A 51,345-nucleotide genomic window follows, 5' to 3' on the forward strand; every position below is an offset into this window, starting at 1 on the left:
TCACTCCGGCACCCATGGGTCAGTCCAACTGCCGCGACAGAAGTGTGGAAAACTCGTCGGCAAAACCCTCGTACCCCGCGACCAGCCGGTCGGCATCGGCGGAAAGCTTGTTGTAGAGGATCACCGCCGGAATAGCGGCCAAAAGGCCAAGCCCGGTGGCCAGCAGCGCCTCGGCAATACCGGGGGCGACGACAGCAAGCGAGGTATTGCCCGAAGTGGCAATCTCCTGGAAGGACCGCATGATCCCCCAGACCGTGCCGAACAGCCCGATGAAGGGCGCCGTCGCACCGGTGGTGGCGAGGAAGTTGAGACCGGATGTCAGCCGCTCGGCCTCTCGTCCAATCGCCACGTCCATCGACCGGTCCACCCGCTGCTGCACGCCGGGAATGAGCGCCCCGTCATCGCGCAAGGATCGCTGCCATTCGGTCATGCCCGCGACGAAGACCCGTTCCGACGCGGACCGGGGCCGTTCGGCCACCTTGTCAAACAGCTCATCCAGCGGCTCGCCCGACCAGAAGGCCGCATCGAACTGCGCGGCGCGACGGCGCGACAGCCGGTAGGTGGAGAATTTCTGGAAGGCAATTGCCCAAACCCAGATCGACGCCGCGAACAGCATCACCATGACGATCTGGACGACAAAGCTTGCGCGGAAGAACAGGGCCAGCAGCGAGAAATCCATCTCCTGCGCCATGCTCAGCGTTTCGGTTTCCATGAAGTGCGTATCCTATCTGCCCGGCCTCTGGTCGGATGCCATCTTGCTCGCGGCATCTCATTTGGAGGGGAATTTAGCAAAGAGGAAGAGCAAACACCATTGGCTTGCGTCACGGTCGGTTTCACTGCTGAAACGTAACCAGCTTTTGGCGGATATCCGCCGGAATTCGCACCGCGCGGCCGGAATCCGTCAAGCAAACCACCTGAACCTTGGCCGCGTAGAGCCGGTCTGCGCCCCGCCAGACGGACTGATCAAGGTCGAAACTGGCCCCTTTGACGCCGGTCAGCCGGGTTTCGACCCTCAGATCATCCTCGAATCGGGCGGGGGCGATGAAATCCATCTCCATCCGCCGCACCGCAAAGACGATCCCCTTCTCGGCTTTCAGCGCGGTCTGCGAAATCCCCGCCTCGCGCACCATCTCTGACCGCGCCCGTTCGATGAACTTGAGGTAATTGGCGTGATAAACGATCCCCGCCAGATCGGTGTCTTCATAATAGACGCGGGTTTGGAACTGGTGGGTCATGCGGTCTCCTGTAAAGCGAACGCGTGTGGCCTTCCAAGCTGACACAAGTCACGGCGCACAGGAAGGTGGGCGTGGCGGGATGCTTTGGCAGCGCACGGGTCTGACTCTGGTCTATTGGGCGTCGCGCTTGGGAATGCTTGCGATGTCAGGCACCCAGGGCAATGTCGATTGGCACCAGACCTGCACTTTCGGAGTCAGCGACGCCCGCTGTCTGATCGTGCCGACACGAAGTCCGAAAAACGCGTTCGGGTCGTCTTCGGTACTGGCATGAATACGGGTTCCGCAGTTCGGGCAGAAACTCAGCTTTCGAATGCGGCCACTCTCTGCAGTCTTGTTGAACGACTTCAATTCCCCGGACAACAGCGTAAAGGCCCCGTCAACCACCCCGGCAACCAAACCGAAGGCGGCACCGGAATTTACCTGACAATCGTTACAGTGACATATCGCGACCCGGTCGGCGTCAATTTCAGCTTCGTAGCGGACAAATCCGCAAAGGCATCCTCCATCAACCTGCATGGCAGCTTTCTCCGGCTTTGACAGTTGGGTCAGCGTTGCACGCAAATCGCATCAATGCGACGGCTACTTGGCCAGACGCTACAATCAGCGCCGGTTCAGGGGTGCGCGCCGCGACAAAGCATAAGATCAGGCCTGATGGCCAAGCGCCCCCACCCGTGCCGCCAGCCTCAGCCCGTGGCTCGGGTCGTTGGCGCTGGCGGGCATCACCGGGTCGTAGCCTGCGCGGATCACGTTGGCGATCTCGGGTTTCAGGACGGCTGGTTGCCCCGGCGCGGCGGCGAGGGGGGAGCTGTCGGTGAAGGCCGTGTCGGACCACAGCAGGATCACCTGCACCATCTGGGAAAGCGCGATCGTTTCCGCCGGGACCTTGGCCATCTCCTCATCCATGCGGATGAAGACGAACCCCGCCTGAATGGCCCCCGTGTCGTCAAAACGGAAGCTGCGATACTGGTTGGCATCCGCCGCTTTCAGCCGGTCCACCGTGGCGGGCAGGTCTGGGATCAGCCGGTCGAGATTGGGCGTTTCAGTCAGTTCGTCCCACTCGCGGAAGAAAAAGACCATCAGGTTCGCGCCCAGTTCCGGGTCGGTCTCTGCCATCTTGTGACCGGCCAGAGCCACCACCGCCTCTATCGCGCCTTTCAGGATGCTGACGGTCGCGTCCTCTACCCCGAAGACCACGGGCACGATGGGACGGCCCCACCGGGCAAAGAGATAGTTCCCGTCAGACCGGGTAAAAAGGCGCGTGACAGCGTCGGCATCCATTCCGGGGGCTCCTTACAGGTTATTCTCAGCCATCCAGCCCGCGAATACCGGATCATAGGCGGCAGGGCCATAGACCTGCGGGGCGGAGCCGTTTTCATAGATTGCAGCAGCCGCCGCGCCGTCCGAAATGCGAATGCCCCAAGCGCCCGCCGAAATGTTGCAGGCATGGGCCATACAGCCCGCCCCAAGCACCCAATCGCCCCGCTGGATCACGCTGTTGGCCGGGCCGATCCGGTCGGACAGATCGCGGATCTGGTCTTCGGTCATGATGGTCAGGAAGCGGGCACGTTCGCCGGGGTCGCGGAAGATCGCAAAGGGATGTTCCCCGATCCAGCGGGTCGCATCCGCGCCGGGACCAGCGGGAGTACCCGCAAAGGGTTGTTCGCCGGGCGTGGTCTCCATGCCCGCATCGCTGAACCGGTAGGTGGTGAATTGCTGGCGCATGCCGTCGACGAAGATGTCGAGTTCCAGCGCATCGGGTTCGATCCGCATATCGCTGACCGCACCCTCACAGGCCTCGGTTTCGCCCATCACCTGCACCGTGCCCTGGCCAACGCGGATCACCGTCACGCCCGGCCCGCACATATTGCCGCCATGGTGGTGGGTGGCCAGCAGCCAGTCATGGTCCGATCCTTCAAGCGCCCAGGCCCCCAGGATTTCCCACATATAGTCCAGTTCCACCGGCAGGGTCGCACCGGACACCACCAGCCCCTGACTGGGGCTCGCCCCGACAACGGAGGCCGCGCCGAAACGGGTCTGGAACTGGTCATAGCTGCCGAAGTCTACATCGGCACTTGCAGCGCTGGCCGAGAGGACAAGAAGGGCGGCACTTAGAAAACGGATCATGGCAATGCTCCCGATCGGGTTAAATCAGGCTGCCCTGTTCGGGGGGCATCGGTGCGGCAAGACCCAGATGCGACCAGCCTTTGGATGCCAGCATCCTTCCGCGCGGGGTGCGCGCGATCAAGCCCTGTTGCAGCAGATAAGGCTCGATCACCTCTTCGATCGCATCACGGCTTTCCGACAGGGCCGCGGCCATGGTCTCCACCCCCACGGGGCCACCGCCGTAGTTCTCAGCCATCAGCAGCATGTAGCGCCGGTCGGCCCCGTCGAGGCCGAGGTGATCGACCCCGAGCCGTGTCAGAGCGCTATCGGCAATCGCCTGCGTCAACCGCCCGTCGCCTTCGACCAGTGCGAAATCCACCACCCGGCGCAGCAGCCGCCCTGCGATCCGGGGGGTACCCCGGGCGCGGCGGGCAATCTCCAGCGCGCCTTCGGGATCGGACGGGATGCCCAACATCCGCGATCCGCGGGTCACGATCTCGTGCAGTTCCGGCACCGTGTAGAATTGCAGCCGCGTGGGAATGCCAAACCGGTCCCGCAACGGCGTTGTCAGCAGGCCGAGCCGGGTCGTGGCGCCAACCAGCGTAAAGGGCTGCAGCTCGATCCGCACCGTCCGCGCGGCGGGGCCTTCACCGATCACGAGGTCCAGTTCGAAATCTTCCATTGCGGGGTAGAGCACCTCCTCAACCGCCGGGTTAAGTCGGTGGATCTCGTCGATGAACAGCACATCCCGCGCCTCCAGATTGGTCAGGATCGCGGCAAGGTCGCCCGCCTTGGCCAGAACCGGGCCAGAGGTCATGCGGAAGTTCACCCCCAGTTCCCGCGCCATGATCTGTGCCAGCGTCGTCTTGCCCAAACCGGGGGGGCCATGGAACAATACGTGGTCCATCGCCTCTTCCCGCCGCCGTGCGCTTTCAATGAAGACACGCAGGTTGGCGCGGGCCTCCTCCTGGCCGATGAACTCGGTCAGCTCCTGCGGGCGCAATGCCCGGTCAGGGCTTTGATCCTCTGGCAAGGGCGTCGCGCGCAGGGTGGGGTCGGGCTCTGTCATCTCAATCCTTCGGGGCCAGCAGCTTCAGCGCCGCGCGGATCAGGGCCGGGGTTTCCGCATCCGGCGCGTCCCCTGCGGCCTGCGCCACGGCCATGGCGGCCTCTGCCGGGGCATAGCCCAGGTTCTTCAGCGCCGAAAGGGCTTCGGCCTGCGAAGAGGATGACGGCCGCGCCCGGATCGGGGCCGCGATGTCGGGCTGTCCGACAGGTGCCGCCGCCGGGGCATCCCCCAAAGCCTCGATCACCTCGCCGCCCATGGCCATGACGCCCGGCGCCTTGTCCTTCAGCTCCATCACCACCCGCTGCGCCAGTTTGGGGCCGACACCGGGCGCGGCCTTGACCGCCGCCGCATCGCCAAGCGAGATCGCCCGCGCCACGCCCTCGGCCCCCAAAGTGCCCAGAATGGCAATCGCCGCCTTGGCCCCCACGCCCTGAACGGAAATCAGCAGCCGGTGCCATTCGCGGTCGTAAAGCGTCGGGAAGCCGAAAAGCTGCAACAGGTCCTCACGCACCAGCAATTCGGTGAAAAGCGCCGCCGCCTCGCCCGGTCCCGGCAGGGCGGCCAGCGTCCGGTCGGAGCAGTAAACGACATAGCCCACGCCATTCACATCCAGCAGCACATGGTCGCTGCCCTTGTAATCCACCCGGCCTGTCAGTTTGCCGATCATCGCCCCGCCTCCACTGCCGCGGCCAGTCGGCCTGCGGTCTGCGCATGAAAGGCATGACAGATGGCAATGGCAAGCGCATCCGCCGCGTCGGGGCTGGATGGGTTCGCGCCCGGCAATTGCATCTTGACCATATGCGCCACCTGCCCCTTTTCCGCATGACCCACGCCGACCACCGTTTTCTTGACCGCATTAGGGGCGTATTCCGCAACGCTGAGCCCCGCCTGCGCCGGCACCAGCAGCGCGATCCCCCGCGCCTGCCCCAATTTCAGCGTGGCCACCGCATCGCGGTTGACGAAGGTCTGCTCTACGGCGGCCTGGTCCGGCTGCCAGCGGTCCAAGACATCAGTCAACTGCCGGTGCAGCGACAAAAGCCGCGCGGCGAGGTCCTTTCCTTCGCTGTGACAGGTTCCATTGGCGATATGGCTGAGTCGCGATCCCCGCGATTCGATCACGCCCCAACCCATGTTTCTGAGCCCCGGATCGATCCCGATGATCCTCATGCTGCCCGACCCCTCAAATTTCTTGCGACTTTTTTGCAGCACTAGCACGAAACAAGAACATTGACCAGACAAAGTCGGTTTTCGGCGTCCATTGAAACAAAAGCGACAAGCACCAGCGGGGATGTCGATTCAGGACAATTTCCTGATCCTGTTCCGACAGGAATTGTGGCGAATTTTTGCCCGAAATTCATGTCGTTACGTCCGATTCAGACCTATGCGCAGATTGCATATGACCCATGCGAAAATCGGTATTGCTCGGGCCAGCCCCGGCTCCTAGATGCCGGTTCAGCAAGCGAACACTTCGCAACCCACCCTCTTATCTGGAAGGAACATTCAGATGGCTACCGTGACCAACCGCACCGTTGACGCCGGCTTCAGCGTCGCCTCGATCCTCTCCATCTTCGTGGGTCGGATTGCAGCCTGGAACGACGCCCGCGTGACCCGCAAAGCGCTGGAGGCTCTGTCCGATCGTGAACTGGACGATCTGGGCCTGAACCGCGGGGATATCGACTCGATTGCCAATGGCATCTACCGCTGAGATATCTCTCTCTTCTCTCCCCGATTGAAGCCGCTCCGACCCCGGGGCGGTTTCTTTCGTTTCAAGGGGGTCAGACCGGTGGACGCCCGATCGCGTCTCTCAAGGTCGTGCCGATCCAGACAGATACCGGATCCATGGACAGAACCCATGCCGCGGCCCGATGGCCGGTGGACTGGTCCGACAATTCCGCCAACCGCGCGGCGTAATCCGCCTCGCCCTGGTGCCAGATCATGAATCCCTTGAACAGGAAACAGCAGATCACCGCGAGTACCAAGCTGCGCCAGGGAAACGACAGGCGAACACGTCGGCGGCGAGGCACGACGAGCCCGTCTGGCTGCACCACCACGCCATGTCCCTCGCCCGCGCCGGACGGATTCATCCTGCGCAGCCGTTCCTGAAACCGGTCATAATTCGCATCCATCGGGGCACCTCTTGCGCCTGCCCCACCCGTGCGCAAATTATCCGCAAATTATGGCAAAACTGTGCCGGTCAGCGGCGCAGGGTCAGCGTGGTCCATTCGCCAAGCTCGGCCCGATGCTCCAGGGTCATGCCCTGCGCCTCATAGGCCGCGACCACCTCGTCGCCCTGTTCATTGAGCAAACCGGACAGGATGACATGGCCACCTTCCGCGCAATGCGCCGCCACATCAGGGGCCAGCTCCACCAGCGGGCCTTTCAGGATATTGGCGAAGATCAGGTCATAGGGCGCGGCGGCATGCAGCTCCGCGTGATCGAACCCCGCCGCCTCAAGGCAGCGCACCCGCCCCGCCTCGCCATTGGCCGCGACATTGGCCAGGGCCACATCCACGGCAACCTCGTCGATATCGGAGGCCATAACCGGCTCAGGCCAGACCTTGGCCGCCGCCAGCGCCAGAACGGCGGTGCCGCAGCCGATATCGACCGTGTTCTTCTTGACCTCACCGGCTTGGATCAGCCGCTCCAGTGCCTCCAGACAACCCTTGGTCGTCCCGTGATGCCCGGTGCCAAAGGCCATCGCCGCCTCGATCAGGAGGGGAACACACCCATCCGGCACCTTGTCCGCATCATGGCTGCCATAGACGAAGAACCGCCCGGCCTCTACCGGATGCAGCTCGCGTTTCACATGGGCCACCCAATCGGTTTCCGGTAGTTCAGACACCACGAAGGGCCTGGCATCATGGGCCGCCGCCAGCAGCGCCAGGGCCACCTCGTCCGGGGCCTCCACGAAATAGGCGCCCACTTCCCACAGGCCGGACCCATCCTCCATCTCGAAGACACCGACGCCCGTCGCCTCGGGCTCGATCTCTTCCAGGGCAAGGCCAAGCGCCTCGGCCTGATCCTTGTCTTCAAGGGTGGTGAGGGCGGTGAAGGTCGGCATCGGTCAACTCCTGTCAGGTCCCACACGCCTTAGGCGCAGGCTGCAAAAAACACAATGCGCCTTGTTCTTTGCCCAAATACCCAATTCCTGACCTGCCAGCCTTCTCCGCCGACCCAATGTCGCACCGCCCGCGCAGATATCCCACGGCAGCACGGATCGGTGAGGGCCCCCGAACGGGGGCTTGAGCCGGGCCGTTCCCCGGTCGGCGCCGTCAGGCGTCGAGCCCGATGGGGCAGGTCACGCCGGTGCCGCCGATCCCGCAATAGCCCGAGGGGTTCTTGGCCAGGTATTGCTGGTGGTAGTCCTCGGCAAAGTAGAATTCCGGGGCGGGCAGGATCTCGGTGGTGATCGCGCCGAACCCGGCCGCTTTCAGCCGGGCCTGCATGCCCGGAAGACTGTCCTTGGCGGCCTGCTGCTGCGCCTCCGAGAACGTGTAGATCCCCGACCGGTACTGGGTGCCCATGTCATTGCCCTGGCGCATGCCCTGCGTCGGGTCGTGGTTTTCCCAGAACACCTTCAGCAGCGCCTCGTAGCTGACGACCTTGGGATCATAGACCACGCGCACCACCTCATTGTGGCCGGTCCGCGCGGTGCAGACCTCTTCATAGGTGGCATTGGGCGTGTGCCCGCCCGAATAGCCCACCATGGTCAGCCAGACGCCATCGAGTTTCCAGAAGATCCGCTCCACGCCCCAGAAACAGCCCATGCCGAACATGGCCACTTCCATGCCCTCGGGCACGTCCAGGGTCAGGGGGCGACCGGACAGGAAATGCGTCTGTGCCGTGGGAATCGGCTGCGCCCGTCCCGGCAGCGCCTCGGCAGCCGAGACCATCTCCATCTTCTTTGCCTTGAACCCGAACATTGCGCGTCTCCCTTTCGCTTCCGGCATCTTGCATCCGTCAATAGATGGGGCGCAAGCCGCATCACGACCAGATAATTCACACGCGCTTTCGCTCACGACTGCGCGATCCGGGAAGGACGGCGCGGCCTCCGGGACCAGAGAAACGGAGAGATGCCAGGTTCGCCTCTTCAGCTCTCCCAGATGACCAACGGTCCGTGACACTCCGGGGATTTCATTGCCAAGTTGTCGTGATCGTCTGTCCGTTCCACGTCCCGGCGATCCAGTCCGTGCCTGTCAGCCAGTCCTGATTGTAGTCGATCTGACCCATTTCCATCCCGTTCGAGGTCACGGTCAGCGTCAGGTTGATCCGCTCAATCTCGTAATCCTCGCCGGTCATCGTACCCGCTCCGCTGACGGAAACCCCGTCCCAGTAGCTGCAATCGCTGAACGTCAGTTGGGCCCCCTCGTCGGTTTCCACGGCCTCCAGTGTTCCGCCACGGGTGCAGCCGGAGGCGGCATCGTAGTCCATGGCATAGCCGAGGAACGCAAGATCCATATCCATTTCCAGCAGCACCGACCGCGCCAACCACAGTGGGTCCAACGGCTCGGTCGGCAGGCTCAGGGGGGTATAGTACGGAACGAAATCGGTCTGGCAGACCTGAATGGGCACTTCGGGCATTTCACCGTCCACCAACAGGCGCACAACGGCGGATTCAATGCAGGGATAGTCCATGCGCCAGACGACATGGGGGCCACCTTCTAGAACAATCAATGCCGCATTCTGGCTGCGTTCAAAGACAGCGACCGCCTGGTCGATCGGCGTAATCGGATCGGTCGATGAATTCAGCACCAGCGTTGGATAGTCACCACCGACAAATGGCGGGCGCGGCTCGCTTGCCGGTAGCGCCATACGGGCGCAAATGCTGAGCTCCTGAAAATAGGTATCCAGGAAGCGCGGCAGCTCGGGGGCCATCATTTCGGTTGCGTGCAGAACGCGGGCCATCTCGGCGTCGGGGTCTTGGCCCTCGGTCCAGTCCTCGCAGACAATCGCGTAATAGGCCGCGCCGTAGAACCCTTCGTCTTCGTCGAGCAATGGCACGTTGCTTTCGATATCAACCGAAGACTCGTAGTAGCCGTCGCGCAGCAACGGGATCAGATCGCCCCGGCTTGCAGCTGCCAGAACCCGAAGGAACCAGGATCGGCCACCAGGGGAATAAAGGTTGTTGAAGGTAGATGCCTGAAGGAATGCAAGATCCAGTTCCCTCGGTTCTGTTCCGCCCTCCGCAAGCGGATAATCAACCATGATCGCGCCGTCCGATAGTAGCGTCTGAAGCGCCTCATACGCCTGCGCGGTCGGCATACCCATGTCTGCAGAACACTCTGCGTCGGCATCGCAGAACGCGAACATCCTTTCCAGCAGCGCCTCTGATCCGGTCAGGGTACTTTCCTGAAATGCCGTCAGCGTCAGTTCGGGATCGACCACGGAATCCAAAATGACTCCGGCCACGGCGTCAGGGAACGTTGCCGCATATTCCTGAACGAATTCGGTGCCATAGCTGTGCCCGTACAGCCAAAGCTCGGGCGCACCGATAGCCTGGCGCAAAACCTCCAGATCGCGGACTGCCTGGTCGGTTCCCACATGCGGCAGAACCTCCGGGTACGCCATCTCGGCGGTGCAATCCGCGATATAGGTGTCGACAGCTGTCACGATACCATCGCGGACATCTTTGGACCCAGGGTCAAAATGCATCCCGTCCGCGCGGAACAGGGCGTCCAGCGCTGTTGGGCAACTGATCCCGTGTTCCGTGCCTACGCCACGCAGATCGAAGAACATGATGTCATAGGCATCGAGAACGTCTTGTGCGATATCCGACAGGTAGTAGTCGGCATCCACCACAGCGGTGCCGCCCGGTCCCCCCACCACATAGACCATGAGCCCGAGGCTTTCCTCAGCCGCCGGGCTCAGGGCGTAGGTGATCTGGATGGTTTCCCCAACGACCGGATCAAAATGGTTCAGGGGCACCTCAACGGACACGCACAGCAAGTCGCTGTCGTCGCAAACCTCCGCTCCGATAGCGGTGAAGGCTTCCGCCATGCTTTGAGAATGCGCGGGAAGGCCAAGCACAAGCGTCAGACCCAAAACGGTGGCTGCAGCACCACCCTGCACTGAGTATTTCATTCCAAATCTCCCATGAGAGTCCAACAGATCAACAAATGAACAAACTATAGGGGAAGAACCGGCAGAACTTGGGGCGCGGCGCCGGTCCAGTCAGTTGCGTCAGATGCCCATCTACGGGATATTCTATGGCGCGCTTCACAAGCATAGGTTGCGCCAAGACCGCAAGCAACAGATTTCATCAGCAATCCGAGCACATCTTCCCGAATGTCAACCGGATCGAATGCTTGAGGGCAGTGATGCTTCACGCGCTTGCGACATCTTCCAGGGCGACCTCTGCCATGCACCAGACGCCTCGTGCATCAATTCGGACCTGCATGCTGGCAACGGCGTGCATGCAGGCGCATTCTTCGCTACGTTCCCCTTCCCAATCGCCGAAACCGCCCCTAACGTCCGCGCCATGACACCCGCTTCCGCCCTCGACTCGCGCGCCTCATGGATGCGCCTTGCGATTTCCCTGACCATCGGTCTGGTGGGTAATGTCGGCATGTGGGCGATCATCGTCATCCTTCCCGCCGTGCAGGCCGAATTCAACGTGGACCGGGGCGATGCGTCCCTGCCCTACACGCTGACAATGGTGGGCTTTGCGCTTGGCAATTACTTCATCGGGCGGGCCGTGGACCGGTGGGGGATCACCGTCTCGATGATTGCCGCTGCCGTGCTGATCGCCCTTGGTTTCGCCGGGGCGGCCATGGCGCCCAACATCGCGACCTTGACGGCCCTGCAATTGCTGATCGGCTTCGGAACCGCCACCTGTTTCGGACCGCTTATCGCCGACGTGTCGCACTGGTTCCTGCGCCGACGGGGGATTGCGGTGGCCATCGCCGCCTCGTCCAACTATCTTTCCGGCGCGATCTGGCCGCTGATCCTGGCCGATATCCTCGCCACTCAGGGATGGCGCACAGCTTATCTGGTGCTGGCGGTGGTCACGCTTCTGGTGATGGTCCCCCTGTCTTTGCTGCTGCGCGCCCGCGTGCCCGAGGCCGCACGCGTGGAGGCCGAGGCCTCCGCCGCCTTGCGCGCCCGCGCTGTCAGCTTTTCACCCCGGACCCTGACCATGCTGCTGGCCATTGCGGGCATCGGCTGCTGCGTCGCCATGTCGATGCCGCAGGTCCATATCGTGGCTTTCTGCACCGACCTTGGCTACGGGCCGGCCATCGGGGCCGAGATGCTGTCTCTGATGCTGTTCGGCGGAGTGGCCTCACGGCTGGTTTCAGGTGCGCTGGCCGACTGGCTGGGAGGCGTGACGACGCTGCTTATCGGCTCTGCCCTGCAATGTATCGCGCTGTTCCTTTATCTGCCGACCACCGGACTCACATCGCTCTATATCGTCAGCCTCGTCTTCGGGCTTAGCCAGGGGGGCATCGTGCCGAGCTACGCCATCATCGTGCGCGAATACCTGCCCCCGAGAGAGGCCGGCGCTCGCGTGGGGCTGGTGATGATGTCGACCATCGCGGGCATGGCCATCGGCGGCTGGATGTCGGGCTGGATCTATGACGTGACCGGCAGCTACCAATGGGCCTTCATCAACGGCATCGCCTTCAATATTCTGAACATCGGAATCATGGCGCTGATCCTGCTGCAATCCCGGCCCCGCCGCGCGGCACCGGTGGCGGCCTGATGCCGACCGACGTGGCCGGAGTCGACCAGAGCGGATTTTTCCGTTAAATTCCTGTCACCAAAATTTGAAATGGCTACGCGACGACCACATCTTCCAGATGCGAGGGACCGGGCCAGACCGGCACCTCGTGCGAGACAGAACAAGAGACCGGTTCAATGTCGATACGAGAAGTCACCCGCGCCTATTGCGAGCGCAGCGACGCGCTTGCCTCGGCCAGTTATTTCGGCACTTTCGCCGTCTATTTCCTGACGCTCTACCTTGCCGTCCATTTCTACGACGCCTGGTATCTGGTGGCCCCGCTGGTGGTCATCAACGCGCTGTCGGGTGTCAGGCTTTACGTGCTGCAACATGATTGCGGGCACAGTTCGCTGTTTTCCAAGCGGTGGATGAACGATTGGGCCGGTTACGGTCTGTCGACCTTCACGCTGACCCCATACCGGGCAATGCAGTACAACCACAACGAACACCACAAATTCCTTGGTGATCTGGAAGAACGCCGGTCGGGCGAGATCCACACCATGACCCTGCGCGAATGGAACGAGGCCGACTGGAAAACGCGCCTGTTCTATCGCCTCTACCGCAACCCGCTGATCCTGATCCCTATCGGCGGCGTCTTCGTCTATGCCCTACGCTATCGCTGGCCCAAGAACACGCTGAAGGTCGGCGCCGCAGGGGTGCTGGCCCATGATGTGCTGCTACTGGGATGGATCGCGCTGCTCTACTGGCTTGGCGGCATGCCCGCGCTGATGGTCTATCTGGCCACCGTCTTCGTGGCAGCCTGTTCAGGCGTGTTCCTCGTCTATCTTCAGCACAATTTCGAGGACACTTACTGGGACCGCCGCCCCGACCTTCGCCACGATCAGGCGGCGCTGCAAGGGTCATCGGCGCTGGACCTCGGCTGGTGGTTCGATCTTGCGACCGGCAACATCGCCTATCACGACATCCACCATTTCAACGCCAATATCCCCAGCTACCGTCTGCGCAAATGCCACCGGGCCATCCGCGACCAGTTCGACCTGCCGACGATCAACTGGCCAGAGGCGATCCGCAGTTTCACCCTGAAGCTGTGGGACGAGGATCAGGAACGCCTGGTGCCCTTCCCGAGAGAACGGCGGGTGTTCAGCGGGTTGATGCAACGGATGACGGGCTAGCCGACATATAGCGCAATCGCGGCCTCTACCCCGTCTTGGGCAAGGATGCCCATCCAGTCCGCGAATGCGGTTGCAAATCGTGGGTCCTGCGCAAGATCGCCATAGATTGCCGACATCTCCAGCCATGCTTGCGGTCGGTCCACGGCCTCTCTGGCGCGTTTCGTCAGCCGGTCCCATTGCGGGTCGTTTGCGGCGATGGCCTCCCCGGCCTCGGTCGTTCCCAGACAATAGCGCGCCCATAGCGCTTCGGTCAGGGCCAGCCCGGAAAACCCGCCGTCCGACAACAGGGCATCGCGCAGCGAGGGCAGCACGAAACCGGGATGCCTGCTGGAGCCGTCGAACGCCACACGCCGCGTGGTGTCAACGATGGACGGGTTGGAAAAGCGTCGCTTGATCAGCGTGATGTACTGGTCCGGCGTGAATTCTGCCACTGAGGGGACATGCGGCGCGACCTCTTCGCTCAACACCTTGTGCAGGAACGCCCCGACGGCCGGGTGCGTCGTCGCCTCCGCTATCGTTTCCAGCCCCAGCAGAGCCCCCGCATTCGCCACCATCTGATGCCCTGCATTCAGAATACGCAGCTTCATCATCTCGTAGTCGTGAACCGAACCCGAATAGGTTACTCCGACCTTCTCCAGCGGCGGACGACCTGCGCAGAAATCATCCTCTATCACCCACTGCCGGAACGCCTCATGCGAGACGGGCGCGGCGTCGTTCACTCCGAAGGCCCGCGCGAAATCCAGCTCGCGTTCGCCGGTCGCGGGCACGATGCAATCCACCATCGAATTGGGGAAACTACAACTCTCTTCAATCCAGTCGGCCAGCGCAGGGTCGGAAAGGCGCGCCAACCCGAGGACAACGCCCCGCAGGATCGCGCCATTGCCCTGCAGGTTGTCACAGCTCAGCAGCGTGACGGGTCCGTCCCCCCTTTCCCGCCGCAGCCGCAGCGCCGCGATGATCGCGCCAAACACGGTGCCGGGCCGGTCGGGATTCGCCGCATCATGGACGATTTCGGGATGAGCGATATCCAGCTCCCCACCCAACTGAAAATACCCGCCCTCCGTCACGGTCATCGCAACGATGCGAATGGCGGGATCGGCCATCGCCGCAATCAACGGGCCGTGACCTTCGGCAACCGGCACATAGTCGATCATCGAGCCGATGACCTCTGCCGCCCGGTGATCGCCGTCCAGCTCGATCAGGGTGGTCAGGCAATCCTGCGCCAGCAGCTTGTCGCGCATCGCCGCATCATAGGGCCGGACCCCGGCCCCAAGGATGGCCCAGTCCTGCGCCAGCCCCATCTCCATCAGCCGGCTCAGATACCAGGCCTGATGCGCACGATGAAAATTGCCCACGCCGATATGGACGATGCCGGCGGTCAGGCCAGACCGGTCATAGCCAGGGCGCCGCACCTCTGCGGGCAAAGCCGCCAGAGTGGCATTCGACAGGGGAAGCAGGTCCGAGAATGTCTTTTGCACGGCGCTGGCCATGGCCGGTCTCCCTCAGCTCATCCAGTTGCCGCCGTCGACATTGTATGTCTGGGCGACGATATAGTCGGCCTCGTGCGAGGCCAGAAAAACGGCCATGCCGGTCAGATCCCGTGCAGTGCCCATGCGGCCGAAGGGAACGGCTTCACCGACCTCGCGCTTCTTCTGTCCGGGGGCCTTGTTTTCGTATTTGGCGAAGAAGGCGTCGACGCCGTCCCAGTGTTCCCCGTCCACAACGCCGGGGGCGATGGCGTTCACGTTGATCCCGTGTTTAATCAGGTCCAGCCCCGCCGACTGGGTCAGGCTGATGATGGCAGCCTTGGAGGCGCAATAGACCCCGACAAGCGCCTCACCCCGACGACCCGCCTGGCTGGCCATGTTGATGATCTTGCCACCCTGCCCGCGCTCTATCATGTGCTTGGCAACCGCCTGCATCGTGAAAAGCGCACCGGAGACATTGATCTTGAACACCCGGTCGAAGTCTTCGCGGGTGATCTCGACGATCGGGGCGGCGGAAAAGATTGCAGCATTGTTGATCAGGATGTCGATCTGGCCGAGCCTGTCCAAGGTTTCCGCTACGGCCGTGTCGATGCTGTCCTGCCGGGTCACGTCCATCTCCACGGCAATCGCCGCCGCGCCGAGATCGGCCGCCGCGGCGCGGGCGCGCGCGATGTCGATATCGGCAATCGCAACCCGCGCACCTTCCGCGACATAGGCTTCGGCGAAAGCCAGGCCGATCCCTCGAGCGGCCCCCGTGATCAGAGCCGTTTTTCCCGCCAGCCGTTTCATGCGATGCGCAGCCCGTCAGCGTCGAACTTGTGGATCTGCTCTTCCTGCGCGGTAAGCCACACGGTGTCGCCGTGCTTGGCGCTGAACTCGCCGTCCACGCGCACGGTCATGGGGTCGGTCGCGCCTTCGCGGTGGACATGCAGGAACGTGTCGGACCCCAGATGTTCAGCCACGCCGACAGTGCCTTTCCAGGCGCCATCGGTGGTCGAGATCGTGACATGCTCGGGGCGGATGCCAACCGTATGGGCCCCCCGTTTGGCGGCCTCTTCACCGGTCAGAAGATTCATCTTGGGGCTGCCGATAAAGCCCGCAACGAAGATGTTGCGCGGCGTGCGATAAAGCTCCATCGGCGACCCAACCTGTTCGATCACGCCCCCTTGCAACACCACGATCTTGTCGGCCATCGTCATCGCTTCGACCTGGTCGTGGGTCACGTAGATCATGGTCGTATCAAGCCGCTTGTGCAGTTCGCTGATTTCCAGCCGCATCCCGTGGCGCAGCGCTGCGTCAAGGTTGGACAGCGGTTCATCGAAGAGGAATGCCGCCGGTTCGCGCACGATTGCGCGGCCGATGGCGACCCGCTGACGCTGGCCACCAGAAAGCTGGCCGGGACGACGGTCGAGATAGTCGGTGAGGTTCAGCGCCTTGGCGGCAGCCTCGATCCGGCGGTTCTGCTCGTCCTGGGGGATGCCCGCCATCTTCATCGGGAAGGCGATGTTCTTGCGCACCGACATATGCGGGTAAAGCGCATAGGACTGGAACACCATCGCAAGGCCGCGCTTGGCGGGGGGCACCATGGTGGCATCCGCGCCGTCGATGCTGATGACACCGCTGGTCACGTCCTCCAGCCCCGCGATCAGGCGCAGAAGGGTGGACTTGCCGCAGCCCGAGGGGCCGACGAAGACCACAAATTCACCGTCTTCAATGGTCAGGTCCAGCGGCGGGATGACTTCAACCTCACCAAAGGCTTTACGGACTTTATCAAGCGTAATGCGTCCCATGTTCTTGGTTCCTTATTTGACGGCGCCGAAGGTCAGGCCACGGACAAGTTGTTTCTGGCTGAACCAGCCAAGGATGAGGATGGGTGCGATAGCCATGGTCGAAGCTGCGCTGAGCTTGGCGAAGAACAGACCTTCCGGGCTGGAATAGCTGGCAATGAAGGCGGTCAGAGGCGCGGCATCGACCGAGGTCAGATTCAACGTCCAGAAAGCTTCGTTCCAGGCCAGGATGAAGTTGAGCAGCAAGGTCGAGGCGATGCCCGGCACGGCCATCGGGGTGAGAACATAGAGGATCTCTTCCTTCAGGCTCGCCCCGTCCATCCGTGCAGCTTCCAGGATCTCACCGGGGATTTCCTTGAAATAGGTGTAGAGCATCCAGACGATGATCGGCAGATTGATCAGCATCAGGATCACGACCAGGGCAAACCGGTTGTCGAGCACGCCAAGCTGAATGCAGAGCAGGTAGATCGGGTAGAGCACCCCCACGGCGGGCAGCATCTTGGTCGACAGCATCCACAGCAGAATATCCTTGGTCCGCTTCGAAGGAACGAAGGCCATGGACCAGGCCGCCGGGACCGCGATGATGATACCCAGGATCGTTGACCCACCCGCGATGATGATCGAGTTGCTCAGGAATCGGCCGTAGTTGGACCGCTCCATGACCTCGGCGTAGTTCTCCAGCGTCCAGTCGAAGGCGAAGAGGACCGGCGGGTTTGCGATCGCGTCTGCCTCGGTCTTGAACGATGTCAGGATCGTCCAAAGGATCGGGAAGAAGATGAGAAGGCCGATAATCCACGCAACCGCGGTGTTCAGGGCCTTGCGTTGAGTAGTGACAGCTCTAGCCATTTCTAGTCCCTCACTTATCCAGGTTTTTGCCGACGATGCGCATCAGGAAGAGCGCAACGATATTGGCGAGGATGATGGCGTAGACACCGCCCGCCGAACCAAGGCCCACGTTCTGGCTTTCCAGCACACGCTGGAAGATCAGGTAGGTCAGGGTGCGGGTGCCGAAGGCTCCGCCCGTCGTCACGAAGATCTCTGCAAAGATCGCCAGCAGGAAGATTGTCTGGATCAGAACGACAATCGTGATGGCGCGGCTCAGGTGCGGCAGAGTGATGTAGAAGAAGCGCGACAGGGGCGAGGCGCCGTCCATTTCCGCGGCTTCCAACTGCTCGCTGTCGAGCGACTGGATCGCAGTCAGAAGGATCAGCGTCGCGAAGGGCAGCCACTGCCAGGACACGATCATGACGATCGAAAATGTTGGCACTTCCGATAACCAGACCACCGGATCCGCGCCGAAGAAGCGCCAAAGGTGGGCAAAGACACCGTTCACGGAGTCCATGAACATGTTCTTCCAGACCAGTGCAGACACGGTGGGCATCACGAAGAACGGCGCGATGACGAGGATACGGACGATCCCCTGTCCCCACATCGGCTTGTCCAGCAGGATTGCCAGAAGAACACCGAAGACGATCGAGATCAGCAGCACACCGCCGACAATCATGAGCGTCGTCAAAATCGCGGGCCAGAATGCGCTCGAAGAAACAAACCGAACGAAGTTCTCAAGACCGACGAAACCATTGTCGCCACCGCGCAGAGGGCGAAAGTCTCTGACCGAAAACCACAGGGTCATGCAAAGCGGGACAAGCATCCAGACTAGGAGAAAAAAGACCGCTGGTGCCATCATTATTCGGGCAGCGGATCGGGAATGCTGGGTAGCCATGATGGGATCCTCTCTTTCTGTCGGCGCGGGTCGGGCGTCCGGAACAGAATGCCAAGGGGAAAAAGGGCCGGCCAGTTGCGACCAGCAAAATAGAGAGAGAGAGTTGGGGGGCGGATGAGGGCCGCCCCCCGGGAGGAAGAAACCGGCCTTAGTAGCCCGCAGCTTCCATGGCTTCAGAGGTGATCGCCTGAGCGTTCGCCAGAGCCTCTTCGACGGTCTGCTGACCGGCATAGAAGGCCGAGAACTCCTGGCTTACCTCGGAGGCGATACCTGCGAACTCCGGAATGGCCGCGAACTGGATGCCGACATAGGGGCTCGGTTCAACGGTGGAGTTGTTCGGATCAGCCGACAGGATCGAGTCCAGCGTCATCTGCGCGAAGGGAACCGAGATGTAGTTCGGGTTCTCATAGAGCGAGGTCCGCGCACCCGGCGGGACGTTGGCCCAACCTTCGTTCTCGGCAACCAGCTCGATATAATCGCTGGAGGTTGCCCATTCGATGAACTGCAGCGCCGCATCCGACTGCTGCGTGCCTGCGGGAATGGCCAGCGCCCAGGCCCACAACCAGTTGGACCGCACGCCAAGACCATTGTCGGGTGCAAGCGCAAAACCGACCGAGTCCGCAACTTCCGAATCTTCCGGGTTGGTCACGAAAGACGCCGCCACGGTGGCGTCGATCCACATGCCGCAAAGGCCCTGATTGAACAGGTTCAGGTTCTCGGTGAAGCCGTTGGTCGCGTAACCGGCGGGACCGGATTCGGACATCATGCCTTCGAAGAAGGTCAGCGTGTCGAGCCAGGGTTGGGTGTCGAACTGAGCGTTCCAGTCCATGTCGAACCAGCGTGCGCCGAAGGAGTTGGACATCGCGGTGATGAAGGCGCCGCCTTCACCCCAACCGGCCTTACCGCGCAGGCAGATGCCGTTGATGTCGTTTTCACGGTCGGTCATTGCAGCCGCGGCTTCGCGGATGAACTGCCAGGTCGGGGCCTCGGGCATTTCGAGGCCAGCCGCTTCCATCAGGTCGGTGCGGTACATGACCATGGAACTTTCGCCGTAGAAGGGCGCTGCATAGAGCGTGCCCTCGTGGCTCAGACCGCCGCGCATGGCGGGCAGGATGTCGTCGACATTGTACTCTTCGGACAGGTTGTCCAGCGGAACCAGCCAGCCATTGGCGCCCCAGATCGGGGTTTCGTACATGCCGATGGTCATGATGTCGAACTGGCCGCCATTGGTAGTGATGTCGGTGGTCACGCGCTGACGCAGCACGTTTTCTTCCAGCGTTACCCACTCAACCGCGATACCGGTCGCCTCGGTGAACTGGTCCGTATAGCCCTGCATGCGGATCATGTCGCCGTTGTTCACGGTCGCGATGGTGATGGTCGTGTCCTGTGCCAGCGCTGCCGATGCAGTCAGGCAAAGTGCAAGTGCACTGGTGGTGCGAATAAGAGTCTTCGAAGACATCCTGTCCTCCCTTGATGGATGTAATGCGCTGCACCATGCGGAAGAATCATACGCGCGTCAACATAATTTTTACGCGCGTAAATTTTATGACCTTTCAGGCCGAAGCGCGAACCACCAGATGCGCGGGAAACAGGGTCTCCTGCCGGGATGAGAATCGCCCGCCGCTTTCGATCAGTTCCAAGAGGGTTTCCACACTGCGCCCCGCAACGGCGGTATAGTCATGGGCCGCCGTGGTCAGGGCCGGGCAGGTGAAACGCGAAAACGGATGATCGTCATGGGACGCCACGCGCAGATCACAATCCGACCCGCGTCCGACCTTCAGCCCCCGTTCATAACAGGCCGACAGTGCCCCGATGGCCAGACGGTCATTCGAACACAGGATGGTGTTGGTGGTGAAATCCCCGGCAGAGAGCGCCGCATGCGTGCCCTGCCGCCCGATCTCTTCAAAGGCCCACCCGTCACCTTCCATTCCCACAACCACGGGGTCCTGCCCGTGACGCTTCATCGCCTCAATATAGGCAATACGGCGCTTGTTGGCGTTCGGGTTCGCGGGGGTGCGCATTTCCAGAAAGCAGGGCGGTTCGCCGCTGCGCATCAGGTAATCGACCGTTTGATTGACGAAACTGGCGTTGTCGGACCCGACAAAGGCCTCGCCCATCCCCTCGATATTGCTGTCGAAAAGAACCGTCGGCACGTCCTCGCAAAACCGCTCAATGGCGGATCTATCCGAGGCCCGTCCCAGGGGGGCCAACAGAACACCCGCGGGTTTGAGCGACCGAAGGCTGTCGAGATTGTCGATTTCCTGCGATTGTTCGCCATGCGAGCTAAGCAGGATCGGGCGAAACCCCGCCTCGATACACAGATTCTCGATATTGCGGGCAATCTCGGCGAAGAAGGGGTCGGCCAGATAGGGCACGACGATCCCGAGATTCTTGGTCAGTCGCCGGTTCTGGTTGATGGCGAACACATTGGGGCGGTAGTCATATTGCTCCAGCGCGGCCTCGATCCGGGCGCGCGTGGTCTGGCGCACGCTGTCGGGGTCGTTGAAATACTTGGAAACGGTTGGCCGCGAGATGCCGCTGACGGCGGCGAACTCTTCCATGTTCCTGATCTTGCGGTCGCTCATTGGCAGGTCGTTCCCTTCAAACCCAGGCCGGGCATCACGCGGCTGACCCAAAAAACGTGCATCAAACATGCCGCGCGTTAAATATCTGCTCTTTCAAGGTAGGCAGCCTGCCCCGGACCCGTCAAGTTGAACGGGCTGAAAACCCTACCAGTGCGGTGGCTTCTGATCGGCCAGCGGCACCGAGCCGCCCTGATCAAGCTCGCGCTCTGCCTCGCGGTTCATAAGCATCTCGACCCGGCGGGTTAGAACCGCAATCTCCCGGTCTTGGCGCGCAATCACGTCAGACAGATCCTCGACCTGACGGGTCAGGTGGGCCAGTGTTTCCTCAAGATGGGTTGTGTCACTCATATGCTCTTCCTACAGGGTTTTGCCCGAAAGGCCAGCCCGCCGCCTTGCCCCCACGCGCCCCCCAAGTTAAACGCCCGGTGAACCCCGGATCCTAACGGATGGCAAGCATGGCCAAGCAAAAGAAACAGCCCCGCCCCAAGGCAGAAACGCCCAAGGGCTTCCGCGACTATTTCGGCGCGGAAGTGACCGAGCGCAAGGAGATGCTGGACCGGATCGCCGAGGTCTATCATCGCTATGGCTTCGATCCGCTGGAAACCTCCGCCGTGGAAACGGTCGAGGCGCTTGGCAAGTTCCTGCCCGACGTGGACCGGCCCAATGCGGGCGTGTTCGCGTGGCAGGAGGAAGACGACGGAAAATGGCTGGCGCTGCGCTATGACATGACCGCGCCCTTGGCCCGCGTCGCCGCCCAGTTCCGCAACGACCTGCCTGCGCCGTATCGGCGGTTCACCATGGGGCCGGTCTGGCGGAATGAGAAACCGGGGCCGGGGCGCTTCCGCCAGTTCTACCAATGCGACGCGGATACCGTTGGCGCGCCCTCCGTCGCCGCCGACGCCGAGATCTGCGCGATGCTCGCCGACACGCTGGAGGCCGTGGGCATCCCGCGCGGGGATTACATCGTTCGGGTGAACAACCGGAAGGTGCTGACCGGCGTTCTGGAGGTAGCCGGCGTGATTACTTACTCAGGGCCACCGCACGACCTCAAGACAATTACCCATGAGCTCGAAGAAAACACCGCGCAGCAAGAAGCTGTCCTGCGCACCATCGACAAGTTCGACAAGGTGGGCGAAGCCGGTGTACGCGAGCTGCTCGGCAAGGGCCGCCTCGATGCCTCCGGTGCCTATATCGACGGCGTGGGGCTGAGCGACGCACAAGCCGAACCAGTGATCGCGTTCCTGACATCTAAGGGAGCGAACGCAGAGGAGACGCTGGCAAATCTCCGTGCCGCCATCGGTGAGTCCACCACCGGCGCTGAAGGCGTCGAAGAGCTTGAAACCATCGCCTCCCTTCTCGACGCGCAGGGCTACGGCCCCGACCGCATTGTCATCGACCCCTCGGTCGTGCGTGGTCTGGGTTACTACACCGGTCCGGTCTACGAAGCCGAACTGACCTTCGAGGTGCTCGACGACAAGGGCCGCCCGCGCCAGTTTGGCTCGGTGGCAGGCGGCGGGCGCTATGACGATCTGGTCAAGCGCTTCACCGGGCAGGCGGTGCCCGCGACGGGCGTCTCCATCGGGGTGGACCGGCTGCTGGCCGCGCTGCGCGAAAAGGGCCGGATCGGCGGCACCATGCAAGGCCCCGTGGTGGTGACCGTCATGGACCGCGACCGGATGGCGGAGTACCAGAAAATGGCGACCGAGCTGCGCAATGCGGGCATCCGGGCCGAGGTCTATCTGGGCAACCCCAAGAATTTCGGCAACCAGCTGAAATACGCGGACAAGCGCGAAAGCCCGGTGGCGATCATCCAGGGATCCGACGAGGCTGAGCGCGGCGTGGTGCAAATCAAGGACCTGATTCTTGGCGCGCAGATCGCGCAGGAGGCCAGCCTTGAGGAATGGAAGTCCCAACCTGCACAACGCGAAGTGCCGGTTGCCGATCTGGTCGCCGAAGTGAAGGCCATTCTGGACCGGGGCAAATGACCGACAAGATCACCGTCCGGGCCGAGGCTGAGCGGCTCTTCGCCTTCTTCAAGGCGTCTGGCGCCATGGCCATCGACGCCGATCTGCTGCAACCGGCGGATACGCTGCTGGACCTCTATGGCGAGGATATCCGTGCGCGGGCCTATGTCACGCAGGACCCGAACCGGGGCGAGATGATGCTGCGCCCCGACTTCACCGTGCCGGTGGTGCAGACCCATATGGAACATGGCGGCGAGCCGGCACGCTATACCTATCTGGGCGAGGTGTTTCGGAAGCAGCAGGCCGATTCCGGTCGCGCCACGGAATACCTGCAAGTGGGGTATGAGCTTTTCGACCGCGAAGACCCGGAACGCGCCGATGCCGAGGTGTTTTCGCTGTTCAACGAGGTTCTGTCCCCGCTCGGGCTGCGTCCGGCCACCGGCGATATCGGCATTCTCAAGGCCGCCGTGGAAACTCTGACCACGACGGAACGGCGCAAGGGCGCCCTGATGCGCCATATCTGGCGACCCCGCCGGTTCCGCGCCCTGCTGGACCGGTTCACGGGCCGGGTGGACATGGACGCCGCCCGCAAAGCGCTGCTGGACCGGGTTGCCAAGGACGGGGCCGAGGCGGTTGTCCAAAGCGGCGGCCCCGAAATTGGCCTGCGCAGCCGCGAAGACGTGCTCGCCCGCATTGCCCATCTTCAGGCCGACGCCGCAGAACCCCCGATCAGCCGCAGCGAGGCGGAAGTTCTGGATGTGATCCTATCCTTGCGGGAAACCCTGCCGAACGCGCATCAGCACCTGCGTGATATCACCGTCGACCTGCCCGGCATGGCCGCTTCCGTGGACCGCATGGCCCGGCGCATGGATGCGCTGGCCGCTGCCGGGATCACGGTCGAAGACCTGCCCTTCGAGGCGAGCTTTGGCCGCACGACGCTGGAATACTATGATGGCTTTGTCTTTGGCTTCGTCGCCGAGGGCCGCCCCGACCTGCCCCCCGTGGCCACCGGTGGCCGCTATGATGCGCTGACCCGCGTTCTGGGGCGCGGGCAGGAAATCCCCGCCGTTGGCGGCGTGATCCGCCCCGAACTGGTGCAGCAATTGCGGGAGGGTCTGGCATGACCCTGAAACTCGGTGTGCCCTCCAAGGGCCGGCTGATGGAAAAGACCTTCGACTGGTTCGCCGACCGGGGCATCGACATGCGCCGCAGCGGGTCGGACCGGGAATACGCGGCCCAAGTGGACGGGGCGGATGTGGACCTGGTGCTGCTTAGCGCCGGAGAGATCCCGCGTGAATTGCAGGCAGGTCGCATCCATTTGGGCGTGACCGGCAGCGATCTCGTGCGCGAACGCATTCCCGCCTGGCAGGATGTTGTGCGCGAATTGCAGCCCATGGGCTTTGGCTTTGCCGATCTGATCATCGCGGTGCCCGCCTTCTGGGTGGATGTAAATTCGCTCGACGATCTCGATGCCGCCGCCGCCGATTTCCGCCGCCGTCACGGCCACCGCCTGCGAATCGCCACCAAGTATCACCGGCTGGTGAGAGAGTTCCTGCGCGATGCGGGCGTGGCGGACTATCAACTGGTCGATAGCCAGGGCGCGACCGAGGGCACTGTCAAGAACCTGACCGCCGAGGCCATCGCAGACATCACCTCGACCGGCGAAACCCTGCGCGCCAACCACCTGACGATCCTTCCCGGCGGGCTGATACATCGCAGTCAGGCGGTACTGTTCAAGTCGCGTACCGCAGATTGGTCCAATGGGAACAAAGAGATACTGGAAGAGCTGACGGACCGGCTGCAGGGGTGAAGCAATTCGACCCGGCTCGGTTCGGGTGTTGGATTCTTTTCATGACGGTTTTTGCCAGCCTTTGCGCCCTGCCTTCTCTTTTTTCTTTGACTTTCATTGAAGCCACCCTAACTGAAACAAGTTTGCCACGGCTCAAGAGGAAAATTCCCGGATCGCTACGCAAACTGTATCAATCGAACGATTGCTTTTGTTAATCTTAGTTAACGGAGTCTTCCGAGTCCGTTCGCTTGCGGGACATCGACGGCAATTTCCGCCCCTGCCCCCAAGATAAAGACATTTAAAAATTGGAGAGCCGCAATGAGCATTCGCATCCTGCTCGCTACTGCCGCCGTCATCGCCCTTCCCGGCGCTGCACTGGCCCAGACTGCCCCGTCCATGAGTTCAACGATCACCCTGGGTTTTTCCAGCACCTCGCTGGATGCGCTTGGGACAGGTATCGACCTGACAACCACGTCTCTGGATGTGGATTCCGACATCTCTTTTGGCCCGAGCGTGAATGTCGGCCTGGACTTCGGCCTTTCGATGACCGAGATCGACACCCCGCTGCCAATCGGCATCGACGCCGATCTGATGAGCTTCGGGTTTGAACCATCCTATCACTTCGCCAACGGTGCCTATATCGGTGCCTACTATCGCATGGGCGATCTGGACATCTCCGTTTCGCTTCTGCCCATCACGCTTGGCGTCGACACGCAGCAATCCGGTATCTTCGCAGGGTACGAGAGCGGGCCGCTCTGGGTCGAGGTCTTCTATGGCACCTCTGACACCGATCCCGGCATTGGCGGCATCGACATCACCGACTATGGTCTGGCGGCGTCTTATGACGTGATGCCCAACCTGGAAGTCTTCGGCAGCTACACGCGCACCAATATCGACTTCGGCGGTGGCGATATCGACCTGAGCCTTTACGCAATCGGGGCCGACTATGACTTCGGCAACGGATTGTCGCTTTATGGCTCTGTCGGTCGTCTCGACGTCGGCCTGCCGCTCCCGATCAGCATCGACGCCACCCAGATCTCTTTGGGTCTGGCCTATGATCTGGCTCAGGCCGGTGGCGGCTTCCCCGGCATTGTCGCGCTTGAGGTTTCCAGAACCAACATGGATCTCGGCCCGATCACGGCTGATGCCACGTCCGTGGGGCTCAGCCTGACCATTCCGCTTGGCAACAACGCCTCGACGACGCCGCTGAACTCGCACAGCCAGGTGGCTCGTGGCGCATACCGCTCGGCGATCTCGGGTGGCCTCGCCGCTCTGCGCTGAAGCGCGTCAGCAATACAGCGAAAAGGCCGGGTGCATCAGCGCCCGGCCTTTTTCAGTTGCATAACGCTCCGGTGGCCGTGCGTCACAAAACCCCCAGATCGGCCAGGGCATTCTGCAGATCCAGCGGTAGCGTCTCTTCCTGCGCGCGGGCGCCGGACAGATCTCGCGGGGCATCCTCAGGCTTCAGATAGCGCCAGCCCTGAAAGGCCCGCTTGGGGGTTGCCTCGACCCGGACGAGCCGCTTGTCCAACACGATGGCACAGCGGCGGATGCCATCCTGCCCGATGACCTCTTCCAGCCGCAGCACCTTTTGCCGCGCCTGAACGAACCCTTTGATCACCCAGTAGATCGACCCGCCTGCCAAGATCTCGGCCTCGCGCTTGGGCCACATGCGGGTGACGTGGCGGGGCTGCCCGTCAGGCCAGCGGTCATGCGCCGTAGCCTGCCAGGCGGCAAGATCGTCGACCGTTTCCGTCCCGACGCTGAGCTTTAAGAGATGCGTAAACTTGGCTGCCATCGGTCCCCCTTGCTGATCTGCAACATAGGGCGGTTCCCCATGCCTGCCAAGTTGACCCGGGCAGGTCTTGTGGGTATCTTCGTCCGTCCCCCCTACCAATATGGATAATGACCAATGAGCCGCTTCTCCGCCCCGATTGCCGAAGCCATCTGGGACATGAAATACCGGCTCAAACAGGCCGATGGCACGCCCATTGACCAATCCATCGAGGATACGTGGCGCCGAATCGCCCGCGCGCTGGCCGAGGTGGAGACCGACCCCGCCACCTGGGAAGACCGGTTCTATGCCGCGCTGGAGGATTTCAAATACCTGCCCGCAGGCCGCATCACGGCGGGCGCAGGCACCGGGCGCAATGTGACGCTGTTCAACTGCTTCGTCATGGGCACGATCCCCGACAGCCTGGCGGGCATCTTCGAAAATCTGAAAGAGGCCGCGCTGACCATGCAGCAGGGCGGCGGGATCGGCTATGATTTCTCCACCATTCGCCCCAAGGGCGCGGATGTGATGGGTGTGGCCGCCGATGCCTCGGGCCCGCTCAGCTTCATGGATGTCTGGGACGCGATGTGCCGCACGATCATGTCGGCAGGCAGCCGCCGGGGCGCGATGATGGCGACGATGCGCTGCGACCACCCGGATATCGAGGCCTTCATCACCGCCAAATCCGATCCCGCCCGCCTGCGCATGTTCAACATGAGCGTGCTGGTGACCGACCCCTTCATGGAGGCGGTGAAGGCCGATGGCCCGTGGGAGCTGGTCTTTGGCGGCAAGGTCTACCATACCGTTCAGGCGCGGGATCTGTGGAACCGGATCATGCAGTCGACCTATGATTATGCCGAACCGGGCGTGATCTTCATCGACCGTATCAATGCGGCCAACAACCTTGGTTATGCGGAAACCATCTCTGCCACCAACCCTTGTGGCGAACAGCCCCTGCCGCCTTATGGTGCCTGCCTTCTAGGGTCCGTCAACCTTGCGCGGCTGGTCAGCGATCCGTTCACGGAGGCAGCCCAACTGAACGCTGCCGCGCTGGACGATCTGGTCGCCACCGCCGTGCGGATGATGGATAACGTGGTCGATGCATCCAAATTCCCGCTGGAGGCGCAGGCGCAGGAGGCACAGGCGAAGCGACGTATCGGGCTTGGCGTGACGGGGCTGGCCGATGCACTGCTGATGCTGGGGCTGCGCTATGGCTCGGACGAGGCCGCCGCGCAAACGGAAGGGTGGATGAGGCAGATCGCCCATGCCGCCTATCGCGCCTCGGTCGATCTGGCGAAGGAACGCGGGGCGTTCCCGCTGTTCGACGCCGACGCTTTCCTTGCCTCGGGCAACATGCAGAACATGGACGAGGCCCTGCGCGACGACATAAGGCAATATGGCATCCGCAACGCGCTGCTGACCTCTATCGCACCAACCGGGACGATCAGCCTTTATGCGGGCAATGTCAGTTCCGGCATCGAGCCGGTCTTCGCCTACGCCTATACCCGCAAGGTGCTGCAGCGCGACGGCAGCCGTACCCAGGAAGAGGTCGTCGATTACGCCGTCAAACTGTGGCGCGACCTGAAGGGCGACGCGCCCCTGCCCGACTATTTCGTCAACGCCCAGACCCTGCCGCCCGCCGATCACGTCAAGATGCAGGCCGCCGCGCAGAAATGGGTGGATTCCAGCATCTCCAAGACGATCAACTGCCCCGAGGATATCAGCTTCGAGGCATTCAAGGATGTTTACATGCAGGCCTGGGATACGGGCTGCAAGGGCTGCACCACCTACCGGCCCAATGATGTGACGGGGTCGGTGCTGAGTGTCAGCGAGGCCGAGGACAAACCCGTTGCGGAACAACCCGACGCCGATGGGGACGTCGTCTACATCGCCGAACCGCTCGACCGCCCGCAGGAGCTGGAGGGCCAGACCTACAAGCTGAAATGGCCGGATTCGAACCACGCGATCTATATCACCATCAATGACATCGTCATCGCGGGCCACAGACGTCCGTTCGAGATCTTCATCAACTCCAAGAACATGGAGCATTTCGCCTGGACCGTGGCCCTGACCCGCATGATCAGCGCCGTGTTCCGGCGCGGCGGTGACGTGTCCTTCGTGGTGGAGGAGCTGAAAGCGGTGTTCGACCCACGCGGCGGCGCGTGGATGCAGGGCAAATACGTGCCGTCCATTCTGGCCGCGATCGGCGGCGTGATCGAAAAGCACCTGATCGCCATCGGCTTCATCGAGGGGGAGGGCATGGGCCTGAAGGACGACCCCCGTGCCAAGGTCGCCGCCATCGGCACCCCCAACCCACGGGGCGCGGCCTGTCCGTCCTGCGGGGAATACGGGATGCGCATGGTCGAGGGCTGCATGACCTGCCCAAGCTGCGGCCACAGCAAATGCGCCTGACCGGTCGGGCGGGGCTCAGCCCTGCCCCATCAACCGGGCATGCAGGATCATTTCAGGGCGGTATTCGAAATGCATCCCGTCGTAATGGTGCCATTTGCCGCCCCAGATGAACCCGTAGCGTTCGAAGGCCTGCACGATCTCGGCGGGGATGCGGTTGTTGTACTCGGTCGCCTGCCCCTGCGCCGCACCCGACCATCTCCAGTAGCCGCCAAGTTCGGTGTTCAGATCGACGGCGATGCCGAAGCTGTGCACCGAAAGCCGGTCCGTGCCCGCAATGACCCGCCAGTTGAAGCTGCCGCCGGAATTCTCGAAATAGACTGCATAATCGGGGCCAAGTGCCTCGATCTCGGTCAGGGCGGCGTCCAGCTGGACATGGACACAATGATCTTGCGTGACGTTGAAGCGGGTCGCGCCGCCCGGCCCGTCATAGCTGACCCGGGTCAGCGTGGCGCGCACCTCTGCCTGCGTCTCGGCATAAAGCGCGCGAAAGAAATCGTCGTTGCGCAGCCGGCCGGGATCATGGAACGCGCTGCGCCGGTCGGTCAGCGAGAAGTCCAGCGGGTAGACGTAAACAAACTGATCGCCAAGCGTTGCATCGATCAGCCGAGCCGCCGGGTCCACCTGCCGCGCCGGCGCAAAGGGCAGTACCGTGCCGCTGGCAAAGGTGACGGTCCCCGCTGCCCGGTCGAGGTCGAGCCCCGGATAAGCGGTTTCAAGCGCGGTTTCCACCGGATCGCCCACGCTGCGCAGCGGCAGGGTCAGCCAGTTCACCGGCGTACAATCGGCAGCCGCCGTAGAGGCCGCAAGGCAGAGGGCCAGACAGAGGCGCAACATCAGAACACGTCAACCCGGATCGCGGTGCCAGTGTTGCCATGGCCCAGGATCTCGACCCGTATCATCACCTCGCCATTCATGATGGCATTGCGCGCCGCAGGCGAGATCGACCCGGCGGCCAGCATCTGCTCGGCGCGTGCGCGGTTGGTGAAACTGCTGAAGAAACTGTCCCACTGGTCGCCCGGATCGGCCTCGCCGTAGCGGTGGTAGTTGGCACGGTCCTGACGGATGATCTGCCATGGTTCCGTCAGGCGCTGGCCATTCGAATTGTAGTGATCGTTCCAGCTGAGGAAGGCGGTATAGCTTTCGATCACCGGCAGACCGCCCAGCTGCGGGGCCGGTTGACCTTGCATCGAGCCGCCGCCCGCGACATCGACCCGAATATGGGTGCCCGTCGCGCCCTGCCCCCAGATTTCGACCTGCACCAGAACCGGGCCGTTCACGATGGCATTGCGCGCCGCAGGCGAGACATAGCCGTTTGCCAACATCTGTTCCGCCCGCGCCCGGTTGGTGAAATCGCTGAAGAAACTGTCCCATTGGTCCTGCGGGTCGGCCTCGCCGTAGCGGTGATAATTGGCACGGTCCTGGCGGATGATCTGCCAAGGCTCCGTCAGCCGCTGACCGTTGGAATTGTAGTGGTCATTCCAGCTGAGCAGCGCCGTATAGCTTTCCAGCAATTGCTGTGCCTGGGCCTGCGGGTGGCCTGCAAAGGCAACAATCACTGCGATGGCAGTCAGGATCAGTCTCATGGGCGGTGTCTCCTCTGCGCTGTGGCACGTCCGTTATGGCCTTGGCCACAACTCTGGCCGAGCCGGCGCAGGCGTGCCTTGAGCAGGATCAAACCGGGCAGGCCACAACGCCTAGCCCTGTCCCCGATGCTGTGATAATCTGGCCGCAATTCCCGCATAGACCGGGGAAAAACCGGTAACGGACATGAGGCAGTGATATGTGGCAGGCAGTTCGCCAAGCAGGAGCCATCCTGTGTGCACTTGGTCTTTCCAGTTCCTTGGCGTCGGCTCAGGGAATCTTTGACGGGCGTGAAACGCTCGGCCAGGCGCGCCTTTTCACCAACGACCTGATTGGCGATGGCCGCGACCGCTGGCGGTCCGGGGCCTATGGCATCAGCACCGTGCGCGGTCCGTCCTGGGACGGGTATCTGCCCCTGCGCATGGGCGAAATCATGGAATACCGCTTTCGCGGCGAGGTGATCACACCGGCCAGCATCAGCAACCCCGCCCCCGGCGACCGGCTTTACGCCGGGGTGCTGTCTGTCGGCGCGCATACGCATTTTTCATGGAACGGGTTCGACGTGGCGCTTGGCGCGGATATCGTTGCAATGGGCGAACAGACGGGCATCCGTCATCTCCAAGAGGTGGTACACGAGGCATTCAGCCTGCAATCCAGCCGGGTCGAAAGCTTTCAGGTCGACAACGGTGTCTACCTGCATGGCACCGCCGAAATCGGGCGCGAGTTTTCTTTCGGACCGGGCCATGTGCGCCCCTTCCTGGAGCTGCAAGCCGGGGTTGAAACCATGGCGCGTGTCGGGTTCGACCTGACATTTGGCAACTACGGTCAGGGCGGGCTGCGCCTGCGCGACGTGACCACCGGCCACCGGATCAGCGCCATCGACAGCGAAGACGATCACGGGTTTTCCCTGCTGCTTGGCGGTGACTACGCGTGGGTCGAGAGTTCCCGCTACCTGCCGTCGGACCGGGGCTATACGCCCGAGGACACCCGTTATCGCCTGCGCGCCGGGATGAACTATGCCTTTGGCCATTCCAATATCTTCTACGGGCTAACCTATCTGTCCGAGGAATTCGTGGGCCAGAGCGAGGGCCAGACCATCGGGTCCGTCACCATCGCTCTGGAATTCTGACGCCCCGATTCGCATTTTTTCGAATCGCAGGCGAATCACCCCCTTCCCAAGGTGATTCGCCTCTGCTAGATTCTTGCTACTGGGCAAGAAGCACTAATAAAAACGGGCGGAATACCATGAGCACGGGCTATCGGGGCCTGACCATGATCGCATGGTCGCAAACCCTGATCGACGGCGTACCGGCAGAGAATAACAACGAACTGGCCGAAGGAATGTCCTGGCGCTGGCAAGGACGCGCTCTTCCTCTGGAGGGCGATGGCGCCGCGCTGCTTCTGGGAGTCAGCCAGGATCACGCCGAGCTCCGTGCACGGGCCGCGCGGGTGGTGCGCAAATTGCTGCATCACCCCGCGCCCACCCCCAAACAGGATGCCGCCCTCGATGCGGACCCGCTCTTTGGCGATGCCTTCATGGTCGCCGACGGTCCGCGCTTCTACACCGTGGTGCCGGTGGCGGCGGGCAAGGGACGTCTGCCCATCCTGATCTTCCCCGAGGCCATTCCGCCGGTGAACCGTGACCTGACGATCATCCGCGTGAACCAGCCGCGCCCGATGGCAGCGGTCGAGAGCGCCTCGGTCATCTGCTTCACCCCCGGCACACGACTTCGGACCGAACAGGGCGACATCGCCATCGAGGATCTCGGCCCCGGCGACCGGCTGCTCACCCGTGATGACGGCCCGCAAGAGGTCGTCTGGACCGGCCAGCGCCGCATGTCGGGGGCACGGCTCTTTGCCATGCCCGACCAGAGACCGATCCGCATCCGCGAGGGCGCGCTTGGCGTCTACCGGCCCGACGCCGATCTCGTGGTTTCCCCCGAACACCGCGTCATCGTGAAAGGGGCTGTCGCCCGCGACCTGTGGGGCGAGGCGGAGGTTCTGGTCTCGGCCCGCGATCTGGTCAGCGACAGGCTGGTGACCGTCGATCACTCGATGCGCGAAACCTGGTATGTACACCTGATGCTGGAACGCCATCAGGTGATCTGGGCCAATGGGCTGGAGGTCGAAACCTTCCACCCCGGTTTCATGGGGCTCGACCATCTGGAAGGCGGCCAGCGGCGCAGCATGCTGTCGCTCTTCCCCGATCTGGCCGACGACCCTTTCAACTACGGCGCCCCCGCCCGACGAATGCTGGACCGGGCCGAAGCCGCCATATTGATGCACGGATACCGCAAGACCGCCGGCAGGCATTGACACCCCCAACCGCATGTGTAAAACGCGCGCATCCCGGCAACCCGCTTGCCGGGGTTTTCATTGGTGTTGGTGGCCCCCGCAAGGGGATGCCTGTCGGGCCTCGGCCAAAGGACAACGCCCTTCGACACGTTAAGAAGGAGATCAGACGGTGACCAAACGCACCTCTGCCAAGTACAAGATCGACCGCCGGATGGGCGAAAACATCTGGGGTCGTCCGAAATCCCCGGTCAACCGCCGCGAATACGGCCCCGGCCAGCACGGCCAGCGCCGCAAGGGCAAGCTGTCGGACTTCGGTCTGCAGCTGCGCGCCAAGCAGAAGCTGAAAGGCTACTATGGCGACCTGACCGAGAAGCAGTTCCGCCGCATCTTCACCGAGGCCGAGCGCCGCAAGGGCGACACCGGTGAAAACCTGATCGGCCTGCTGGAAAGCCGTCTCGACGCCATCGTCTACCGCGCCAAGTTCGTGCCGACCGTCTTCGCCGCCCGCCAGTTCGTGAACCACGGCCACGTGACCGTGAACGGCAAGCGCGTCAACATCCCCTCCTACCGCGTGAAAGAGGGTGACGTCGTGGAAGTGCGCGACAAGTCCAAGCAGCTCGCCGTTCTGCTGGAAGCTGTCCAGCTGGCCGAACGTGATGTGCCCGACTACATCGACGCCGACCATTCCAAGATGAAGGCCACCTTCGTCCGCACTCCGGGCCTGGGCGACGTGCCCTACCCGGTGATGATGGAACCGAATCTGGTCATCGAATACTACGCTCAGAACTAAGCGTCTGACGCGTCGAACAGAGGGGGCCGCGCCGAAATCCGGTGCGGCCCTTTTTGCGTTCTGCCCCCGGAAAGAAGGATCCGCCGGACATGACCCACCCTGTCTACGCCCGTATTGACGGCCCCATCGTGATGATCGGCTTCGGCTCGATCGGAAAAGGCACCTGGCCGCTGATCGAGCGTCATTTCGACTATGACGCCGACAAGTTCATCGTGATCGAGCCTGATGCCGGTCAGGCCAACTTCCTGCGCCAGCACAAGCTGAACCATGTGCAGACCGCGATCACGCCGGAGAACTACCGCGAGGTGCTTGGCGAGCTTCTGGAACCGGGCAAGGGGTTCTGTGTCAATCTCAGCGTCGACACCTCCTCGCTCGACCTCATGCGTTTCTGCCGAGAGATCGGGGTGCCCTATATCGACACCGTGGTCGAACCCTGGGCGGGCTACTATTTCGGCACCACCGACAATGCTGCGCGCACCAACTATGCGCTGCGCCAGAAGGTGCGGGACGAGAAGGCCGCCAACCCCGGCGGCACCACGGCGGTCAGCTGCTGCGGCGCCAATCCCGGCATGGTCAGCTGGTTCGTGAAAGAGGCGCTTCTGACGCTGGCCAGGGATACCGGCCGTGACATCGCAACGCCCACGGACCGCGCCGGATGGGGCCAGTTGATGCAGAGCCTCGGTGTGCAGGGCGTCCATATCGCCGAACGCGACACGCAGGCCCGCCGCCTGCCCCGCCCGAGCGGGGTGTTCGTCAACACCTGGTCGGTCGAGGGCTTCATCTCCGAAGGCTTCCAACCCGCCGAACTGGGTTGGGGCACGCATGAGCCGTGGTTCCCGGAAAACGGCCACAGCCACGACACCGGCTGCATGGCGGGGATCTGGCTGGACCGCCCCGGCGCGATCACCCGCGTCCATACCTGGTGCCCGACCCCCGGCCCGCAGTTTGGCTTCCTCGTGACCCATAACGAGGCGATTTCGATCTCGGATTACTACACGGTCGGCGACGCCGCCGCGCCCGAGTATCGCCCGACCTGCCACTATGCCTACCACCCCTGCGATGACGCGGTGCTGTCCCTGCACGAGATGTTTGGCTCCGGCCGCCAGCAGACCAAGCACCACATCCTGACCGAGGACGAAATCGTCGAGGGCATCGATGAGCTTGGCGTGCTGCTCTACGGGCATGAGAAGAACGCGCTGTGGTTCGGCTCGCGCCTGTCGAACGAGGAAACACGGGATCTGGCCCCGTACCAGAACGCCACCGGTCTTCAGGTGACATCCGCTGTTCTGGCCGGCATGGTCTGGGCACTGGAAAACCCCAATGCCGGGATCGTGGAAGCCGACGAGATGGACCACGCCCGGTGCCTGGAGGTGCAGCGCCCCTATCTCGGCCCCGTCGAGGCGCACTACACCGACTGGACGCCCCTGCAGGACCGGTGGGAGCTGTTCCCCGAAGATATCGACGAAAGCGAACCCTGGGCGTTCCGCAACGTTCTGGCCAGCTGATCACCAAAGCCGCCCTTCGGGGCGGCTTTTTCGCAGGTATCGTCTAAGCGGGCTGCGCCACGGCACCCCGTTGGTCCAGCAGCCAGCTTGTCGCCATGCCGCCGATCCACATGCTCAACAGCGCCAGCCACGCCGTGCCCACGAAGATCGAGCCGCCGGTCACACCGGCCCCGATGGCACAACCGCCCGCCAGCATGCCCCCCATGCCCATGAACGCCGCCCCGATGAGCGCGCGGCTCATGTTGCCAGCGCCGTCAAAACCCTGCAGCTTTAGTTCCCGCCCCCAAAGGGCCGACAGGAAGGCCCCCAGGAACACGCCGGGCACGAGGCCGATATCGAACTCCAGCACCGGGCTGGAGGTCAGGAAGAACATCAGCGTGTTGGCGGACGGCCCCGTGAAGGTCGCGCTTTCCACCTGCACCGGATCGAAGGCCACCTGGCTTAGTGAATAGGTCAGCACCCATCCCGCCGCGACCGCGAACCCCACGCCAGACGCGGTGAACAGCAGCCGCAAGCTGACCCGGTTCTTGCGCGCGAGCCAAAGCGCCGCCAATGCAAAGCCGAGGCCGACCATGAAGCCGGACACGGGCGGCAGATGCAGCGTGGTAAGCAGGTTGAAATTGGTGCCACCGGGCGTGATCCACAGTCCCGCCACCCAGTTGCGCACCGGCGACAGCCAGCCCTGCAATGCCATCTGCGCCACCACGGCAAAGACCAGCCCCGAGACCAGCGACCGCATGTTCCCCGTTGCCGCCAGCACCAGCAACCGGCCCGAACAGCCCCGCGCCATGACCATGCCCGCGCCAAACAGAAGCCCGCCGACGACCGCACCCGAGATTGAGCCCGGCACCGCCATCATCCGCGCATCCTCGACCCGCATCATTCCCGACAATGCCGCAAGCTGCGTCCAGACCACCGCCGTCGAGAAGGCCAGCAGCCAGACCGCCATGCGGCTGCCGAGCTGGCCTTTCGCGAACTCCACTACCGAGGCGCGCAGGCAAAAGGACGACCGCTGCGCGGCGATGCCGAGCAGCAATCCGGTGATCAACCCGAACAATGCGGCGGTTTGGGGTTCTCCGATCCGGTCAACGAGGGGAACGATATCCATGATGATCTCCTGCAACTTGGCTGCGGTTTGGCCGATTGCAGCGGGTCAGACCTTGACTCATGTCATATTCAAAGGCTGGAATGCGAATTTTTTGCTCGTCAGCCCGCAAGAAAGGCCCTAAGGCGTTCCCATGTCCCGCCCGTCCCCCTTTCGCACCATGTCTCTGGCCGATGCCAAGGCCCTGCCGATCTGGCGGCAGCCGATTGCGCTGCTGGTGATCATGTCGCTGGCGATGCCGATTGCCTTCGCCACGTGGTCGGCGCTGCTGAACAATTTCGTTGTCGAGGTGGCCCAATTCGACGGGTCCGATATCGGCTGGCTGCACACGGTGCGCGAGATCCCCGGCTTTCTCGCCATCGGGGTCATTGCACTGATCATGGTGATCCGCGAACAGGTGCTCGGGCTGCTGTCTCTGGTCCTGCTCGGGATCGCCACGGCCATCACGGCCAATTTCCCAAGTTTCGGCGGCATTCTGATGGTGACGCTGCTCAGCTCTATCGGGTTCCACTATTACGAGACGGTGAACCAGTCGCTGCAACTGCAATGGCTGGATAAGAAACGCGCGCCGCAGGTGCTTGGCTGGCTGGTTGCGGTGGCGTCCGGCGGAACATTGCTGGCCTATGGGCTGATCATCCTCACATGGCGCGCCTATGACCTCAGCTTTTCCACCGTCTACTGGGTGGCAGGCGGCTTTACCGTTCTGGTCGCGCTGGCCTGCCTGATCATTTTCCCGCAATTCGAGGCCCCCAACCCGCAGCGCAAGCAGTTCATCCTGCGCCGCCGCTACTGGCTCTACTATGCGCTGCAATTCATGTCGGGCGCACGGCGGCAGATCTTCACCGTCTTCGCGGGCTTCATGATGGTGGAGCGCTTCGGCTTCGACGTGCACCAGATCACCGCGCTGTTCATGGTGACCCTTGTGCTGAACATGGGGCTTGCGCCGCTTCTGGGCAAATTCGTCAGCCTGTTCGGAGAGCGCGCGGCTCTGGTGTTCGAATACACCGGCCTGACTGGGGTCTTCCTGCTTTATGCCGGGATCTATTTCTTCGATTGGGGCGTGACGCTGGCGCTTGTCCTTTACGTGGTCGATCACCTGTTCTTCTCGCTGGCGCTGGCGATCAAGACCTATTTCCAGAAGATCGCCGATCCCGGCGACATAGCCCCGACAGCGGCTGTGGCCTTCACCATCAACCACATCGCGGCGGTCTTCCTGCCTGCATCGCTCGGATATCTGTGGCTGGTCTATCCCGGCGCGGTCTTTGCACTGGCCGCAGGTATGGCCATGGTGTCGCTGCTTTTGGCGACGCTGATCCCGCGTCACCCCGAGATGGGCAACGAAACCATCCTCAAACCGCGCCTGCCTGCCCCGGCGGAATGATCAGGGTGCGGGGCACAGCGGTGTGATGTCGAACATCGTGATCTGATCGTCAAGCAGCACGAAACGTACTTCGCTGCTGCAATTGCTGATCGTGGAGGCCGTGCCGGACAGTTCGGCCCGGCTGTTTTCTATGCTGATCGAGCTGAAGGAAACCTCGGCATAAGGCTCTGACCCTTCGAACATCTGCTGCAATTCTTCTTCGCTCGTCAACTGTTGCAACTGGGGGTGCAGCCGCGCATGTGCAGAGGCGAAATCGCCAGCCGACACATCCTCCACAAATCCGCGCGCGTGTTCCCGTGCCCCCGCGCTGAAAAACATCACGATCGCCAGAGTAAGCCCGACAAGGGCCACAAGTCCCAATATGATATTGCGCAAAATCTTCATGCCCGATCTCCTGATCCTGTTGATGGGGTAATCTCCGCCATCTGCAGAAAAGGATAAACCAAGCGACCGGCCCCTTGCCAGCCTTTCAGGTGCGCGCCTTTTCGAAGGCCGTCCAGGCTTCCTCGAAGGCGCTGAAATCGAACCCTTCGGCGCGGGCTGGCTCCAGCACAAGCCGTTCGGTTTCCTGCATTTTTGCGATTGCAGCGGCCAGTTGATCGACAACCTCTGGCGGGATCACAACTGCCCCGTGCCGGTCGGCATGGATCAGATCGCCGGGGCGCACATCCATGCCCATGATCCGCACGGGCTGGTTGATGCTGCGCACATGGACGAAGCCATGGCTTGGCCCGATGCTGCCCGCCACCACCGGGAAATCAGCGGCCATATCCCCAAGGTCGCGCATGACGCCATTGGTCAGCGCGCCGGACATGCCGAAGCCCTTGTGGATCGTCGTGTTGACCTCGCCCCAATAGGCGCCGATGGCATTGGGGTAGTCGAGATCCTCCACCACCGCGACCGAGGGTTTCGGCCCCTCCGCCATCGCCTTGTAATAGGCCATGCGGCGGGCGCGGATCGTGGCGGCATCTTCCGTGGGGGGGGCGACAGCGGCGATCTGCGCGGTCACGGCGTAGCCCACCATCACGCCCGTGGGGTCGCTGGCCTGCATGGTGCCGCGCGTGAAGGCGTTGAAGCCGCGCTTGCCCTGCGCCACCTCGACGGCGTTGCAGACGGTGGGGGTGTCGACGTTGTTGAGCAGGGTCAGAAGGGCGGTGTCCATCAGTCCTCCAGCCAGCGGATCAGGGCCGCCGTGGTGTGTTCAGGTTGTTCCAGCGTGGGCAGGTGGCCCGCGTTTTCGATGATGTCGAGGGTGCTGTTTTCCAGCAGGTCATGCATGAGTTCGTGCCGTTCCACGGGGCAAAGCGCGTCATGCCGCCCGCAAAGGACCAGCGCTTTGCCCTTGTAGGCGGCGAGTGTCTCCTGCTGGTCGGGCCGGTCGCGCAAGGCGATGGATTGATTGAGAAAAACCTGCGGGCCGAGGTCCAGCGCCATATCCATGCAGAGATCGAGGGTCTGTGGCTTTTGCGGGCTGTCCACAAGGTAATTCGGCTTCATCTCATCCCGCATCACCTCGCGCAGGCGGCCCGCTTTCACGGCCTCCATCTGCGGGGTGCGACGGGCCTTAACCTCGGACAGTTCCGCGCGGGGATTGGTGTCGAGCAGGGCCAATTTTTCAACCCGTTCCGGCGCTTGGCGCACGATCTCCATCGCCAGAATGCCGCCCATAGAGAGCCCCGCGAGGGCGAAACGGGGCGGGGCGTTTGCCAGCACGTCACGCGCGAGTTCGGCCATGCTCTCGGCCCCGACCATGGGTGCGACCATCACCGCGCGCTTCCCGGAAAGCACTGATATCTGGGGGAAAAACAGCCGGGCATCGCACATCATGCCCGGCAATAGCAACAGCGGTCGCGTCATTGGCTTGCCAGTGCCGCCCCATCGGAGAGGGCTTTCAGCTTGGCATAGGCAATCTCGGGGTCGACGGCCCCGAACCCGGCGAACGTGCCGAAGCCGCAATCGCTGCCCGCGATTACGCGATCTGCGCCGACAATGTCGGTAAACCGTTGAATTCGCTGCGAAACCAGCTCCGGATGTTCCACGAAATTGGTCGTGGTATCAACCACGCCGGGCACGAGGATCTTGTCGTCCGGGATATCCGCTTTGCGGTCGCGGAAGACGGTCCATTCATGGCCGTGGCGGGGGTTTGAGGTCTCGAACAGGACATAGCGCGATTTGGTCGCCATGAGCGTGTTGAACATCTTGGCCATGGGAATGTCGCAGCAATGGGGCCCTTCGTAATTTCCCCAGCAAATATGAACCCTTACGCGATCCTGCGGCACATCCTGAAGGGCGTGATTGAGCGCCTCCACATGCATGTTGGCGACTTTCAGGAACTCATTATCCGACAAATCGGTAAACAACATGTGACGGGAGAGCGCCAAATCGGGGCAATCGAGCTGCAAATCCAATCCCGCGCCCACGATCGTCTCATATTCCGCCTTCATCGCATCGGCCAGCGCGGCCAGGTAGGCCTCTCGTGTCTTGTAGAAATCGTTCTGCAAAAACAGGGAGATAACGCCGGGGCTGGCAGCGTTCATGAAGCCACGCTCCACCCCGTGCTCCGCCATCGCGGCCTTGAGATTGGCGATGTCCTTTTCCAGTTCGCCCTGCCCTTTCGAGCGAACCTCGCCGGTGCACATGGGCCGCGCATATTGGGGGGTGCCGCCGTCATCCGCTAACCGCTTGAGAAAGCTGGGAAACATCTTGAGATCGGCAGGTGCGTTGCGGGGGCTGTCACCTGAAAACCCAGTATAGCGATCCTTCACATAGGTGGCGTAGGAGATCTTCGACGTCTCGCCGTCCGAGACAATGTCGATCCCCGCATCTTTCTGTTTTTTCACGGTTTTCGAAACCGCCGCCGTCATGCAGGCGTCAAACGCGGCGTCATCAAAGGGTTCTTCCCGTTCGCGGGCGAAGATGAAATCCACCACCTCCTGCGTGCGTGGCAGGCTGCCCACATGTGTCGTCAGAACTCGGGTCATTTATGTCTCTCCTCCCTGTCGAAAACAGGGGGGTGCCGTGCGTACACCCCCTGTACACCCCCCGTACACCCCCCGTGCAGACAGAACGGCCGTCCGCGCGAGGGTCCGGGGGCGAGGAAGGGCCCCCTGCGGGGGCCGCTCCTCCTATTGTCAGTTGCCCGACCAGGTCAGCCCGGCGGGGTCGCCCGTGGCGACGATGTGGTACATCGCGGCCTCGCCCGTCATCGACGGCACCGCGCTATGGGCCAGCCCCTCGGGCACGCTCATCGTGTCGCCGGGGGCGAGCGTGGCGCTGCCGCCGTCCCAGTCCACCCGCCAGTGGCCTTTCACCGGCATCAGGACGGAGGGCTTGTCATGGCTGTGCTTGGCATCCGTGGCGGAGGCGCGGGTGATGAAATCGACCTCGAACCCCGGCTTGTCGCGCAGGAGGCCGGATTCACCGATCACCTTGCAGGGCGTTTTGTCGGCCAGCGCCACCATGTCCCAGTAGCGGGCCACGTGGTTGGGCAGGACCTCTGCCGTGGTGGGTTCTCCCCGCTTGGCAAGCTCTTCGGCGGACATGAGCGGCATCGGTTTCACACCTTCGGGCAATGCCTCGCCCTTCTTGGTGTCGTAGAGCTTGCCGGTCTCGGCCAGCACCAGCCCGTGGTCGGCGGCGTCCTCGATCACCTGCGGCGCCCACATGACGCCGCCCCCGGCATCATCGCCGCCGAGGATGGCCATGATCATCCCGTAATCGGTGCCGATATTCTCGAACCCGCGAAAGACGCCGGTGGGAATGTTGAAGATGTCGCCTTCTTCCAGCGTCACCTCACCCGCCGTGCCATAGCGACCCCAGAAAAACCGCCAGCGCCCGGAGAGGACGAAGAACGCCTCCGCCGTGCGGTGATCGTGCAGGGAATTCCGGCATTTGGGCGGCTGGCCCGCCGCGCCGATATTGAAGCCGTGGGGGATGGTGATGTGGACATGCTGATCGGGGGATTCCGACACGCCGCCGCCGATGATGGTGAAGTTTTCCTTCTGGTCGCTGCCGGGCGTGTGGGCGTCGATGAAGGCGGTCTTGCAGGGTTTGAGGTCGCCGTAACGAACGATGCGGGCTTCCATTTCCTGAGGGGTCATTGTGCTGTCCTTTTTGAAACTGCGGGTTGGGAGAGGGCGAGGGTCAGCCCGTTCCCGGTGGTCGCAGGTTCAGCCGCCGCGCACGGCGGCTGGCGAGAAAGCCATGGAGGCGCAGGAGCGCCTGCGGGTTGCGCAGGGTGGCCATGTCAGACCTCGCCTGTCTGCATGAAGATCTGTTTCCAGATCGAGACATGATCGAACAGCGTCCATTCGCGACGCAGCCCGTAGGGGCCGAATTCCGCGTGGGTGAAGCCCATGATGTAGACCTCGGCCCCGGTGGGCTGGCCGAACATGCCCCAGCCATCGTGCTTGCCGTGGAGGCTCCAGCGGATCGCCGCGCGGGGGGACAGCATCGGATCTTCGCGGCCGATCTGGTGGTCGATGCTGAAGGTGGCATTGGGGAAGGATGACCGCAGGCCCATCCATTCCTTTTCCGTATCGGCCCAGGAATGCACGGTGGTGCTGGCGGGGTGTTCCGTCTGAACGGCGCGGTCGTATTCGGCGCGGACAACGCTGAAATCCTTGTCCATCATGCGGGTCAGGATGTCGGCCATGCGCTGACCCCATTCATTGTCATTGCCCCGGCCCTTGTAGGGGCCGCCCACATCAATGGCCGGGCAGAAGGGCTTTACGCACTGGTCCGGCCCGCCCTCTCGGGCGATCAGGTCGCGGGCGAATTGCTGCGGGTCCATGCCCAGTTGTTTCACGATCCCGGCGGTGTCGCGGATCAGCCATTCATCGTTGATCACATCGCCCCGCGCCGCACAGTCGGCAATAGCCCGGATGCGGAAGCGCCGCCCCGTGGGCGGGCCGAAATAGCCGCCGCCGGTATGGGTGCCCATGGTCAGAAGGCGGTGCGAGGAGAGGAACCCATGCTCTTCGCTTTCCGACCAGATCACGTCTTCGCCGGTCAGTTCGCGGTCGGGAAACTCCGCCAGCGTGGCCAATGTGCCGTTGATCGTGCGCTGGTTGCCGATGGAAATGCCCTCGGGGAAGCGCATCGGGATATCCGGGGCATAGTAGTGGTTCAGCGTGGCAAGACCCCGTTCTTCCCAGATTTCACGGGTGATCCCGAGAATGTAGTCGGGAAAGTCCTTCCAGCGGTTCGAATAGCCGGTCATTCTGTCCATCCTTCGGGAATGCGGGCCGAGCCACGCACGACGAGCGGGCCGTCAATGGCCACCCGGCGGGCGGGCATATTGGGGGTGTCGATCCGGGCCATCATGGTGCGGACGGTTTCCTCCACCATCCGGTTGGCGGGCTGGCGCACGGTCGTGAGGTTGTAGCTGGGCCAAGCGGAAATGATGACATCGTCATAGCCGACGACCGAGACATCTTCGGGGATGCCAAGGCCAAGCTCGTAACGCAGCACATCCATCACCGCGAAGGCCATGTGATCGTTGGCGACAAAGACCGCGTCGGGGCGGTCATCGGTGTCGAAAAGCTGCCGCGCGGCGGACTGCGCCTGATCGGTGTGGAAATTGCCCGCGGCCCGCGAATGAAGCGAGAGGCCCGCGGCGGCCAGCCCCTCAAGGAACCCTTTTTCACGGTCGCGCTGCGTCGAGGCCCCTTCCCAGCCCGCGATATGGGCGATCTTGCGATGCCCACCCGCGACCAGGAATTCGGCCAGCTTACGCCCGCCCGCCACGTTGTCGGAGGCGACACCGGACAGCGTTTCGTCATCCTGCAAGCGGTTGAACAGCACCACCGGCACGCCCGCCGCCTCGCAACGCCGCGTCAGGTCCGAGGACATGGCGACCGAGGCGAGGATGATTCCGTCGACCTGGTAGTCGAGAATCTCATCCATCACGCTGTCGATATTGTCGGCGGTATTGGACGCCATGAAGATCAGTACGTGATAGCCCTGCGCCTGCAACGCGTTCGACAGCTTCTCCAGCACTTCCGGGTAGAAGTGGTTTTCCAGATAGGCCACCACCAGCCCGATGATCCGGCTTCGCCCGGTGATCATGGCACGGGCAAGGATGTTGGGGCGGTAGCCCAGTTCCCGCGCCGCCTTGCGCACCTTCTCCGCTGTTTTGGCCGAGACCGAGGCGCCGGGTGTAAAGACGCGGCTGACGGCGCTTTGGCTGACGCCCGCGCGTTCTGCGACCTGAAGGGATGTGACTTTCTCTACCATCAGTCTGCCGTCCACCCCCCGTCCACCATCAGCGCCGAGCCGGTGACAAGCGCCGAGGCCTCCGACGCGAGGAACACCACCGCGCCCATGATATCCTCGACCTCGCCCGGACGGCCCAGTTTGATCTTTTCCCTGATCCACGCCGCCCGTTCGGGATTGTCGAAGGTGGATTGCGTCAGCGGCGTCAGGATGAAGGTGGGACAGATCGTATTGACGCGGATCTGTCGCGGGCCCCATTCGATGGCCATCGACTTGGTGAAGCCTTCGACCGCATGTTTGCTCGCGCAGTAGACCGCGCGGTCGATGCCCCCCACATGGGCCATCTGGCTGGAAATGTTGATCAGCGATCCGGGCCGCCCGCTGGCGATCAGCCGCTCCGCCACGGCGCGGGTCAGGAAATAGGCCCCGCGCAGATTGAGCCCCATGGCCAGGTCGAAATCGCCCTCGGTCGTGTCAAGCGCCGGGGAATGGCGCGCAACCCCTGCGGAGTTGACCAGCACATCGAAGGGTTCCGCCCGCGCGATGGCGTCCTCTGTTGCGGCCACGTCGGAGACATCGAGGACCAGCGCCTCGGCGCTCATGCCTTCGGCCTGCATGGCCGCCACCGCCGCGCCGAGCTTGTCTGCGGAGCGCGCTGCCAGAACCACATGCGCCCCGGCCTCGGCCAGCGCCACGGCGGCCGCCAGCCCGATGCCGGAAGAGGCGCCCGTGACCAGAGCGCGTTTGCCGTCGAGGCGGAACGAGGGGGTGCGGGGCAGGATCATGCGTCTCTCCAATCCGGTTCGGGGATGGTGCCGGGAACGCGGGCCTTGTTGAATTCCCGCATCCGCCCCAGCACGTCCACCCCAAGCTGCCGGTAGGCGTCGAGAATGTCCACAAGCACCCAGTTTTCACGGATGAGCCCGCCCTCCAGCCGCCAGAAATCGAGGCTGCGCAGCAGGATTTCCGTGTCGGAGGGCGCAATCCCCATCCAGCCATCGCCCGACAGTGTCAGCCGCATGTTAGGCCAGCCGGTTTCGCAGACATAGTCGCCTTCACCGATCCAATGGGACATGAGATCGCCCATGGCGTCGAGCTTGCGGTCGGGCATGCCGCGCAGGAACGGGCCCTGGTGCCAGCTGCGGAAGCCGGAAATGCCGCGCGCTGTACCGATCCCGGCGGGGCCGTACCAATTCATTTTGGGGTGCCAGTACCGGTGAAGCTGCATGACCTCGGGGTCGGGGGTCGCGGGGAACTTGCACAGGTCCGTCAGCATGGCGATGACGTGATCCATGGCCGCCTGCCCGTCGCCCTCCATGGTCAGCCCGTCGCCCGACATGGGTGCAGGTGTGCACAAGAAGGCACCAAGCTGCGGCGCCATGGGCCAGGCCATCGCCTGCATCATCAGCTCGGGAATGTCCCAGATCGCCTGCATCTCTGTGATCTGGCCGCCTTCCAGCCGGAAGAACTCGTGATAGCGCATATGGGCGAGGTGCCCCGTCGGCGGGATGCCCAGAAATGGCGCGCGGAACGTGCCCATGTAATTGCCCATGCAGCCGGCCCAGTCCTGCCCCTCGGGCGTGGTGCCCGCCATGACGATCATGTCGCGGCGTTCGAGGTCGGGCATGGCCGCCAGAAGCGGCGCATAGGCGGTGTCGTAGAGTGCCTGAGCGCCTGACAGGTCGCCGAACGGGTGGCACAATCGTGCAGTTACGTCCGGCGCGATCTCCGCCAGAGCCTGCCGCACCGGAGCCTTTGCAAAATCCGCCATGGACGCCCGAAGCGGCGCAATCGCGGCTTTGATGCTGGCGCTGCGGTCAGTCATTGTGCCCTCGTGCGACACAGGCGGTGGATGGCCCTTCGAAGGGCCATGGCAGACGCGATTTGCAAATCGCGTGGGAAGCGGTTTCGAAACCGCTTTTTGAAGGCGCTTCGAAGCGCCTTTCCCCCGCTCCGCTCATTCCGCCGCTTCCCGGTGGGGTGCGCCTTCGCCATAGGGCACATTGACCCCGCCATAGCGGCGCACGCGGATGTTGCATTGCTCGGCATGGCCGACGAAACCCTCCAGCATGCACAGGCGGCTGCCATATTCGCCGATCATGACCGCCGCCTCATCGGTCAGCACCTTCTGGTAGCTGTGGGTTTTCAGGAACTTGCCAACCCAGAGACCGCCGGTATAGCGCCCCGCCTTCTTGGTGGGCAGCGTGTGGTTGGTGCCGATCACCTTGTCGCCATTGGCCACATTCGTCCGCGCCCCGAGGAACAGCGCGCCGTAGCAGGTCATGTTCTCAAGGAACCAATCATCGCGGTCGGTCATGACCTGCACATGTTCCGACGCGATGTCATCGGCCACGGCCAGCATCTCGTCATAGCTGTCACAAAGGATCACCTCGCCATACTCCTCCCAGCTTGTGCGGGCGGTGTCGGCGGTTGGCAGGATTGTCAGGATCCGGTCGATCTCGGACAGGGTCTCCTCGGCCAGCTTCCGTGAGTTCGTGACCAGCACGGCGGGAGAGTTATAGCCGTGTTCGGCCTGACCAAGGAGATCGGTCGCGCAAAGCTCGCCATCCACGGTGTCATCGGCGATCACCATGGTTTCGGTCGGGCCTGCGAAAAGGTCGATGCCGACCCGCCCGTAAAGCTGGCGCTTGGCTTCGGCCACGAAGGCATTGCCGGGACCGACCAGCATGTGCACGGGTTCGATCGTCTCGGTGCCGAGCGCCATCGCCCCCACGGCCTGGATGCCACCAAGCACGTAGATCTCATGCGCGCCGCCCAGATGCATCGCCGCGATCACGGCGGGGTTTGGCTTGCCCTGCCAGGGGGGCGTACAGGCCACGATGCGCGGCACACCCGCGACCGATGCCGTGGCCACCGACATATGGGCCGAGGCCACCATCGGGAACTTGCCGCCGGGCACGTAGCAGCCCACGGACTGAACGGGGATGTTCTTGTGGCCCAGGATCACGCCGGGCAGGGTTTCGACCTCGATATCGAGCATCGAGTCGCGCTGCGCCTGCGCGAACTTGACCACCTGTTCCTGGGCGAACCTGATATCGGCCAGTTCCCGGTCGGACAGCTCGGCCATCAGCGCCGCGATCTCGGCCTCGGACAGCCGGTAACTCGCAGGCGAATAGCCATCGAACTTCTCCGACAACTCCCGCACCGCCGCGTCCCCGCGTTTCTCGATATCGGCCAGCGTCGCTTCCACCACGGCGCGGGTCTTGGCATCGTCTTCGGCGCGTTCATTGGCCGGTTTGCCACGCTTGAGATAGTCGATGGTCATGTGTCTCGTCCTCGGTTGCCCGCCATCTGCGGGCCGTTCTTTTGTGGTTCGGTTTGCCGCCCCGGAGCAACCATGCCCCGGCGCGACGGGGTGGGCGGGTGGGCGGCGTGCCGGGGCACGGTTGCGCCCCCTCTCATCCCTTCACCGCCCCGGCGGTCAGACCGCTGACGATCTGGCGCTGGAAGAACATGACCAGCACGAAGAGCGGCGCGGTGGCCGAGACCACGGCGGCAACGGCGAACATCACGTTGCCCTCGGTCTGCGTCGTGCCAAGGAAGGCGGCGATGGCGGGGACCATGGTGCGGTTGCTTTCGCTCAGCAGCATCGAGGTCACGGCGAAGTCGTTATAGGCCAGCAGGAAGCTGAACAGCCCGGTGGTGATGACGCCCGGCCACATGACCGGCACGATGACCAGCCGGAACGCCTGAAACTGGGTGCAGCCATCGACCTTGGCGCTTTCGTCCAGTTCCTTGGGGATGTTCTGAAAGAACGAATGCAGCATCCACAGGGTGAAGGGCTGGTTGATCGCCACCAGCACGATAATCGTGGTGGGCAGGATCCCCCAGACATTCCATTCGAAGAAGGGCAGCAGGTAGCCCGAGACCAGCGTGATCGGCGGCATGGCGCGGAAGATCAGCGCGGTGATCAGCAGCCAGAACGTGTAGCGGTAGCCAGAGCGCGACAGAGCATAGCCGCCGAGTGTGCCGATGGTCAGCGAGGTACAAACCACGAAGAAACACACGATGAACGTGTTGATGACCGAGCGCCAGAACTCCTCTTGCACCCAGGCCCCTTCATAGCCCGCCCCGGTGAACGGGCTGCCATGGGTGCGTTCGGTGTTCGCGCCGGTCAGCGCATTGGTCCAGTCAGCGATGGAGAAGAAATCAAGCTCCACCTTGAAAGACCCCCAAAGCGTCCAGATGAAGGGGAACGCAGCCAGGATCAGCCAGAAGATGATGAAGCCCTTGGTCAGGACACGCAGCGACAGGGGCGCGCGGAGTGCGGAAGAAGCCATTACATTTTCCCCTTGAAGTCGCGCCAGGTGCGCACCAGGACGGGCGACAGCAGGATCGCCACACCGAGGATGGTCAGGACCGAGGTGGCCGCCGCAGCAGACAGCTGCCGGGTCTCGCCGCCCATGTCGTTGAAGATGATCCAGCTCAGGCTGGTGGCGTGGGCGGAGGCGTTGAAGCCCACGATCGGCTCGAACACGCGGAAATTGTCCATCAGCTGAATAAGCGCCACGAAGGTTACCAGCGGCATCAGATGCGGCACCACGATATAGCGGACCTGCTGCCAGCGGGTGGCGCCGTCGATCTGCGAAGCCTCGATCTGATCCTCGGGCAGCGTTTGCAGCCCGGCATAGAAGACGACGAAGGCGAAGGGCGCGGAATGCCAGACCCCGTAGACGATCAGCGCGATCCACATCAGCGGCGTGGAGGCTTTCACCGACAGGTCGGGGTCATTGACCAGCCAGGACAGGAAATTGCCAAGAACGCCGCGATTGTCGATCATCCAGAACATGATGAGCGAGCCCACAAGTGGCGTCACAATCATCGGCAGAAGCGAGAAGAAGATCACGATCCCCTTGAGCTTCTGGGTCAGCGTGTTGACCGCCAAAGCGATAGCCATGCCGAGGATGATCAGAAGCGGTGTGACCGTGAAGGTGTAGGTCAGGGTAAAACCGATGGCCCGATAGAAGGGCAGATCCCCCAGTTCCGAGAAGAAGGCCCCGATGCTGTCCGACGTGCGCCAAGCCTCTGCCACTTCGGCAACCGCAAGGTGACCACGATCAAGGTAGATATCCAGCCCGACGAAGCGGCCCAGGGGGCGCGCCTCGCGCAGCTCTCGCGTTGCTTCCTGGTCGATGGTGGTTTCTTCGGTGCAGCTGAAGGGCGTGCAGGTTTCCACCGTGATCAGCACCGGTTCGTGCTGCGCGGTGACGGATTGAATGACGACCGACACGATGGGCGCCGCAATGAACAGCAGCATCGCCAGCCCGGTGGGCAGGAAGAACCAGAAGAAGGTGCGATGTTTCATGGGTCTTTCCGTGCTCGGTCAGAAAAGGGGATGGGGCGGAGGATCTCCCCCGCCCCAACGGGGATTTACTGAAGGTAACCCTGTTCGCGGGCGGCGGCGCGATAGGCGGCCTCCACATCAGCCAGGGCCTGTTCCGCGCTCTCATTGCCTTGCATGAAGTCGGTCAGCTCGGCACCGAGGGCGGTGTGCATCAGGCCCATGTAGGGCAGCATCGGGTACGGCACCGAGCCCATTTCCGCAGCGGCGAAGACACCAACGGCCGCCGGGGTCGGCTCATAGCCGGGGATCAGCCAGACGGCCTGGGTACGGATATCTTCGTCTTCCATCATTTCGGGCCGGATGCCGTTCATCATGGCAATGAAGGTGGCCTCGGCCTCTTCGTCGGAGATGTTGCTGGCCACGGTCCAGCCGTCCCACCACAGGGTGGTCGCCGGGATGTCGCCGCCGCCCACGGTCATCGGACCGGCGATGGCGAATCCGTCGACAACTTCCTGCGGCACACCGTCCACGGTCACGAGGGTCGCGGCGCGGCTGCCCCACATGTTCATCAGCGCCACGTTGCCAGCCCGGTATTCGGCGTTTGTGGCGTTGGAGTCATGGGTCAGGAAGTCGGGGTTCATGTATTCCGACAGCGCGCGCATCATTTCCAGCGCCTGAACACCGGCCTCGGAATTCACGGTGGGTTCTGCGGTGCCGGGCTCGAAGAACTGGCCCCCGTAGCCGATGAACATGTTGTTGAATTCCTGCGCCAGGTTCCAGCCAGCCGCATAGGCACCGCCCACCGGGTTTTCCATGAGGCCCGCTTCGCGGATCGCCTCGGCAGCGGCCAGCATCTCCTCGTAGGTGGTGGGAACGTCGAGGCCGAGCTGGTCGAGGACGTCGGCGCGATAGACCAGGTGCTGAGCGTTCGCCATGAAGGCCACGGCCATGACCTGACCATTGATGGTGATCAGCTGGTTGCGGTTCAGACCCTCGCCATGCGCCTCGACCAGATCATCCAGCGGGCGGATCACATCGGCATTCATCAGCGCCACGATGGACGAGTTGGCGATAATGGCCGAGGTGTATTCCGCCGGGTTGCCCGACATGCCGGCCACGTTGATCTGCTGGTGATCGGCGGTCAGGTTGGTGGACACTTCGGCGCCCGAGCATTCCTGCGCGCCTGCGCCCACGGTCTGGATCGCCGGGAATTCGTTGCCGACGATGGACACACGTGCACTGATTTCGCAGGAGAGCGCGGTGGTGGCCGAAAGCACGGCCAGCGCACCTGCGGTAGTGAGTGTCTTGAGATACATTGGGATCCTCCCGTTGGTGAACTTGGGTGCATCTTGCAAGCCTGCACCCCCATGATGTCCCGGACATGAGGTCCGGGGGCTTCAGTCTCGGGGTCAGTCCCCGATGCGGGCCCCTGTCTTCGTATCGAACAGGTGGCAGTGATCCGCGGGGACTTCGATCGACACGGTGTCGTCGATTTCCGCACGGAAACTCTTGTCGGCCTTGGCACTGACCAGCGCGCCGCCGATCTTCAGGCTGACCATTGTGGCCTCTCCCAGAAGCTCCAGCGTGTAGATCGGCGCGGTGATCTGGCCGCCCGCCTCCACAACGGTCGCATCCTCGGCCCGGAAGCCGAGCGTCACGGGGCCGTCCGGTGCATCCAGCCCGTGGATCGTGGTGTGGGGGGCCGTGAAGGTACCGCCCTTCAAGTCCCCCTCGACGAGGTTCATCGCCGGGTTGCCGATGAAGCTGGCCACGAAGGTATTGGCGGGCTTGTCGTAGATCTCGGTCGGCGTGCCCAGTTGCTGCACGACTCCGTGGTTCATGACCACGACGCGATCGGCCAGGGTCATTGCCTCGATCTGGTCATGGGTCACGTAGACGGTGGTGACCTTCAATTCATGGCTGAGGTTCTTGATCTGCGCCCGGGTCGAGACTCGCAGCTTGGCGTCGAGGTTCGACAGCGGCTCGTCCATCAGGAAGACCTGCGGCTGGCGCACGATGGCACGGGCAAGGGCCACCCGCTGCCGCTGGCCGCCCGACAATTCGGCGGGCTTGCGGTGCAGGAAGGGCTCCAGTTCCACCATGGCGGCGGCTTTCATGACCTTCTCGTCATGGGTCGCCGGGTCCACCTTGCGCACCTTCAGCGGGAAGCGGATGTTCTCGTAGACGTTCATGTTGGGGTAGAGCCCATAGCTCTGGAACACCATGGCGACGTCCCGATCCTTGGGTTCAAGGTTGTTCACGACGGTGCCGCCGACGATGATCTCACCCTCGGTCGGATCTTCCAGCCCCGCGATCATCCGCATCGTGGTGGTCTTGCCGCAGCCCGAGGGGCCAAGGAGAACAAGAAACTCCTCGTCCGCGATGGTCA

The 51,345-nt window shown here is 62.9% G+C and carries 51 protein-coding genes; 13 read left to right on the top strand and 38 right to left on the bottom strand.

The genetic code is table 11. From position 1 onward, the window contains the following. Window positions 1-19: 19 nt before the first annotated feature. The 8 genes from tolQ to ruvC form a co-directional block, all read right to left on the bottom strand. Window positions 20-712, bottom strand: a complete 693-nt coding sequence (gene tolQ, locus BKY26_RS02740) for a protein TolQ (protein ID WP_071688871.1) — start codon at window positions 710-712, stop codon at window positions 20-22. 121 nt (window positions 713-833) lie between these two features. After that, entirely contained in the window at window positions 834-1,235 is a 402-nt protein-coding gene (gene ybgC, locus BKY26_RS02745) for a tol-pal system-associated acyl-CoA thioesterase (protein ID WP_071688872.1), read from the bottom strand. Window positions 1,236-1,346: 111 nt separating this feature from the next. Continuing rightward, window positions 1,347-1,751 (bottom strand): GFA family protein, encoded by a 405-nt coding sequence (locus tag BKY26_RS02750; protein WP_071688873.1) that lies wholly within the window; start codon window positions 1,749-1,751, stop codon window positions 1,347-1,349. A 126-nt stretch (window positions 1,752-1,877) separates the two neighbouring features. Then, on the bottom strand, window positions 1,878-2,513 hold the full coding sequence (locus BKY26_RS02755; RefSeq protein WP_071688874.1) for a hypothetical protein: 636 nt from the start codon (window positions 2,511-2,513) through the stop codon (window positions 1,878-1,880). A 12-nt stretch (window positions 2,514-2,525) separates the two neighbouring features. Then, complete coding sequence (locus BKY26_RS02760) at window positions 2,526-3,359, bottom strand: hypothetical protein (protein ID WP_071688875.1); 834 nt, start codon at window positions 3,357-3,359, stop codon at window positions 2,526-2,528. A 19-nt stretch (window positions 3,360-3,378) separates the two neighbouring features. Continuing rightward, on the bottom strand, window positions 3,379-4,407 hold the full coding sequence (gene ruvB, locus BKY26_RS02765) for a Holliday junction branch migration DNA helicase RuvB (RefSeq protein WP_071688876.1): 1,029 nt from the start codon (window positions 4,405-4,407) through the stop codon (window positions 3,379-3,381). A 1-nt stretch (window position 4,408) separates the two neighbouring features. Then, window positions 4,409-5,074: a Holliday junction branch migration protein RuvA gene (ruvA, locus tag BKY26_RS02770; RefSeq protein WP_071688877.1), complete on the bottom strand. Its 666-nt coding sequence runs from the start codon at window positions 5,072-5,074 to the stop codon at window positions 4,409-4,411. Beyond that, window positions 5,071-5,574, bottom strand: a complete 504-nt coding sequence (gene ruvC, locus BKY26_RS02775; RefSeq protein ID WP_071688878.1) for a crossover junction endodeoxyribonuclease RuvC — start codon at window positions 5,572-5,574, stop codon at window positions 5,071-5,073. Before ruvC ends, ruvA begins: the two co-directional genes overlap by 4 nt. Window positions 5,575-5,911: 337 nt before the next feature. On the opposite strand from ruvC, the gene BKY26_RS02780 reads away from it, so the two are divergent. Further along, window positions 5,912-6,112 carry a DUF1127 domain-containing protein gene (locus BKY26_RS02780; RefSeq protein ID WP_083431293.1) on the top strand — a complete coding sequence of 67 codons (201 nt, stop codon included), beginning with the start codon at window positions 5,912-5,914 and terminating at the stop codon, window positions 6,110-6,112. A 70-nt stretch (window positions 6,113-6,182) separates the two neighbouring features. Here BKY26_RS02780 and BKY26_RS02785 read toward each other — a convergent pair whose 3' ends face one another. The 4 genes from BKY26_RS02785 to BKY26_RS02800 form a co-directional block, all read right to left on the bottom strand. After that, a complete protein-coding gene (locus BKY26_RS02785) occupies window positions 6,183-6,533 on the bottom strand; it encodes a hypothetical protein (RefSeq protein ID WP_083431294.1) in 351 nt (116 codons plus the stop codon). A 68-nt stretch (window positions 6,534-6,601) separates the two neighbouring features. Beyond that, on the bottom strand, window positions 6,602-7,468 hold the full coding sequence (locus tag BKY26_RS02790) for a 50S ribosomal protein L11 methyltransferase (RefSeq protein WP_071688879.1): 867 nt from the start codon (window positions 7,466-7,468) through the stop codon (window positions 6,602-6,604). Between the two features lie 211 nt (window positions 7,469-7,679). Then, a complete protein-coding gene (gene msrA / locus BKY26_RS02795) occupies window positions 7,680-8,330 on the bottom strand; it encodes a peptide-methionine (S)-S-oxide reductase MsrA (RefSeq protein ID WP_071688880.1) in 651 nt (216 codons plus the stop codon). Window positions 8,331-8,541: 211 nt separating this feature from the next. Beyond that, window positions 8,542-10,488 (bottom strand): alpha/beta hydrolase, encoded by a 1,947-nt coding sequence (locus BKY26_RS02800; protein WP_083431295.1) that lies wholly within the window; start codon window positions 10,486-10,488, stop codon window positions 8,542-8,544. Window positions 10,489-10,885: 397 nt separating this feature from the next. Between BKY26_RS02800 and BKY26_RS02805 the strand changes: the two genes are divergently transcribed. Beyond that, the gene (locus tag BKY26_RS02805; RefSeq protein ID WP_071688919.1) at window positions 10,886-12,106 is read left to right on the top strand and encodes an MFS transporter; all 1,221 of its coding nucleotides are present in this window, start codon (window positions 10,886-10,888) and stop codon (window positions 12,104-12,106) included. Between the two features lie 155 nt (window positions 12,107-12,261). Next, window positions 12,262-13,257 (top strand): fatty acid desaturase, encoded by a 996-nt coding sequence (locus tag BKY26_RS02810; RefSeq protein ID WP_071688882.1) that lies wholly within the window; start codon window positions 12,262-12,264, stop codon window positions 13,255-13,257. Here the strand turns inward: BKY26_RS02810 and BKY26_RS02815 are convergent. The 8 genes from BKY26_RS02815 to BKY26_RS02850 all read right to left on the bottom strand — a co-directional run bounded on the left by BKY26_RS02815 (window position 13,254) and on the right by BKY26_RS02850 (window position 21,187). Continuing rightward, window positions 13,254-14,747, bottom strand: coding sequence for a mannitol dehydrogenase family protein (locus tag BKY26_RS02815; RefSeq protein WP_071688883.1), 1,494 nt, complete (start codon window positions 14,745-14,747; stop codon window positions 13,254-13,256). The two genes, BKY26_RS02810 and BKY26_RS02815, sit on opposite strands and share 4 nt — an antisense overlap. A 12-nt stretch (window positions 14,748-14,759) precedes the next feature. Then, complete coding sequence (locus BKY26_RS02820; RefSeq protein ID WP_071688884.1) at window positions 14,760-15,533, bottom strand: L-iditol 2-dehydrogenase; 774 nt, start codon at window positions 15,531-15,533, stop codon at window positions 14,760-14,762. After that, window positions 15,530-16,534 (bottom strand): ABC transporter ATP-binding protein, encoded by a 1,005-nt coding sequence (locus BKY26_RS02825; RefSeq protein ID WP_071688885.1) that lies wholly within the window; start codon window positions 16,532-16,534, stop codon window positions 15,530-15,532. The genes BKY26_RS02820 and BKY26_RS02825 overlap by 4 nt, the downstream gene beginning before the upstream one ends. A 12-nt stretch (window positions 16,535-16,546) precedes the next feature. Next, the gene (locus BKY26_RS02830) at window positions 16,547-17,377 is read right to left on the bottom strand and encodes a carbohydrate ABC transporter permease (protein ID WP_071688886.1); all 831 of its coding nucleotides are present in this window, start codon (window positions 17,375-17,377) and stop codon (window positions 16,547-16,549) included. 10 nt (window positions 17,378-17,387) lie between these two features. Next, a complete protein-coding gene (locus BKY26_RS02835; protein ID WP_071688887.1) occupies window positions 17,388-18,254 on the bottom strand; it encodes a carbohydrate ABC transporter permease in 867 nt (288 codons plus the stop codon). A gap of 148 nt (window positions 18,255-18,402) precedes the next feature. Beyond that, window positions 18,403-19,713: an ABC transporter substrate-binding protein gene (locus tag BKY26_RS02840; protein WP_071688888.1), complete on the bottom strand. Its 1,311-nt coding sequence runs from the start codon at window positions 19,711-19,713 to the stop codon at window positions 18,403-18,405. 94 nt (window positions 19,714-19,807) lie between these two features. Beyond that, window positions 19,808-20,839, bottom strand: a complete 1,032-nt coding sequence (locus tag BKY26_RS02845) for a LacI family DNA-binding transcriptional regulator (protein ID WP_071688920.1) — start codon at window positions 20,837-20,839, stop codon at window positions 19,808-19,810. 144 nt (window positions 20,840-20,983) lie between these two features. After that, a complete protein-coding gene (locus BKY26_RS02850) occupies window positions 20,984-21,187 on the bottom strand; it encodes a SlyX family protein (protein WP_071688889.1) in 204 nt (67 codons plus the stop codon). Between the two features lie 107 nt (window positions 21,188-21,294). On the opposite strand from BKY26_RS02850, the gene hisS reads away from it, so the two are divergent. The 4 genes from hisS to BKY26_RS02870 all read left to right on the top strand — a co-directional run bounded on the left by hisS (window position 21,295) and on the right by BKY26_RS02870 (window position 25,873). Continuing rightward, on the top strand, window positions 21,295-22,824 hold the full coding sequence (hisS, locus tag BKY26_RS02855; protein ID WP_071688890.1) for a histidine--tRNA ligase: 1,530 nt from the start codon (window positions 21,295-21,297) through the stop codon (window positions 22,822-22,824). Further along, window positions 22,821-23,927, top strand: coding sequence for an ATP phosphoribosyltransferase regulatory subunit (locus BKY26_RS02860; protein WP_071688891.1), 1,107 nt, complete (start codon window positions 22,821-22,823; stop codon window positions 23,925-23,927). The genes hisS and BKY26_RS02860 overlap by 4 nt, the downstream gene beginning before the upstream one ends. Continuing rightward, entirely contained in the window at window positions 23,924-24,613 is a 690-nt protein-coding gene (gene hisG / locus BKY26_RS02865) for an ATP phosphoribosyltransferase (RefSeq protein WP_071688892.1), read from the top strand. Before BKY26_RS02860 ends, hisG begins: the two co-directional genes overlap by 4 nt. 297 nt (window positions 24,614-24,910) lie before the next feature. Further along, a complete protein-coding gene (locus BKY26_RS02870; RefSeq protein ID WP_071688893.1) occupies window positions 24,911-25,873 on the top strand; it encodes a porin in 963 nt (320 codons plus the stop codon). 82 nt (window positions 25,874-25,955) lie between these two features. On the opposite strand, the gene BKY26_RS02875 is transcribed toward BKY26_RS02870, so the two are convergent. Beyond that, complete coding sequence (locus tag BKY26_RS02875; RefSeq protein ID WP_071688894.1) at window positions 25,956-26,390, bottom strand: DUF1489 family protein; 435 nt, start codon at window positions 26,388-26,390, stop codon at window positions 25,956-25,958. 114 nt (window positions 26,391-26,504) lie between these two features. Here BKY26_RS02875 and BKY26_RS02880 point away from each other — a divergent pair, with 114 nt between their 5' ends. After that, window positions 26,505-28,778: an adenosylcobalamin-dependent ribonucleoside-diphosphate reductase gene (locus BKY26_RS02880; protein ID WP_071688895.1), complete on the top strand. Its 2,274-nt coding sequence runs from the start codon at window positions 26,505-26,507 to the stop codon at window positions 28,776-28,778. A 15-nt stretch (window positions 28,779-28,793) separates the two neighbouring features. Here the strand turns inward: BKY26_RS02880 and BKY26_RS02885 are convergent, their stop codons facing one another. Both BKY26_RS02885 and BKY26_RS20590 read right to left on the bottom strand, forming a co-directional pair. Next, complete coding sequence (locus BKY26_RS02885) at window positions 28,794-29,612, bottom strand: M15 family metallopeptidase (RefSeq protein ID WP_071688896.1); 819 nt, start codon at window positions 29,610-29,612, stop codon at window positions 28,794-28,796. Then, window positions 29,612-30,361: a hypothetical protein gene (locus BKY26_RS20590; RefSeq protein WP_227434901.1), complete on the bottom strand. Its 750-nt coding sequence runs from the start codon at window positions 30,359-30,361 to the stop codon at window positions 29,612-29,614. The genes BKY26_RS02885 and BKY26_RS20590 overlap by 1 nt, the downstream gene beginning before the upstream one ends. A 197-nt stretch (window positions 30,362-30,558) precedes the next feature. Here BKY26_RS20590 and BKY26_RS02895 point away from each other — a divergent pair, with 197 nt between their 5' ends. The 4 genes from BKY26_RS02895 to BKY26_RS02910 all read left to right on the top strand — a co-directional run bounded on the left by BKY26_RS02895 (window position 30,559) and on the right by BKY26_RS02910 (window position 34,949). Next, entirely contained in the window at window positions 30,559-31,488 is a 930-nt protein-coding gene (locus BKY26_RS02895) for a lipid A-modifier LpxR family protein (RefSeq protein ID WP_071688897.1), read from the top strand. Between the two features lie 116 nt (window positions 31,489-31,604). Further along, window positions 31,605-32,675 carry a Hint domain-containing protein gene (locus BKY26_RS02900; RefSeq protein ID WP_071688898.1) on the top strand — a complete coding sequence of 357 codons (1,071 nt, stop codon included), beginning with the start codon at window positions 31,605-31,607 and terminating at the stop codon, window positions 32,673-32,675. 148 nt (window positions 32,676-32,823) lie between these two features. Further along, on the top strand, window positions 32,824-33,444 hold the full coding sequence (gene rpsD / locus BKY26_RS02905) for a 30S ribosomal protein S4 (protein WP_071688899.1): 621 nt from the start codon (window positions 32,824-32,826) through the stop codon (window positions 33,442-33,444). Window positions 33,445-33,533: 89 nt separating this feature from the next. Beyond that, complete coding sequence (locus BKY26_RS02910; protein WP_071688900.1) at window positions 33,534-34,949, top strand: homospermidine synthase; 1,416 nt, start codon at window positions 33,534-33,536, stop codon at window positions 34,947-34,949. A 43-nt stretch (window positions 34,950-34,992) separates the two neighbouring features. Here BKY26_RS02910 and BKY26_RS02915 read toward each other — a convergent pair whose 3' ends face one another. Beyond that, window positions 34,993-36,057 carry a YeeE/YedE family protein gene (locus BKY26_RS02915; RefSeq protein WP_071688901.1) on the bottom strand — a complete coding sequence of 355 codons (1,065 nt, stop codon included), beginning with the start codon at window positions 36,055-36,057 and terminating at the stop codon, window positions 34,993-34,995. A gap of 130 nt (window positions 36,058-36,187) precedes the next feature. On the opposite strand from BKY26_RS02915, the gene BKY26_RS02920 reads away from it, so the two are divergent. Then, window positions 36,188-37,435: an MFS transporter gene (locus tag BKY26_RS02920; RefSeq protein WP_071688902.1), complete on the top strand. Its 1,248-nt coding sequence runs from the start codon at window positions 36,188-36,190 to the stop codon at window positions 37,433-37,435. On the opposite strand, the gene BKY26_RS02925 is transcribed toward BKY26_RS02920, so the two are convergent. From BKY26_RS02925 to BKY26_RS02990, 14 genes are all read right to left on the bottom strand, one after another. After that, window positions 37,436-37,819 (bottom strand): hypothetical protein, encoded by a 384-nt coding sequence (locus BKY26_RS02925; protein WP_071688903.1) that lies wholly within the window; start codon window positions 37,817-37,819, stop codon window positions 37,436-37,438. It lies immediately after the preceding gene. Between the two features lie 85 nt (window positions 37,820-37,904). Further along, window positions 37,905-38,597: an RraA family protein gene (locus BKY26_RS02930; RefSeq protein WP_071688904.1), complete on the bottom strand. Its 693-nt coding sequence runs from the start codon at window positions 38,595-38,597 to the stop codon at window positions 37,905-37,907. Then, on the bottom strand, window positions 38,597-39,292 hold the full coding sequence (locus BKY26_RS02935) for an alpha/beta fold hydrolase (RefSeq protein ID WP_071688905.1): 696 nt from the start codon (window positions 39,290-39,292) through the stop codon (window positions 38,597-38,599). The genes BKY26_RS02930 and BKY26_RS02935 overlap by 1 nt, the downstream gene beginning before the upstream one ends. Then, window positions 39,289-40,416, bottom strand: coding sequence for a cobalamin-independent methionine synthase II family protein (locus BKY26_RS02940; RefSeq protein WP_071688906.1), 1,128 nt, complete (start codon window positions 40,414-40,416; stop codon window positions 39,289-39,291). Before BKY26_RS02940 ends, BKY26_RS02935 begins: the two co-directional genes overlap by 4 nt. Window positions 40,417-40,566: 150 nt before the next feature. Beyond that, window positions 40,567-41,535, bottom strand: coding sequence for a cupin domain-containing protein (locus tag BKY26_RS02945; protein WP_071688907.1), 969 nt, complete (start codon window positions 41,533-41,535; stop codon window positions 40,567-40,569). Window positions 41,536-41,681: 146 nt separating this feature from the next. Next, on the bottom strand, window positions 41,682-42,656 hold the full coding sequence (locus BKY26_RS02950; RefSeq protein ID WP_071688908.1) for a nuclear transport factor 2 family protein: 975 nt from the start codon (window positions 42,654-42,656) through the stop codon (window positions 41,682-41,684). Further along, window positions 42,653-43,672 (bottom strand): LacI family DNA-binding transcriptional regulator, encoded by a 1,020-nt coding sequence (locus BKY26_RS02955; protein ID WP_071688909.1) that lies wholly within the window; start codon window positions 43,670-43,672, stop codon window positions 42,653-42,655. The genes BKY26_RS02950 and BKY26_RS02955 overlap by 4 nt, the downstream gene beginning before the upstream one ends. Further along, window positions 43,672-44,436, bottom strand: a complete 765-nt coding sequence (locus BKY26_RS02960; RefSeq protein ID WP_071688910.1) for an SDR family NAD(P)-dependent oxidoreductase — start codon at window positions 44,434-44,436, stop codon at window positions 43,672-43,674. The genes BKY26_RS02955 and BKY26_RS02960 overlap by 1 nt, the downstream gene beginning before the upstream one ends. After that, window positions 44,433-45,476, bottom strand: coding sequence for an ester cyclase (locus BKY26_RS02965; protein ID WP_071688911.1), 1,044 nt, complete (start codon window positions 45,474-45,476; stop codon window positions 44,433-44,435). The genes BKY26_RS02960 and BKY26_RS02965 overlap by 4 nt, the downstream gene beginning before the upstream one ends. 132 nt (window positions 45,477-45,608) lie before the next feature. Beyond that, on the bottom strand, window positions 45,609-46,937 hold the full coding sequence (hisD, locus tag BKY26_RS02970; protein ID WP_071688912.1) for a histidinol dehydrogenase: 1,329 nt from the start codon (window positions 46,935-46,937) through the stop codon (window positions 45,609-45,611). 133 nt (window positions 46,938-47,070) lie between these two features. Next, window positions 47,071-47,952 carry a carbohydrate ABC transporter permease gene (locus BKY26_RS02975; RefSeq protein ID WP_071688913.1) on the bottom strand — a complete coding sequence of 294 codons (882 nt, stop codon included), beginning with the start codon at window positions 47,950-47,952 and terminating at the stop codon, window positions 47,071-47,073. Continuing rightward, window positions 47,952-48,977: a carbohydrate ABC transporter permease gene (locus tag BKY26_RS02980; RefSeq protein ID WP_071688914.1), complete on the bottom strand. Its 1,026-nt coding sequence runs from the start codon at window positions 48,975-48,977 to the stop codon at window positions 47,952-47,954. Before BKY26_RS02980 ends, BKY26_RS02975 begins: the two co-directional genes overlap by 1 nt. Before the next feature lie 65 nt (window positions 48,978-49,042). Next, window positions 49,043-50,272 carry an ABC transporter substrate-binding protein gene (locus tag BKY26_RS02985; RefSeq protein WP_071688915.1) on the bottom strand — a complete coding sequence of 410 codons (1,230 nt, stop codon included), beginning with the start codon at window positions 50,270-50,272 and terminating at the stop codon, window positions 49,043-49,045. Window positions 50,273-50,365: 93 nt separating this feature from the next. Further along, the coding region (locus BKY26_RS02990) for an ABC transporter ATP-binding protein (protein WP_071688916.1) at window positions 50,366-51,345 on the bottom strand (980 nt) is incomplete at its 5' end.

The sequence above is a fragment of the Nioella sediminis genome (assembly GCF_001879695.1).
Taxonomy (GTDB): Bacteria; Pseudomonadota; Alphaproteobacteria; order Rhodobacterales; family Rhodobacteraceae; genus Nioella; species Nioella sediminis.

Bases quoted from the DNA above. Each gene is read 5' to 3' on its own strand.
- tolQ (WP_071688871.1), bottom strand. From the start codon at position 712: ATGGAAACCGAAACGCTGAGCATGGCGCAGGAGATGGATTTCTCGCTG.
- ybgC (WP_071688872.1), bottom strand. From the start codon at position 1,235: ATGACCCACCAGTTCCAAACCCGCGTCTATTATGAAGACACCGATCTG.
- BKY26_RS02750 (WP_071688873.1), bottom strand. From the start codon at position 1,751: ATGCAGGTTGATGGAGGATGCCTTTGCGGATTTGTCCGCTACGAAGCT.
- BKY26_RS02755 (WP_071688874.1), bottom strand. From the start codon at position 2,513: ATGGATGCCGACGCTGTCACGCGCCTTTTTACCCGGTCTGACGGGAAC.
- BKY26_RS02760 (WP_071688875.1), bottom strand. From the start codon at position 3,359: ATGATCCGTTTTCTAAGTGCCGCCCTTCTTGTCCTCTCGGCCAGCGCT.
- ruvB (WP_071688876.1), bottom strand. From the start codon at position 4,407: ATGACAGAGCCCGACCCCACCCTGCGCGCGACGCCCTTGCCAGAGGAT.
- ruvA (WP_071688877.1), bottom strand. From the start codon at position 5,074: ATGATCGGCAAACTGACAGGCCGGGTGGATTACAAGGGCAGCGACCAT.
- ruvC (WP_071688878.1), bottom strand. From the start codon at position 5,574: ATGAGGATCATCGGGATCGATCCGGGGCTCAGAAACATGGGTTGGGGC.
- BKY26_RS02780 (WP_083431293.1), top strand. From the start codon at position 5,912: ATGGCTACCGTGACCAACCGCACCGTTGACGCCGGCTTCAGCGTCGCC.
- BKY26_RS02785 (WP_083431294.1), bottom strand. From the start codon at position 6,533: ATGGATGCGAATTATGACCGGTTTCAGGAACGGCTGCGCAGGATGAAT.
- BKY26_RS02790 (WP_071688879.1), bottom strand. From the start codon at position 7,468: ATGCCGACCTTCACCGCCCTCACCACCCTTGAAGACAAGGATCAGGCC.
- msrA (WP_071688880.1), bottom strand. From the start codon at position 8,330: ATGTTCGGGTTCAAGGCAAAGAAGATGGAGATGGTCTCGGCTGCCGAG.
- BKY26_RS02800 (WP_083431295.1), bottom strand. From the start codon at position 10,488: ATGAAATACTCAGTGCAGGGTGGTGCTGCAGCCACCGTTTTGGGTCTG.
- BKY26_RS02805 (WP_071688919.1), top strand. From the start codon at position 10,886: ATGACACCCGCTTCCGCCCTCGACTCGCGCGCCTCATGGATGCGCCTT.
- BKY26_RS02810 (WP_071688882.1), top strand. From the start codon at position 12,262: ATGTCGATACGAGAAGTCACCCGCGCCTATTGCGAGCGCAGCGACGCG.
- BKY26_RS02815 (WP_071688883.1), bottom strand. From the start codon at position 14,747: ATGGCCAGCGCCGTGCAAAAGACATTCTCGGACCTGCTTCCCCTGTCG.
- BKY26_RS02820 (WP_071688884.1), bottom strand. From the start codon at position 15,533: ATGAAACGGCTGGCGGGAAAAACGGCTCTGATCACGGGGGCCGCTCGA.
- BKY26_RS02825 (WP_071688885.1), bottom strand. From the start codon at position 16,534: ATGGGACGCATTACGCTTGATAAAGTCCGTAAAGCCTTTGGTGAGGTT.
- BKY26_RS02830 (WP_071688886.1), bottom strand. From the start codon at position 17,377: ATGGCTAGAGCTGTCACTACTCAACGCAAGGCCCTGAACACCGCGGTT.
- BKY26_RS02835 (WP_071688887.1), bottom strand. From the start codon at position 18,254: ATGGCTACCCAGCATTCCCGATCCGCTGCCCGAATAATGATGGCACCA.
- BKY26_RS02840 (WP_071688888.1), bottom strand. From the start codon at position 19,713: ATGTCTTCGAAGACTCTTATTCGCACCACCAGTGCACTTGCACTTTGC.
- BKY26_RS02845 (WP_071688920.1), bottom strand. From the start codon at position 20,839: ATGAGCGACCGCAAGATCAGGAACATGGAAGAGTTCGCCGCCGTCAGC.
- BKY26_RS02850 (WP_071688889.1), bottom strand. From the start codon at position 21,187: ATGAGTGACACAACCCATCTTGAGGAAACACTGGCCCACCTGACCCGT.
- hisS (WP_071688890.1), top strand. From the start codon at position 21,295: ATGGCCAAGCAAAAGAAACAGCCCCGCCCCAAGGCAGAAACGCCCAAG.
- BKY26_RS02860 (WP_071688891.1), top strand. From the start codon at position 22,821: ATGACCGACAAGATCACCGTCCGGGCCGAGGCTGAGCGGCTCTTCGCC.
- hisG (WP_071688892.1), top strand. From the start codon at position 23,924: ATGACCCTGAAACTCGGTGTGCCCTCCAAGGGCCGGCTGATGGAAAAG.
- BKY26_RS02870 (WP_071688893.1), top strand. From the start codon at position 24,911: ATGAGCATTCGCATCCTGCTCGCTACTGCCGCCGTCATCGCCCTTCCC.
- BKY26_RS02875 (WP_071688894.1), bottom strand. From the start codon at position 26,390: ATGGCAGCCAAGTTTACGCATCTCTTAAAGCTCAGCGTCGGGACGGAA.
- BKY26_RS02880 (WP_071688895.1), top strand. From the start codon at position 26,505: ATGAGCCGCTTCTCCGCCCCGATTGCCGAAGCCATCTGGGACATGAAA.
- BKY26_RS02885 (WP_071688896.1), bottom strand. From the start codon at position 29,612: ATGTTGCGCCTCTGTCTGGCCCTCTGCCTTGCGGCCTCTACGGCGGCT.
- BKY26_RS20590 (WP_227434901.1), bottom strand. From the start codon at position 30,361: ATGAGACTGATCCTGACTGCCATCGCAGTGATTGTTGCCTTTGCAGGC.
- BKY26_RS02895 (WP_071688897.1), top strand. From the start codon at position 30,559: ATGTGGCAGGCAGTTCGCCAAGCAGGAGCCATCCTGTGTGCACTTGGT.
- BKY26_RS02900 (WP_071688898.1), top strand. From the start codon at position 31,605: ATGAGCACGGGCTATCGGGGCCTGACCATGATCGCATGGTCGCAAACC.
- BKY26_RS02910 (WP_071688900.1), top strand. From the start codon at position 33,534: ATGACCCACCCTGTCTACGCCCGTATTGACGGCCCCATCGTGATGATC.
- BKY26_RS02915 (WP_071688901.1), bottom strand. From the start codon at position 36,057: ATGGATATCGTTCCCCTCGTTGACCGGATCGGAGAACCCCAAACCGCC.
- BKY26_RS02920 (WP_071688902.1), top strand. From the start codon at position 36,188: ATGTCCCGCCCGTCCCCCTTTCGCACCATGTCTCTGGCCGATGCCAAG.
- BKY26_RS02925 (WP_071688903.1), bottom strand. From the start codon at position 37,819: ATGAAGATTTTGCGCAATATCATATTGGGACTTGTGGCCCTTGTCGGG.
- BKY26_RS02930 (WP_071688904.1), bottom strand. From the start codon at position 38,597: ATGGACACCGCCCTTCTGACCCTGCTCAACAACGTCGACACCCCCACC.
- BKY26_RS02935 (WP_071688905.1), bottom strand. From the start codon at position 39,292: ATGACGCGACCGCTGTTGCTATTGCCGGGCATGATGTGCGATGCCCGG.
- BKY26_RS02940 (WP_071688906.1), bottom strand. From the start codon at position 40,416: ATGACCCGAGTTCTGACGACACATGTGGGCAGCCTGCCACGCACGCAG.
- BKY26_RS02945 (WP_071688907.1), bottom strand. From the start codon at position 41,535: ATGACCCCTCAGGAAATGGAAGCCCGCATCGTTCGTTACGGCGACCTC.
- BKY26_RS02950 (WP_071688908.1), bottom strand. From the start codon at position 42,656: ATGACCGGCTATTCGAACCGCTGGAAGGACTTTCCCGACTACATTCTC.
- BKY26_RS02955 (WP_071688909.1), bottom strand. From the start codon at position 43,672: ATGGTAGAGAAAGTCACATCCCTTCAGGTCGCAGAACGCGCGGGCGTC.
- BKY26_RS02960 (WP_071688910.1), bottom strand. From the start codon at position 44,436: ATGATCCTGCCCCGCACCCCCTCGTTCCGCCTCGACGGCAAACGCGCT.
- BKY26_RS02965 (WP_071688911.1), bottom strand. From the start codon at position 45,476: ATGACTGACCGCAGCGCCAGCATCAAAGCCGCGATTGCGCCGCTTCGG.
- hisD (WP_071688912.1), bottom strand. From the start codon at position 46,937: ATGACCATCGACTATCTCAAGCGTGGCAAACCGGCCAATGAACGCGCC.
- BKY26_RS02975 (WP_071688913.1), bottom strand. From the start codon at position 47,952: ATGGCTTCTTCCGCACTCCGCGCGCCCCTGTCGCTGCGTGTCCTGACC.
- BKY26_RS02980 (WP_071688914.1), bottom strand. From the start codon at position 48,977: ATGAAACATCGCACCTTCTTCTGGTTCTTCCTGCCCACCGGGCTGGCG.
- BKY26_RS02985 (WP_071688915.1), bottom strand. From the start codon at position 50,272: ATGTATCTCAAGACACTCACTACCGCAGGTGCGCTGGCCGTGCTTTCG.